The 50,407-nt window shown below is 66.9% G+C and carries 39 protein-coding genes (1 of these 39 only partly in view); 21 read left to right on the top strand and 18 right to left on the bottom strand.

What is annotated here, in order from left to right; genetic code table 11:
• Positions 1 to 204: 204 nt before the first annotated feature.
• The 5 genes from AAF604_08400 to AAF604_08380 form a co-directional block, all read right to left on the bottom strand.
• On the bottom strand, positions 205 to 552 hold the full coding sequence (locus AAF604_08400; protein ID MEM7049665.1) for a hypothetical protein: 348 nt from the start codon (positions 550 to 552) through the stop codon (positions 205 to 207).
• 171 nt (positions 553 to 723) lie between these two features.
• Positions 724 to 1,722, bottom strand: a complete 999-nt coding sequence (locus tag AAF604_08395) for a sigma-54 dependent transcriptional regulator (GenBank protein MEM7049664.1) — start codon at positions 1,720 to 1,722, stop codon at positions 724 to 726.
• A 282-nt stretch (positions 1,723 to 2,004) separates the two neighbouring features.
• Positions 2,005 to 4,134, bottom strand: coding sequence for a pitrilysin family protein (locus AAF604_08390; GenBank protein ID MEM7049663.1), 2,130 nt, complete (start codon positions 4,132 to 4,134; stop codon positions 2,005 to 2,007).
• A gap of 18 nt (positions 4,135 to 4,152) precedes the next feature.
• Positions 4,153 to 5,679: a pitrilysin family protein gene (locus AAF604_08385; GenBank protein MEM7049662.1), complete on the bottom strand. Its 1,527-nt coding sequence runs from the start codon at positions 5,677 to 5,679 to the stop codon at positions 4,153 to 4,155.
• A 347-nt stretch (positions 5,680 to 6,026) separates the two neighbouring features.
• The gene (locus AAF604_08380; protein MEM7049661.1) at positions 6,027 to 7,796 is read right to left on the bottom strand and encodes a cyclic nucleotide-binding domain-containing protein; all 1,770 of its coding nucleotides are present in this window, start codon (positions 7,794 to 7,796) and stop codon (positions 6,027 to 6,029) included.
• Positions 7,797 to 8,099: 303 nt separating this feature from the next.
• On the opposite strand from AAF604_08380, the gene AAF604_08375 reads away from it, so the two are divergent.
• From AAF604_08375 to pstA, 4 genes are all read left to right on the top strand, one after another.
• The gene (locus AAF604_08375; protein MEM7049660.1) at positions 8,100 to 8,549 is read left to right on the top strand and encodes a hypothetical protein; all 450 of its coding nucleotides are present in this window, start codon (positions 8,100 to 8,102) and stop codon (positions 8,547 to 8,549) included.
• A 573-nt stretch (positions 8,550 to 9,122) separates the two neighbouring features.
• Positions 9,123 to 10,157, top strand: a complete 1,035-nt coding sequence (locus AAF604_08370; GenBank protein ID MEM7049659.1) for a PstS family phosphate ABC transporter substrate-binding protein — start codon at positions 9,123 to 9,125, stop codon at positions 10,155 to 10,157.
• 60 nt (positions 10,158 to 10,217) lie between these two features.
• On the top strand, positions 10,218 to 11,597 hold the full coding sequence (pstC, locus tag AAF604_08365; GenBank protein ID MEM7049658.1) for a phosphate ABC transporter permease subunit PstC: 1,380 nt from the start codon (positions 10,218 to 10,220) through the stop codon (positions 11,595 to 11,597).
• Positions 11,590 to 12,897, top strand: coding sequence for a phosphate ABC transporter permease PstA (gene pstA, locus AAF604_08360; GenBank protein ID MEM7049657.1), 1,308 nt, complete (start codon positions 11,590 to 11,592; stop codon positions 12,895 to 12,897). Before pstC ends, pstA begins: the two co-directional genes overlap by 8 nt.
• A gap of 19 nt (positions 12,898 to 12,916) precedes the next feature.
• Here the strand turns inward: pstA and AAF604_08355 are convergent, their stop codons facing one another.
• From AAF604_08355 to AAF604_08325, 7 genes are all read right to left on the bottom strand, one after another.
• Complete coding sequence (locus tag AAF604_08355; protein ID MEM7049656.1) at positions 12,917 to 13,714, bottom strand: hypothetical protein; 798 nt, start codon at positions 13,712 to 13,714, stop codon at positions 12,917 to 12,919.
• 301 nt (positions 13,715 to 14,015) lie between these two features.
• The gene (pstB, locus tag AAF604_08350) at positions 14,016 to 14,864 is read right to left on the bottom strand and encodes a phosphate ABC transporter ATP-binding protein PstB (protein ID MEM7049655.1); all 849 of its coding nucleotides are present in this window, start codon (positions 14,862 to 14,864) and stop codon (positions 14,016 to 14,018) included.
• Positions 14,865 to 14,958: 94 nt separating this feature from the next.
• Complete coding sequence (phoU, locus tag AAF604_08345; protein MEM7049654.1) at positions 14,959 to 15,639, bottom strand: phosphate signaling complex protein PhoU; 681 nt, start codon at positions 15,637 to 15,639, stop codon at positions 14,959 to 14,961.
• A gap of 361 nt (positions 15,640 to 16,000) precedes the next feature.
• On the bottom strand, positions 16,001 to 16,969 hold the full coding sequence (locus tag AAF604_08340; protein MEM7049653.1) for a hypothetical protein: 969 nt from the start codon (positions 16,967 to 16,969) through the stop codon (positions 16,001 to 16,003).
• Positions 16,970 to 17,162: 193 nt separating this feature from the next.
• Positions 17,163 to 18,350 (bottom strand): porin, encoded by a 1,188-nt coding sequence (locus AAF604_08335; GenBank protein MEM7049652.1) that lies wholly within the window; start codon positions 18,348 to 18,350, stop codon positions 17,163 to 17,165.
• A 383-nt stretch (positions 18,351 to 18,733) separates the two neighbouring features.
• Positions 18,734 to 20,569 (bottom strand): ATP-binding protein, encoded by a 1,836-nt coding sequence (locus AAF604_08330; GenBank protein MEM7049651.1) that lies wholly within the window; start codon positions 20,567 to 20,569, stop codon positions 18,734 to 18,736.
• A 152-nt stretch (positions 20,570 to 20,721) separates the two neighbouring features.
• Entirely contained in the window at positions 20,722 to 21,405 is a 684-nt protein-coding gene (locus tag AAF604_08325) for a response regulator transcription factor (GenBank protein ID MEM7049650.1), read from the bottom strand.
• A 421-nt stretch (positions 21,406 to 21,826) separates the two neighbouring features.
• Here AAF604_08325 and AAF604_08320 point away from each other — a divergent pair, with 421 nt between their 5' ends.
• The 8 genes from AAF604_08320 (at position 21,827) to AAF604_08285 (ending at position 29,535) form a co-directional block, all read left to right on the top strand.
• Positions 21,827 to 22,330 carry a Spy/CpxP family protein refolding chaperone gene (locus AAF604_08320; protein ID MEM7049649.1) on the top strand — a complete coding sequence of 168 codons (504 nt, stop codon included), beginning with the start codon at positions 21,827 to 21,829 and terminating at the stop codon, positions 22,328 to 22,330.
• Between the two features lie 149 nt (positions 22,331 to 22,479).
• Positions 22,480 to 23,589, top strand: a complete 1,110-nt coding sequence (gene gcvT, locus AAF604_08315; GenBank protein MEM7049648.1) for a glycine cleavage system aminomethyltransferase GcvT — start codon at positions 22,480 to 22,482, stop codon at positions 23,587 to 23,589.
• A gap of 86 nt (positions 23,590 to 23,675) precedes the next feature.
• Positions 23,676 to 24,062, top strand: a complete 387-nt coding sequence (gcvH, locus tag AAF604_08310) for a glycine cleavage system protein GcvH (GenBank protein MEM7049647.1) — start codon at positions 23,676 to 23,678, stop codon at positions 24,060 to 24,062.
• A 59-nt stretch (positions 24,063 to 24,121) separates the two neighbouring features.
• Positions 24,122 to 27,034: an aminomethyl-transferring glycine dehydrogenase gene (gene gcvP / locus AAF604_08305; protein MEM7049646.1), complete on the top strand. Its 2,913-nt coding sequence runs from the start codon at positions 24,122 to 24,124 to the stop codon at positions 27,032 to 27,034.
• Positions 27,031 to 27,420, top strand: a complete 390-nt coding sequence (locus AAF604_08300) for a hypothetical protein (protein MEM7049645.1) — start codon at positions 27,031 to 27,033, stop codon at positions 27,418 to 27,420. The genes gcvP and AAF604_08300 overlap by 4 nt, the downstream gene beginning before the upstream one ends.
• Positions 27,417 to 28,235 (top strand): ATP-dependent sacrificial sulfur transferase LarE, encoded by an 819-nt coding sequence (larE, locus tag AAF604_08295; protein MEM7049644.1) that lies wholly within the window; start codon positions 27,417 to 27,419, stop codon positions 28,233 to 28,235. Before AAF604_08300 ends, larE begins: the two co-directional genes overlap by 4 nt.
• Before the next feature lie 8 nt (positions 28,236 to 28,243).
• Entirely contained in the window at positions 28,244 to 29,011 is a 768-nt protein-coding gene (larB, locus tag AAF604_08290) for a nickel pincer cofactor biosynthesis protein LarB (protein ID MEM7049643.1), read from the top strand.
• Positions 29,008 to 29,535 (top strand): YfiT family bacillithiol transferase, encoded by a 528-nt coding sequence (locus AAF604_08285; GenBank protein ID MEM7049642.1) that lies wholly within the window; start codon positions 29,008 to 29,010, stop codon positions 29,533 to 29,535. The genes larB and AAF604_08285 overlap by 4 nt, the downstream gene beginning before the upstream one ends.
• A 12-nt stretch (positions 29,536 to 29,547) precedes the next feature.
• Here AAF604_08285 and polX read toward each other — a convergent pair whose 3' ends face one another.
• Complete coding sequence (polX, locus tag AAF604_08280; protein ID MEM7049641.1) at positions 29,548 to 31,281, bottom strand: DNA polymerase/3'-5' exonuclease PolX; 1,734 nt, start codon at positions 31,279 to 31,281, stop codon at positions 29,548 to 29,550.
• A 184-nt stretch (positions 31,282 to 31,465) separates the two neighbouring features.
• On the opposite strand from polX, the gene AAF604_08275 reads away from it, so the two are divergent.
• Both AAF604_08275 and AAF604_08270 read left to right on the top strand, forming a co-directional pair.
• Complete coding sequence (locus tag AAF604_08275) at positions 31,466 to 32,134, top strand: DUF1287 domain-containing protein (protein ID MEM7049640.1); 669 nt, start codon at positions 31,466 to 31,468, stop codon at positions 32,132 to 32,134.
• Positions 32,135 to 32,304: 170 nt separating this feature from the next.
• Complete coding sequence (locus tag AAF604_08270) at positions 32,305 to 32,979, top strand: hypothetical protein (GenBank protein ID MEM7049639.1); 675 nt, start codon at positions 32,305 to 32,307, stop codon at positions 32,977 to 32,979.
• Here AAF604_08270 and ligA read toward each other — a convergent pair.
• Positions 32,976 to 35,027, bottom strand: coding sequence for an NAD-dependent DNA ligase LigA (gene ligA, locus AAF604_08265; protein ID MEM7049638.1), 2,052 nt, complete (start codon positions 35,025 to 35,027; stop codon positions 32,976 to 32,978). The two genes, AAF604_08270 and ligA, sit on opposite strands and share 4 nt — an antisense overlap.
• 237 nt (positions 35,028 to 35,264) lie before the next feature.
• Between ligA and AAF604_08260 the strand changes: the two genes are divergently transcribed.
• The 7 genes from AAF604_08260 (at position 35,265) to AAF604_08230 (ending at position 43,925) form a co-directional block, all read left to right on the top strand.
• Positions 35,265 to 36,134 carry a YihY/virulence factor BrkB family protein gene (locus AAF604_08260; protein ID MEM7049637.1) on the top strand — a complete coding sequence of 290 codons (870 nt, stop codon included), beginning with the start codon at positions 35,265 to 35,267 and terminating at the stop codon, positions 36,132 to 36,134.
• A gap of 59 nt (positions 36,135 to 36,193) precedes the next feature.
• Complete coding sequence (locus AAF604_08255; GenBank protein MEM7049636.1) at positions 36,194 to 37,309, top strand: metallophosphoesterase; 1,116 nt, start codon at positions 36,194 to 36,196, stop codon at positions 37,307 to 37,309.
• Positions 37,306 to 39,915, top strand: a complete 2,610-nt coding sequence (locus AAF604_08250) for an AAA family ATPase (GenBank protein MEM7049635.1) — start codon at positions 37,306 to 37,308, stop codon at positions 39,913 to 39,915. Before AAF604_08255 ends, AAF604_08250 begins: the two co-directional genes overlap by 4 nt.
• A gap of 179 nt (positions 39,916 to 40,094) precedes the next feature.
• Positions 40,095 to 40,571 carry a hypothetical protein gene (locus AAF604_08245; GenBank protein ID MEM7049634.1) on the top strand — a complete coding sequence of 159 codons (477 nt, stop codon included), beginning with the start codon at positions 40,095 to 40,097 and terminating at the stop codon, positions 40,569 to 40,571.
• A gap of 1 nt (position 40,572) precedes the next feature.
• Positions 40,573 to 41,604 (top strand): hypothetical protein, encoded by a 1,032-nt coding sequence (locus tag AAF604_08240; protein ID MEM7049633.1) that lies wholly within the window; start codon positions 40,573 to 40,575, stop codon positions 41,602 to 41,604.
• A gap of 317 nt (positions 41,605 to 41,921) precedes the next feature.
• The gene (locus tag AAF604_08235; protein MEM7049632.1) at positions 41,922 to 42,386 is read left to right on the top strand and encodes a hypothetical protein; all 465 of its coding nucleotides are present in this window, start codon (positions 41,922 to 41,924) and stop codon (positions 42,384 to 42,386) included.
• Positions 42,387 to 42,389: 3 nt separating this feature from the next.
• Positions 42,390 to 43,925, top strand: coding sequence for a PA domain-containing protein (locus tag AAF604_08230; GenBank protein MEM7049631.1), 1,536 nt, complete (start codon positions 42,390 to 42,392; stop codon positions 43,923 to 43,925).
• A gap of 77 nt (positions 43,926 to 44,002) precedes the next feature.
• Here AAF604_08230 and AAF604_08225 read toward each other — a convergent pair whose 3' ends face one another.
• From AAF604_08225 to AAF604_08210, 4 genes are all read right to left on the bottom strand, one after another.
• Entirely contained in the window at positions 44,003 to 47,029 is a 3,027-nt protein-coding gene (locus AAF604_08225) for a choice-of-anchor D domain-containing protein (GenBank protein ID MEM7049630.1), read from the bottom strand.
• 227 nt (positions 47,030 to 47,256) lie between these two features.
• Complete coding sequence (gene thrS / locus AAF604_08220) at positions 47,257 to 49,083, bottom strand: threonine--tRNA ligase (GenBank protein MEM7049629.1); 1,827 nt, start codon at positions 49,081 to 49,083, stop codon at positions 47,257 to 47,259.
• Positions 49,084 to 49,201: 118 nt separating this feature from the next.
• The gene (locus AAF604_08215) at positions 49,202 to 49,918 is read right to left on the bottom strand and encodes a hypothetical protein (GenBank protein MEM7049628.1); all 717 of its coding nucleotides are present in this window, start codon (positions 49,916 to 49,918) and stop codon (positions 49,202 to 49,204) included.
• Positions 49,915 to 50,407, bottom strand: the 3' portion of a protein-coding gene (locus tag AAF604_08210; protein ID MEM7049627.1) for a R2-like ligand-binding oxidase. The gene runs 398 nt beyond the window's last position; only the last 493 of its 891 coding nucleotides appear in the window; the start codon falls outside the window, past its right edge — the gene reads right to left on this strand; it ends in the stop codon at positions 49,915 to 49,917. The genes AAF604_08215 and AAF604_08210 overlap by 4 nt, the downstream gene beginning before the upstream one ends.

Below are 50,407 nucleotides of genomic sequence, written 5' to 3'. Positions count from 1 at the left end.
CGGGCCGAGTGGCCCGCCGTTCGAGGTCCTCCCGGATCTGCTAGCGACCGGGCCCGAGAGGGCCCGGCGGCGGCAAGAGCCGCCGAGGTCGGGGGTGTGGCCGCACGACATGTGCGTGCGGCCGAGGGGGGCGCCTCTAGCCCCCCTGAGACAAACAGCTAGCAGCGTTGGAAAAGTCGCGAAGCGGACTTTTTCAGCAGTCTGCTAGTGGTCTTCCTGGATCTTCTCGCCGACCTCTTCGATCGCCTCGCCGGCGTCCTCGATCACCTCGCCGGTGGTATCGATGGCGTTGTCCACGGCCTCTCCAGCGGCATCGGTGGCATTGTCGATCGCTTCGCCGGCGGCATCGATGGCGTCGTTGGCAGCCTCGCCCATCTCGTCGACGCCTTCCTCGACCGTTTCGATGGCGTTACCGACGTCTTCCTTCACCGCATCGGCGGCACTGTCGGCCGCATCGGAGGCGTGGTCACGGGCTTCCGGGCTGCAGCCGACGAGGGCCGTCGCGGCGAAAACCAGGGCGAAAATCGTGAGCGTGCTCAAGATCTTTTTCATTGTCTCAATCTCCCTTTGGCAGGCAAGTTTCTTAACCTAATCCCCAACAAAATCAAAGGAATCGGCGTTCGATTGGCGTGTGCGGGAACGCCGTGGTCGCATCTTCATACGTGTAGCGGACCAACGAAGGCGGGGAGTATACCACCCGGTTGTGAAGCCCCCCGGGGTGGCCTACTGGTTCTCCTCTTCCTCTTCCCGGCGGTAGGCGTTCAACCGGTTGTAGAGCGTCTTGAGGCTGACTCCCAGGACATCCGCGGTCTTGCGCTTGTTGCCGTCGAAGTAATCGAGGGTGGCCAGGATCAGCTCACGCTCGACGTCCGCGATCGAGGACCCGAGGCGGAAGTGGAGGGAGCGTCCGGAGTGAGCCCGGCCACCGATTTCTTCCGGCAGGCAGCGGGGGTCGATCTCGGCGTGGTCGGAGAGGATGTGGGCTCGATGCACGACGTTCTCGAGCTCGCGGACGTTCCCGGGCCACTCGTGACCCTCGAGGACGGCGATCGATTCGGCGCTGAAGTATTTCTCGCTGCCGGTTTGACGATTGAGACGGGCCAGGAAGAGCTCCGCCAGCAAGGAAATGTCCTCACCGCGCTCGCGCAGCGGCGGCATGTGGATCGGGAACACCGACAGGCGATAGCTCAGGTCCTGCCGCAGGTGTCCCGACTCGACGGCTCCTTTGGGCGTTTGCGAGGTGGTGGCGATGACTCGCGTGTCGACCTCGACCGGCTGGTCGCCTCCGATGCGGAGCAAAGTGCCGGTTTCGAGAACGCGCAGCAGCTTCGACTGCAGCTCGATCGGCATTTCGGTGATTTCGTCGAGCAGCAGGGTGCCCCCATCGGCGCGCTCGAAGTGGCCTTTGTGCAGTCGGCTGGCGCTGGGAAAGCCGCCCACCTCGTGGCCGAAGAGCTCGCTCTCGATGAGCGCCGGCGAGAGGGCGCCGCAGGACAGCGGCAGGAAGGTGCCGCCGGCCCGCTGGCTGAGCAGGTGGATGGTCTGAGCGGCGAGGTCCTTGCCGGTTCCGCTGTCGCCAGTGAGGAAGACGATGGCCCTGGTCGGTGCCACCCGCGCAATCTTCTCGAAGACGCTGCGCATCGGAGCGGAGCAGCCGTAGAGAAGGCCCAACCGGTTCTCCTCGACCGGTTCGGGGGGCGACGCGGCAAGGGCTTCGGCCATGATGATGTCCTCGATCAATGAAAACGCGGTGGCGACGGCTCGACCTGCTGAGGGCAGAGCGGACGGGACACTCGGCGGACCCTCCCGGAGGTGGGTCATGGGGCTCGTGAGACGCGGGTTCGATCGCGATGTTGTGGAAGGAGTGTACCGGCTTCGATGGGCGAAAGTCGAGCTGATGGATCGCCTCCGGCTTGCTCCCGGAGGACGGGATCGGGCCAGGTGCCATGAAACACAAGGGGCCCGCCGAAGCGGGCCCCCGAAGCCTGTCGCAGGAAGGCCGATCTAGCCGTCGCGACCGGCGGGGCGCTCGAAGAGCACGGGGTCGACCTCGCCATTGACCTCGACGCTCTCCATGGTGACGGTGGCGGAGACCTTGCCGTCGAAGGCGTCGACCGACTTCCAGGGCATGGTGAGTGCGCCGGCCGAGCGGAAGTCGCTGTAGGTCTTGACGACTTCACCGGGAGCACCGCCCGGGCCGTTGCCGCGGTAGGCAGCGCCGACGATGCGACCGTTCGCGGGATCGATGTGCAGCGTCGTCACCGTGCCATCGGATTCGATCTGCACCTTCTCGACTGCCGTGCCGGCGTGCTGGTCAGCGCCCAGGGCGACCGCCTGGAAGCCGTCCGCGGTGCGCTTCTGCAGCAGGGTCAGAGTGTTGCGGGCGAGGGAGGACTTCATCTGCGCGAGCTGCGGCCCGGCGAGGTCGAGCACTCCCTGGGGGGTTTCCGAGAAACCCTTGTCGCCATTCAGCACGACGGCCATCTTGCCGACCGGCAGGATGGCCTCCTGGCGGTAGCGGTTCGGGTAGTCGAAGATCGCCTTGAAGCCGACCTCGAACTCGCCGGCCGGCGTCACCTGCACCAGGGTACCGGCGGCCTCGAGGGTCTCGACACCGTCGACGGCACTGGCACCGCCCATCGCTTCGACGGCCTTCTCGAGCAGGGCGGCGGCCTTGGCGACACCCTCCTCCGTCGCCTCGGCCTTGTCCGCCGCCGGCTCCGGAATGGTGATGTCGAGGGCGGTGACCTCACCGTAGGTCTCGAGGGGCTTGTCGCGTCCCTCCGAGGGACCCACCACGATGATCGCCATCTCGTCCGGTCGGATGTGCTTCGCCGCCGCCTCGCGGACCTGCTCGATGGTCACCTTCTCGATCGCCTGGCGATAGCGCTCGGTACGGTCCAGGGGGTAGCCGTAGTACTCGTAGATGAGCTGCTGGTTGAGGATCTTGCGCGGCGAGTCGAACTGGAAGACGTAGGAGTTGAGAATCGCCGTCTTGGCGCGTTCGACCTCCGCCTCCGTCGGCGGCTTGGCGGTCATGTTGCGCGCCTCTTCGAGCAAGGCTTCGATGCCCTCGCCGGTGGTCTCCGTCTTGGTGGTCATGAACATGAAGAAGATGCTGGCGTGGTCGTAGGCGCTGGTCACCGAGCCGGTGACCGCATAGGCCAGTCCCTTGGTCGAGCGCACGTTGTTGAACAGGCGCGACGAGAAGGAGCCCGAGAGCACGCTGTTCATCACCTCGACGGCGTAGAAGTCGGGGTCGTCCTTGCGGATACCGAGATGGCCCATCGAGATGCTCGACTGGGTCATGTCGTTCTTCTCGATGTAGTAGACCCCCGGACCCGGTCCGCGGCCCTCCGGCACGGTCGCGTCGGTGCGCTGCGGGCCGCGCGGCCAGTCACCGAAGACGGCGCGGATCTGCTCCATCACGGCGGCCGTTTCGAAGTCTCCGACCAGGCCGAGGATGATGCGCTCCGGGTGGAAATCGCGCTGGTGCCAGGCCACCAGGTCGTCGCGGCTGACGTCGGCGATGGACTGGTATGTCTCGGTGCGGGCGTAGGGCGAGTCGGCGCCATAGACGACCTTGTTGGTCTCCCGGAAGAGGATTCCCTGCGGATTGTCGTTTTGCCGCGAGATGGCGGTGTTGACCTCGTTCTTGGCCAGGTCCAGCTTGTCGGCGGCGAAGGCCGGCCGGCGCCGCACGTCGGCGAGGGCGGCGAGGACCTGCGGGAAGTCATCCTTGAGGCAGCTCATGGACACCCTGCCGAGGTCGTCGCTGATCGACGATTCGATGCTGGCGGCGATGCCCTCGAGGTACTGGTCGAGCTCGTCGCCGGTGCGCTCGCCGCTCCCGCCGGTGCGCAGCACGTCGCCGACGAGCTGCGCCAGGCCGACCTTGTCCGCCGGCTCGTGACGGCCGCCGGTGCGCACCATCGCGATGCCCTCGATCAGCGGCAGCTCGTGGTCCTCGACCAGCATGATCACCATGCCGTTGGCGAGCTCGAAGCGCTCCGGCTGGGGAATGTTGAAGTCCGGCAGGGCTGGGTACTGGAGCTGGTCTACGGTCGGGACCTCGGCCACCAGGGTGGAGGTCAACAGCAGGCAGGGTAGGGCGAGAAGCTTGGCAAGTTTCATGATCTCGTTCTCCCGTACCTAGCGGCCTGCGCCGGCTTCTTCGGTCGTCGTCTCGATGTAGGCGACGGTCCGGTTGTTGGTCTTGAAGGTCTCGTTGGCGACGCGACGGATATCCGCCGGCGTCACCGCTTCGAGGCGGTCGATGCTGCGGAACAGCTCGCGCCAGTCGCCGAACAGGGCCTGATAGGTGGCGAGCTGGAAGGCCAGCCCTTGGTTGCTGCGCAGACCGCGAATTAGATCGCCCTTGGCGCGGGTCTTGAAACGCTCGAGCTCCTCGGCACTGACGTCTTCGGTCTTGAGGCGCTCGATCTCCTCGCGTAGCTGGCCCTGGAAGTCTTCCAGGTCGGCTTGGCGGGACGGCACCACCAGAGCGGTCCATAGATTGGGATAGCGCGATCCCGGGAAGCCGGTGAAGGTCTGCACCGTCACGGCGACCTGCTCGTCGCGGATCAGGCGACGGTGGAGACGCGAAGTGCGACCGTTCGACAGGATGTCGTCGATGGCGTCGAAGACCGGCTGGTCCGGGTGGGTGTTCTCGGGCTTGTGATAGCCCTCGAGGTAGATCGGCTGGGCCTTCTCGACCAACCGCACGGTGCGCTCACCGAGCTGCGGCGGCTCGACGGTGCGCAGCGGCGACGGCCCCTTGCGGGCCGGGATCCGTCCGAAGTAGCGCTCGAGCTGGGGAATCAGGCGTTCGGCGTCGACGTGGCCGACCACCGCCGTGATCATGTTCGAGGGCGCATAGTAGGTCTGGAAGAACTCGCCGGCGTCGGTCATGGTGAAGGCCTGCAGGTCGCTCGGATAGCCGACCACCGGCTGCTTGTAGGTGTGGGCCGAGAAGGCGGTCATCAGGAACTGCTCCACCAGCCGGCCGATGGGCTGACTCTCGGTGCGCAGGCGACGCTCCTCCTGCACCACGTCGCGCTCCTGGTAGAACTCGCGAAACACCGGATTCGAGAAGCGGTCCGACTCGAGGAGGGTGAAGAGCTCGGTGCGGTTGGCCGGCAGGGAGTAGAAGTAGCCGGTCCAGTCGGTGTTGGTGAAGGCGTTCATGCCGGTGCCGCCGGCGCGCTCGACGATCTCGTCGAAGGCGTTCTGGACGACGTACTGCTGGGCCTCCTCCTGACGCTCCTTGAAGGCTTTCTCGAGCTCTGCCAGGCGCGCCTCGTCGGCCTTGCCGGACAGGCGCTCGTCCTGCCAGGCGAGATAGGCGGCTTCGAGGGCCTCGAGGGCCTTGGCTTCGGCATCGTAGTCGGTGGTGCCGATCTCGCGGGTGCCCTTGAAGGCCATGTGCTCGAACATGTGAGCCAGCCCGGTGATGCCGGGAAGCTCTTGTGCCGAGCCCACCTTGACGATGGTCGCGAAGGAGAAGACCGGTGCCGTCGGCCGTTCGACGATCAGGAAGGTCCAGCCGTTGTCGAGGGTGTGGACGGTGGTCTTCTTTTCGAAGGAGGCGAGGTCCTGGGAGACCGCCGGCAGCGCCAGGAGCAGGGCGGCCGCCAGGACCAGGAGCCGTCGGTCGAAGAGCGACAGGGGTCGAATCATAGATACCTCGTTCAGACAGTCAATGGGCCGCGATGCGGCCGAGATGGGAAAGCTCGGCGTCGTTGCCGGCCTTCGAAGCGAGTACGACGCTTGGGTGCGAGACAAGCTGCGGTGCGGGTCGTGCCCAGGAGCCTTGCGGCCGGGGTCGCGAAAGCTCGAACGGTCATCGGAAATTTCCGGCTGGTGACCGGTCGCCGGTGCTCTCGCGGTTGTCGGACTTGCACCTCAGACTGAGACGGAAGGCTCGGAACGAGCTCTCCTCAGGACAGTACGAGCTTCAAGGAGGCTGAGTTTATCGCAGCGCCGGCGGCCGTGGACGCCTCGTCGGCGCTGCGCCGAAGGTCGCCTCAGGCCGAAACGCTCTCGCTGCGGTCGCCGGAGAGAATGCGCCAGCCAATCACCTTCTCGTCGATCTCGCGCAGGCGGTGGGCGATCAAGCGGCAGAGGAGCTGCAGGAATTCGAGGGCGGCGGGGCTGTCGTAGGACAGGATCTCCTGCACCGCCGACTGGTCGAGGGTGAGCACCGTGGCGGAGCCGCCGTGGGGGCGGGCATCGGCGGAACGGGGCTCGCCGTCGATCAGGGACATCTCGCCGAAGAACTCGCCGCGGCCGAGAATGGCCAGGCCTTCGTCGCCACCGCCGGCGATGAACTTCGAGATCATCACCTGGCCATCGAGGACGATGTGCATCTCCTGGCCTTCGTCGCCCTCGCGGAAGATGAAGGAGCCCTGGGGGTAGCTGCGTTCGCGCGAGAAGGTGGCCAGCGTCATCAGCTCGCGCCGCGACAGGCCCTGCTCGCGAAACAGCCGGATCTTGGCGTTGGGATCGACCTTGACCTGGCGCGCTCCGACCACGTCTTGGCGCCGCAGGCGCAGGAAGTTCTCGGGCAGAGCGCCGGGGTCGAAGAAGCTCTGCAACTGGCCGTTGGTGGCGCGCAGCTTGCGCGACAGACCGTGCCAGAAGGTCCAGTGGAGCTGGACGCCGAGCTCCGGATGACGCTCGATCACCAGGTCGAGGGTGTCGGCGTCAAGGCGCATCAGGGTCGCCGCGGTGACCGCGTAGGCGGTTCCGGAGCGCTCCAGGCCGGTGATGTAGCCGGCTTCGCCCAGCAGGTCGCCGGTCTGCAGCGTGCCGAGGCGGAAGGTGCCGTAAGAGGTCTCCCGCCGGATCTGGATCTCACCCTGCTCGAGCCAGAAAATGTCGCGGCCATAGCTGCCGTGGTGGAAGAGGCTGGTGCCGGCTTCGACCTCTTCGCTACGGCAGGCGGCGGAGAGCTCGAAGATTTGATCGTCGCCGAGGTGCTCGAGCATCGGAATGCGCCGCAGGCGACCGGCCAGCGCCAGGCGGCTGCCGGTGGTCGGGGGCGGAGTGGGGCGCTGCGGGGCGAGATCCTCGGCCTCGAGGCCGTGCTCTTCGAGAAAGCGCTCGCGGCGCCACTCGAGGCGGTCGAAGGCGATCTGCAGGTGGGCGCGCCGAGCCTGGAAGGCCTGCGAGAGCTGGCGGTTGTCCCACTCGAGGACCTTGCGCAGGGTTTGAATCCGTCGCCGCAGACGCTCGCTCTTCTTATCCGAGTTGCGAGGCGTCAAGAGAAAGGCCTGGATGGTGGCTTCGAGGGCCTTCTCGAGCTCGTGACAGCCATACTCGGCCCGTCCCAGCAGCTCGGCGGCGTCGCCGTCGAAAGGGTCGAGGCGCAGGCTGTGGCCCAGCTCTTCGGCGGCGACGGCGAAGTCGCGGCCCTCGAAGAGCAAGCGGCCGTGCAGTTTGTGCAGCCCCGGGCTGGCGAGATCCCGGGCGCGGGCCACCTCGAGGCATTGCTCGGCGCGCTGCCGTTGATTGTTCTCGAGATAGATCTCGGCCAGGCCGCGAAACTGGGCGGCGTCGATGGCGTGGCGCCGCAGTTGCTCGCGTAGCTGCTCCCGGAGGCTCGGCGGTCGCCCCTTGGGATCGGCCTGACGCTGGCTGCGTCGAACCTCGGCGAGGGCGACCTTGGCGCCGACATGGGTGGGGTCGAGGCGCAGGACGACGCGCAGCAGCTCGCCGGCCTCTTCCGGCAGATCGTCTCGGCGCAGCGAGGCCGCGAGGTTGAGGAGCTGGTCGATCTCGGGGCGATGATCCATGACGATTCGGGGTGGATCGGAAAGCGTCGCGGCCTGATCGCGGCGATGCCGATCGCAGCCATAGATCGTACCAGGACACGGGTCGGCGAGCTCCGCGAGGGTTACCGCGGCGGAGCTCGCGGAACTCCGCCGGGCGAGCGTTGGGCGCGACTTCCGGCGGCGAACCGGAGTCGCCGCCCGGCGCTGCCGGCATCCAGTCCATGGCCTGCTGGTGCGCGGCGCTGAGCGAGTCATGTTGCCTCGGCTATAAGCCGTGGCCTAAAATCACCGGCGGTGGAACCTCATCGAGAAGGCCGTGCCAATGTGCTAGAAGACTCCGTGCTGCAAGAGGAGCTCGAGGCCGGACTGCATCTCTGCCGCCTTGAAGAGTGGGAGCGCGGCCTCGAGGTGCTGGCCGCCCTGGCCGAAAAGCACGAAGGCCTGCCGGGTGTTTTCTACTCCTACCTCGGCTACGGCATGGCGCTGCAGGAAAACCGCATTCACGAGGGCCGGCGTCTCTGCCGACACGCCATCAAGGTCGAGTTCTACCGTGCCGAGAACTACTACAACCTCGCCCGCACGGAGATGCTGGTGCACAACCGTCGCGCCGCCTGGCGGGCTCTCGAAAAGGGCTTGGCGGTCGAGGCCGAAAACCCGCGCCTGCTCGCCCTGCAGCGCGAAATGGGCCAACGCCGGCCGCCGGTGCTCGGCTTCTTGCCGCGCTCGAATCCCTTCAATCGCGCCCTCGGCTTCGTCCGGCATCTCTTTTCCTAAGGGGGGCTAAAGGCGCCCCCCTCGAGCCTGCGCGGCCCGGCGACGCACATGTCGTTCGCTCTCACCCCCGACCTCGGCGGCTCTCGCCGCCGCCTCGCGCTTCCTGCGCTCGGTCACGAGGTGCTGAGTAGCACCTCGCGTCTTGCAACAAGGGGCTGACGTGTTGAGTCAGGGCGAGAGGCTCACTCTCGACAATCTCGTCTAAGGGCCACCATCCAGAGCAGCGGTGTGCTACCCAGCACACCGCTCCCGAGGGCGAAGCCCGGGGCGGCGGCGGAAGCCGCCGAGGATGGGGGTGAGCCCGCACGACATGTGCGTGCGGGTGAGGGGGCGCCTTTAGCCCCCCCGAAAAGAAACCGCAAGAGGAGCCGGAGCGGATCGCTCCGGCTCCTCTTGTCACAGGACGGTCACGGCCACGTCGCCAACCCGTTGTCCCCTCTGAGTACTTTTTCAGTGCCCGGGCCGCTCGTCGGTTCGGCTGCTCTCTGAGTCCGCCCTCGCCTGTTCCGGCGGGCCTTGTGCAGATCCGCAATGCTGAAACTTCTGGAACCCCAGATTCGGAGGAATGCCCTGATGAAGAAGATGTTCGTCCTGCTCACCTTGGTCGCCTTCTGGACGGCCCCGGCGGCGCTCGCTCAGCGCGACCAGATCAAGATCGTCGGCTCGTCGACGGTTTACCCCTTCGCGACCAAGGTGGCCGAGCAGTTCGGCCGCAAGTCGACCTTCAAGACGCCGGTGGTCGAGAGCACCGGCTCCGGCGGTGGTCTCAAGCTCTTCTGCTCGGGTGTCGGCGTCGAGCACCCGGACATCACCAATGCCTCGCGTGCGATCAAGGCCTCCGAGGTCGAGCTCTGCAAGGGCAACGGCGTGACCGACATCACCGAGATCAAGATCGGTTACGACGGCATCGTGGTGGCCAACTCGAAGAAGGGTGCCAAGCTCGACCTGACTCGCAAGCAGATCTTCCTCGCCCTGGCGAAGGAGGTCCCGGCCGGGGACGGCAAGCTGAAGGCCAATCCCTACAAGAAGTGGAGCGATGTCGACCCGTCGCTGCCGAACGTCAAGATCGAGGTCCTCGGCCCGCCGCCGACCTCCGGCACCCGCGACGCCTTCGCCGAGCTGGCGATGGAGGGCGGCTGCAAGAAGTTCGACTGGATCAAGGCCCTCAAGAAGCAGGACAAGAACCGCTACAAGGCCATCTGCCACGGCGTCCGTGAGGACGGCGCCTACGTCGAGGCCGGCGAGAACGACAACCTGATCGTGCAGAAGCTCGAGGCCAACCCCAACGCCCTCGGCGTCTTCGGCTTCAGCTTCCTCGACCAGAACCGCGACAAAATCCAGGGCAGCAAGGTCGATGGCGTGGTTCCCACCTTCGACAACATCTCCGACCAGTCCTACCCGGTGTCGCGTCCGCTCTTTTTCTATGTCAAGAACGCTCACGCCGATGTCATCCCCGGCATCCGTGACTTCGTCAAGGAGTTCACCAGCTCCGGCGCCATGGGCGACGAGGGCTACCTCTCCGAGCTCGGTCTGATTCCGCTGCCGAGCGGTGAGTATGCCGGTGTCAAGCAGGCGGGTCTCACCCTGTCGAGCAACGTCGGTCGCTAAGCGATTCCTTCGGGCGAAGGGCGGTCCCTGGTGGACCGCCCTTCCCTTCGATCTCCCACCATGAAGATTCTGCTGCTCCTCGTCGCCCTGCTGGCGTTCTCGGTGGTGGCCCATCGCCTGGGCCGCAGCCGCGCTCTGGCCGGTGCTTCGAGCGTCCGGGACCTGCACTCGCTGCCCGGCTACTACGGCCTCTACGCCGCCCTCTGGTGCGCCCTGCCAGCCCTGCTGTTGGTCCTCTGCTGGATCTCCCTGGAGCCGGCGGTGGTCGAGCGCATGACCATCGAGGCCCTGCCCGAGGAGAGTCGCGAGCTCGACGACGCGCGCCTCGGGCTGCTGGTCAACGACATCAAAAATCTCGCCTCCGGCAACATCGTCAGCCGCGAGGTCGATCCCGCCCTGCAGGCGGCGGCGGATCACTACAGCCGGCTGCGTCGCACCGCCTTCATGGCCCTGGTGTCGATCGTCGCCCTGCTGGCCTGCGGTGGCTTCTTCTGGGCGTTCCGGCGCATCTCGCCCCGCCTGGCGGCGATCCATCGCGTCGAAAGGGTGGTCCGTGGCCTGTTGATGCTGGGCTCGGCGATCGCCATCCTGACCACCGTCGGCATCGTCCTGTCGCTGCTCTTCGAGTCGATCCGTTTCTTCCAGCGGGTGCCGATGAGCGAGTTCCTGTTCGGCCTCGAATGGAGCCCGCAGACCGCATTGCGCGCCGACCAGGTTGGTGCCAGCGGCGCCTTCGGTGCCATTCCGCTGCTCACCGGCACCCTTCTGGTGAGCGCCCTGGCGATGAGCGTGGCGGCCCCCGTCGGGCTGCTGTCGGCGATCTACATGGCCGAGTACGCCAGCGATCGCGCCCGCAAGGTGCTCAAGCCGGTGCTCGAGATCCTCGCCGGCGTGCCCACCGTGGTCTACGGCTTCTTCGCCGCCCTGACGGTGGCGCCGGCGATTCGGCGCTTCGGCGAGTCGATGGGGCTCGATGTCGCCTCGGAGAGCGCTCTCGCCGCCGGCGCGGTGATGGGCGTGATGATCATTCCCTTCGTCTCATCCCTTTCGGACGACGTCATCACGGCCGTTCCTCGCGGCCTGCGCGAGGCCTCTTACGGCCTCGGCGCTACCCAGAACGAGACCATTCGCCGAGTGGTCTTCCCGGCCGCCCTGCCGGGCATCGTCGGCGGCCTGCTGCTGGCCGTGTCGCGCGCCATCGGCGAGACCATGATCGTGGTGATGGCCGCCGGTCTGGCCGCCAACCTGACGATCAATCCTCTCGAGGCGGTGACCACCGTGACGGTTCAGATCGTCACCCTGTTGGTCGGCGATCAGGAGTTCGAGAGCGCCAAGACTCTCTCCGCCTTCGCCCTCGGCCTGCTGCTCTTCATCGTCACGCTGGTGCTCAACGTCATCGCCCTGCGGGTGGTGCGCAAATATCGGGAGCAATATGACTGAGCCGAGCGCCACCCTGCGCCATCCCCTGCTGCAGACGGACGCCATCGCGGCGCGGATGAAGAAGCGCTATGCGGCCGAGAAGCGCTTTCGGCTGCTCTGCATGCTCGCCATCGCCGCGGCGGTGCTCTTCCTGATCCTGCTCTTCGGCGACATCCTGCGCAAGGGCTACACCGCCTTCCTGCAAACGGAGGTGCGTTTCGACGATCTCTACTTCGATCCGACGCTCCTCGATCCTCTCGGCACCGGCAGCGAGGAGAGCCTGCGGGCGGGAGAGTACGTCGCTCTCTGGCGCCAGCCGATCAAGGCCCAGTTCCAGCCCGAAGGGCGCCAGGCCCGCCGCCAGCTCTATGGCCTGGTGAGCGGCGGTGCCGAGTTCGAGCTGCGCGATCGGGTGCTGGCCGACCCCTCCCTGGTCGGCCAGCAAATGTCCGTCTGGCTGCCGGCTTCGGACGACGTCGACATGCTGCTCAAGGGGCACATCTCGCGTGACCTGCCGGAGGACGAGCGCACGGTCACGGACCAGCAGATCGCCTGGATCGATCAGCTCGCGAGCGAGGGGCGCATCGTGCGCCGCTTCAACACTCGCTTCTTCACCAGTGGCGACTCGCGGGATCCCGAGATGGCGGGCATTCTCGGCGCTGTCATCGGCTCCGGCCTGACCCTGATGGTGACCCTCGTGCTGTCCTTCCCGATCGGCGTGGCGGCGGCCATCTATCTCGAGGAGCTGGCGCCCAAGAACCGCTGGACGGATCTCATCGAGGTCAACATCAACAACCTGGCGGCGGTGCCCTCGATCGTCTTCGGTCTGCTCGGATTGGCGGTCTTCCTCAACTTCTTCGGCCTGCCGCGCTCGGCGCCGCTGGTCGGCGGCATGGTGCTGTCGCTGATGACCCTGCCGACGATCATCATCGCGGCGCGCACGGCGATCAAGGCGGTGCCGCCGTCGATCCGCGAGGCCGCCTACGGCCTCGGCGCGAGTCGCCTGCAGGTCATCCAGCACCATGTGCTGCCGCTCGCCCTGCCGGGGATTCTCACCGGCACCATCATCGGCATGGCGCAGGCCCTCGGCGAGACCGCGCCGCTGCTGATGATCGGCATGGTGGCCTTCATCGCCGACCTGCCGTCCGGCCCCTTCGACCCGGCGACGGTGCTGCCGGTGCAGATCTTCCTGTGGTCGGACATCCCCGAGCGCGCCTTCGTCGAGCGCACCTCGGCGGCGATCCTGGTGCTCCTCGGCTTCCTGATCTCGATGAATGCCTTCGCCGTCTGGCTGCGCCGCCGCACCGAGCGCCGCTGGTAGGGCTCTCCCTTGGCGAGGCCTAGGGCGAAACGATGTCGATGGCCTTTGCGCATTCGGTGTCCGCGCCCGACCGGTTGCGAGAGACAAAGGTTCGTAGGATGAGGTTGTTCGACGTCTTGCACGGGGCGCACTTGATGTTGGTGCTCGGCAGGATGCAGACCGACGCGCGATCCGGCTCGAAGTTCTCGTCCTCGAGGATGTGACGACTCGTCAGCCGTCGGGCGACGTCGGCGATGAGTCGACGTTCACCGCTGATGAAGTGGTTCGAGCAGCGGAAGTCCAAGTCGAGGTAGCGGCCCCGGAGCACCGGACCCGATCGCTTTTGAACGACACAGCTCTCGGCGATGTGAGAGGCGGCGTCCGAGGGCTGACCCAGGACGCGGACCTTGACGTGCGTCGCCACTCCGGCGAGGCCGGACCGGGTGACACAGTCGTAGTGGTGCCGGTGGGAGATTCCATTGAAGACGGGCTCTAGACCGGCGTCTTCGAAGTCGTTCCGGACGACGCCGGTGAGGGCTCCCGTGCCGGGTGACAGGTGTCTCACCCTGGCGCTCGGCTGATCGACGATCCAGCGTCCGAAGACCATCGTGTCGACCGAGCGCATCCTGCCGGGACAATAGAAATTGAAGTGGACTTGGGAGGTTCGGGAGGGACTGGCGCCGTGGTCCTTCTCGACAAAGACGCATTCTGCCCGGGACGACGTATCCGTCCAGGTCCAGTCGCCTGCCGAACCACTCGGACAGAATTCAGGCGGTGCCGCGAGCAAGGGACTCGTCAGGGCAACCGCAAGAAAAATCGCCGGCCAAGAAGTCTTCATCGATCGGTCTCCCGTGAACATCGCTAGATGACTTCACAGGCGCCCGTCGTTCTCTAGTCGTTACTCCTCTTGCCCTGCCGACGCCGAGGCGCGGGAGCGACGGCGCTGGGAGGGCCGGCTCCAGGAACCGGGGGACCGAAGCGACCGAGGCCCGACGAACGGAGGGCTGGCGAGCCGAAGGCTCGTCCCGGGGGTGCCCGGCTGAGGGGCGCCCGGCCAGGGGTGAGGCCGCGCGACATGTGCGTGCGGCGGGGCCGCCCGGGCGGGGCTGCCCAGGCCGAGGGGAGCTCGAAAAGCCCCCCTAACCGAACCTTCCGGTGATGTAGTCCTCGGTCTGCTGCTTCATAGGCTTGACGAACAGCTTGTCCGTGGGGCCGTACTCGATCAGGTCGCCGAGGTAGAGAAAGGCGGTGTAGTCGGAGACTCGCGAGGCCTGCTGCATGTTGTGGGTCACGATCACCTGGGTGTAGTCGTTCTTGAGCTCCTGCATGAGCTCCTCGACCTTGGCCGTGGCGATCGGGTCGAGGGCCGAGCAGGGCTCGTCGAGGAGGATGACCTCGGGCTCGACGGCGATCGCGCGGGCGATGCACAGGCGCTGCTGCTGGCCGCCGGAAAGACCCAGGGCGCTGTCCTCGAGGCGGTCCTTGACCTCGTCCCAGAGGGCGGCGCCGCGCAGGCTCTTTTCGACGATGTCGTCGAGCTCGGACTTCTTCGAGATGCCCTGCAGCTTGCAGCCGTAAGCGACGTTTTCCCAAATCGACTTGGGGAACGGGTTCGACTTCTGGAACACCATGCCGATGCGCTTGCGCAGCAGGTAGACATCGATATCCGGTGAATAGAGGTCGACGCCCTCGAACAGCACCTGGCCCTCAATGCGGGCGATGTCCACCAGGTCGTTGAGGCGGTTGAGGCAGCGCAGCAGGGTCGACTTGCCACAGCCGGAGGGGCCGATGAAAGCAGTGATCTGCTTTTCCGGGATCTGCAGGGAAATCTCGTGGAGGGCCTGTTTGTCGCCGTAGTGGAGGGAGAGGTCCCGGACGTCGAAGATCGGGCTCTCGATGTCGGGGCGAGTAGCCGACTGCTGCTCGTCCTCGACCAGTGGGGGAACGCTGGGGGTCTCGGCGTTGCCGTCGGAGATGATTTGCTGCATGGCCATGGGACCTCTCTTATCCGACCGTCTCGGTCGTGTCTCTTATCCGACCGTCTCGGTCGTGTCTCTTATCCGACCGTCCCGGTCGTGTCTCTTATCCGACCGTCCCGGTCGAGGACTTGGCGAGGGAATGGCGCACGTCGCGACCCTCGACGTAGTAGATGACGTTTTCGGCGATGTTGGTGGCGTGATCGGCGATGCGCTCGAGATTGCGCGCGATCAGCAGCAGATGGAGGCAGCGGCTGACCGTCTTCGGATCCTCGATCATGAAGGTCAGCAACTCGCGGAAGAGCTGCCGGTAAACGGCGTCGATGGCGTCGTCGTCCTGGCACACCTTGACCGCCAGCTCGGTGTTGCGGGTGCTGAAGGCGTCGAGGCTCTCGCGGATCATGCGCTGGGTCATCTCGGACATGCGCGGCAGATCGATGTAGGGCTTCAAGGGAGGCTCTTCGTTGAGGCGGCGCGCCGACTGGACGATGTTCACCGCCGAGTCGCCGACCCGCTCGAGATCGTTGGTGATCTTGATCACCGCCACCAGAAAGCGCAGGTCGACGGCGGTCGGCTGATTGCGCGCCATGGTCGCAAGGCAGGCCTCGTCGAGGTCCATTTCGATCTGATCGACTTCCTGGTCGGTCGTGATGACGTCGGCGATGAGCGCCTCGTCGCGTTCGACCAAAGCCCGGTTGGCCTTGTCGATCATCTGCTCGATGAGACCACCCATGCGGAGGAGGTTCTGGCGGATTTCTTCGAGTTGTTGGTCTAGGTGGCGCTCCATGGTCGCCGTTCCTCCGCCGCTCTCGCGGCCGAAATCATTGACTCAAGAAAATCGAGAGTCCGCCTGGCCTGGTCAGCCCGTCGCGACATCGAGCATTGGTGGACTTCCGCTGGCTGGCGTCTCGGAGGGTTGAGAAGGCCAGGCAGGACTCTCCTTGGGAATCACGATCCGCTGCTTAGGGAGACGGGAAAAGCAGCCCGTCTCGGGCTAGCCCGACTTCTTCACCGGCAGACTTGGTGAGAAGGCCGGGCTAGAGGACCGACTGACTCTAGGTTTCTGAGTCGGTTCCTTTGGCGACGCGGGTGTGACGAAGCTGCGACAGCCTGGGAGGCGTCGCCACGCGCCGCTGCGGGAATCAGATTCAGCTGTCTCGCGGTACCGGGCGAAAGTCGAAGATCTCGAGGGCGCGGAGGACATCCTGGCGGGTGGTTTTCTCGAACTGCGGGTCGAGGTCGCGCCAGAGCTGCTCCCAGGAGCGGCAGGAATCTTGGTCGCGGCGGCTCTCGGTCTCGCCGCAGAGGTAGGGCCAGCGCTCCGGATCACCGCCGACGCCGCGGCGCTCGTCCACCTGGCTGCCTTGCTGGAAGCTCCAGGAGAGGGGTTTGCCGGAGGTCAAGGCGTTCTCCCGGAAGGTCACCTCGATGCTGGCTGGAATGCCCGGCTGCAGATTGAAGAGCAGCGGTTGGGGAGCGAACCGGGCGCGGTGGCGGCGCTCTCCATCGTCGCCGTCGTGACGTTCGAGGGCGACCCTCAAGAGGTGGCGGCCGGGAGCCAAACGCTGGCGAAACCGGAGGGGCTCGCGACCCGACAGCAGGGTCGATAGGGGGACGTAGGACAGGGGCTTGCCGTCGAGATAGATGTAGAGATTCCAAGTGTCCGTGTCGTCGCCCGTATCGAGGCGGTAGGACAGTTGAAATTCGACTTCCGGGTGCTCCCCGTCGCGATCGTCGGAAGGCTCGGTCGGGCTCGCCGGTGCCGGGGTCGCCGTTGGGGTCGGTGTCTCGACGGCGGAGGGTCGTGGGGCCGGCTTCGATTCAGTGCCGCCGGCCTCGTCGTCGGACGCCGTGGTGGTCGCCGCCAGGAGGGCGCCGAGAAGATCGTCCGATGCGCCGGCTGCTTTGAGGGCGAGGAGCTGGTCCGCCGTCGGCCGCGGCAGCGGCTCCTCGCGGCCGTCGAGCCAGGCGAGGATGACCGACTCCGAGAGATCGCCTTCGAGGAGCCGCAGAACCTCGTCGTAGGGGGACGGCGACTGGGCGTGAAGCTGGACGGCTGCGAGGAAGGACAGAGTCAGCAGCCAAAGGGCTGAACGCAAGGGTTTTCTCGGGCGCATGGGGAATCCTCCAGGAAGGGCGAACCAGTCGAGGGCCGACTCTATCGACGAAAAAGGCCGGCGGCCAGGTCGTCCGGGGACGCCCCCACCGCCGGCCTTCGATTCCTGCTGCTACTGAATGAGTCGCCGAGAATGCCGGTCGGCGGCCCACCGAAACCAGGTGCCGAGCCGGGGCCCGGCGTGAACCGTCCGACTAGAAGTCCAACGACCAGCGCAGGAGGATGAAATCCGCCTCGCCGACGGTGTCGACGTCGGCATGGACGTAGTTGATCATCATGCGAGTCGCCGGGTTGAGGTACCAGTTGAGGGCCAGGCTGTAGTTGTCGATCTCACCGCCCGTGACGGCGCCATCGTTGAGGTCGAGGGAGGAGATGCGAGCCGCGATCTCCCAGGCCCCCACGCCGCTGTCCTTGCCGAAGATGTTCTTCGGCTTCTGCCGGTCGAAGGCGCCGCCGGAAGGCTTGAAGCGGCGGTGCTCGCCGGTCAGGTAATAGCCCGCCTGGACGTAGTAGCCGTCGAAGGTCGGATCTCCGACCGCCGGGGCGTCGGCGTCGGCCTGCATGTACTCGCCGGAGAACCAGAAAGGACCGAAGACGCCGGCCAGCTCGCCACCGAGAAGGGTGGCGCCGTCGGCGGCGAAGTTGCCGGTGTTGACGAAACGATCCGAGAGGTGAGCCTCCGGCCGGGAGCGAAAACGCAGCGTCGATTCGGTGTCTTTGACCGTCGCCGCGACGCCCAGGTGCAGCATCCGGGCGCCTTTGTCCTGGTAGAAGGGACGGAAGCCGATTCGGCCGGTGACGTTGACGCGATCCTCGTCGGTGCTGTCACCGAATGAGTCGGCATCGTAGAAGGCGCCGACTCCCCAGTTCAGCGTGTCCCCTTGGCTGCCATGGAGGCGAACGCCGGAGTTTCGGCCCGGCGAGAAGGCCTCGACCGGCAGCGCGCGCTCGAGGAACGCGATGTACTTCGAGCTGGTGAGCGCCTGGAGGCTGAAGGGCTCGAACTGATGTCCGAAGCGGATGCTTCCCCACTCGTTCTTGATTCCGATATAGAGGTCTCTGATGTTCGCGTCGCCGCCGGCGAAGTCGTACTGGGCCTTGAACTCGACGCGCTCGTAGATGGTGCCCGAGAAGAATAGCCGGGCGCGGCGGAACTCGAAGCCATCCTCGACGCTCGACGACACCTCGTCGGCATCTGCAAAGCTGTAGTCGGCCATGATCCGGCCACCGAACTTCAGCTTGTGCCCCTTCTCACTGTTCTCGATCTTGTGGCCGTTGCTCCACTTCGAGACCCAGTCATCGGCCTGAGCCGGAGCGACCATCAGCAGGGTGCACAAGGCGGCTCCTGCCAAACGCGCGGAACGCATGAACATCGCCTTCATCGCTTCTCCTCCTTTGGGACCCCCGAGACCGGGGCTCCGGGAAACTGCTGAGACCCTCCCTCGAGGGCTCGTCGAAAGTTTTCGATCGGAAGTTCTCATCGCTCGATCCAATGGGCGAGAGGGTCTTCCATCGGTCCGCCGAATGAGCTCCAAAGTATTGAACCGAATGCATTTAACCGGTGCATTCCGAGCGACGTTTTTCTATCACGGGGAATGCTACGGTCAACATTACGAAGCGCGCCGGAGAGGGTTTTTTTGGGGATGTCGGCGGACATCTCCCCGCGCCGATCCGTGCTCGCCGGGACGGACCCTATGGGGGGGCCTCCGCAGGCATGCGGCACCGAGGTGACGACGCGGTGAAGACCTGCCGAGAGGGCGGGATCTCAGGCGGTGTCGCCGTCGAGAGCAGCTCCCGAGTCGGCTTTCGGATCCTCGGTGTCCAGGTTGCGGGGAATGGTGACCCGGAAGCGCGTTCCCTCGCCGACGCTGCTGTCAACCTCGATCTGGCCGTCGTGCCCCTGAACCACGTGCTTGACGATGGCGAGGCCGAGGCCGGTGCCGCCGGCATCGCGGGAACGACCTTTGTCGACGCGGTAGAAGCGCTCGAAGATGCGCGGCTGCGACTCTTCCGGAATGCCGAGGCCGGTATCCTGGACGGTGAACACGATCGCGCCGTCGTCGATGCCATAGGAGAGGTGAACGCTGCCGCCCTGGTGGTTGTACTTGATGGCGTTGTCGAGCAGATTGACCAGCATGCGCTCCAGGCTGACCTCGTCGCCGCGGAGGAGGGCGCGGGCGGCCCCGGCATCGCAGGGCTCGATGTGGAGGGTGACGCGGCGGGCGTCGGCGGCGCCGCGCAGGACCTCGGTGGCTCGGTCGACCAAGTGGCCGACTTCGAAGGTTCGCTTTTCGAAAGGCGCTTCGACACTCTCGAGGCGGGAGAGCACCAGTAGATCGTCGAGCAAGGCCTGCAAGCGGTGGCACTGCTCGAGAATTCGGACCACGAAGCGCTCGGCGGTGGCGGCCTCTTCGAGGGCGCCGTCGCGCAGCGTCTCGGCGTAGCCGCGGATCGCCGCCAGCGGCGTCTTGAGCTCATGGGAGACGTTGGCGACGAACTCGCGCCGCATGATGGTGAGGCGGGTGTACTCGGTGGTGTCGCGAGCGGTCAGCACGGCGCCGCCGGACTCGGTGTCGAGGGCGTCGGCGGCGAGGGTGACGGTGCGCGGTCGCGGCGGCGGAATTTCGATCTGCCGAATACCGGCCTTGCCCCTTTCCAGGGCTTCGTTGAGGGTGCCCTCGATCTCGGGATTGCGCACCACCTCGAGGGGATAGCGTCCGGTGGCTTCCTGCTCGATGCCGAAGATGTCCCGAAACGCCGGGTTGACCAAGGCGGTCTTGCCGCGACCGTCGATCACCATCACCCCTTCGGAAGTGCTCGACAGGATGGCTTGCAGGTGATCCCGCTCATCGGCGACGGCGTCGATCTGCTCTTCGACGCTCTGGGCGAGGCGGTTGAGGGAGCGGGATAGCTGCGCCAGCTCCTGAGCGCGGGGCGCCGCCAGGCGATGATCGTACCGCCCATCGGCGAGCTCGCGGGCGCCGGCGATGAGCTCGGCGAGGGGGCGAAACAGGCGGCGATCGACCCACCAGGAGTGGCCGGCGGTGACGCCGAGGGCCGCGAAGGCCGCAAAGGCGAGAATGCCGAAGAGGCGGTTGCGTGCTCCGCTGAGCTCGGCCAGGGGTTCGGCCACACGCAGGATGAAGGCTTGCTGGTCGCCTTTGGCGGGCACGGCGAGGGCGACGTAGACGTAGCGACGCAGAGTTGTCGAGCTGTCGCGCAGGGACCAACCCCAACCTTCTTCTGCGGCCTGCTGAATCTCCGGCCGTTGGGCGTGGTTGTCCATGGCTTCGAGCTGCGAGCCGCTGCGAGCACTGTCGGCGATCACTTGGCCGTCCGGCCGGACCACGGTGATGCGCAGCTCGCTCTCGGCGCTGATTTCGTGGACCCAGCGGTGGAGCGGCCGCTGGCCGGTCTCGTTCAGTCGGGAGGCGACCTCCTTCTGGAGGGTGCGAGCGGCGGTCAACAAGCGCTCGGCGGTGTACTCGGCGAGCAGGCGGGGCAGCAGCACAGCGATCAACAGCGCAGCGACCAGGCCGGCGGACAGCACCGGCCAAAGGGGGGCGAGACGTAGCTTGAGCGAAAAGCGCGGGCGAGCCATGGTGGATTCCCGGGGCCTGACGAGGCCGTCTGTCGGTCCTTCGAGGGGAAGGGACTGCGAGCCGAAGTGGGTCCTCTTTCTCCCCGACCCTATTCTAAGGAGGACTGGATTCTAAGGAGGACTGGGAACGGCGCGGTGCCGGTGGGGAAGCCTCAGGGGCGCAGTCGGTAGCCAACGCCGATGATGGTCTCGATGCGATCCGCTTCGTCGGCGAGCTTGCGGCGCAGTCGCCGAATATGGGTGTCGACGGTGCGGCTGTCGATGCCGTCGGCGTAGCCCCAGACGTCGCTCAGCAGTCGGCTGCGCGACTGTACCCGGCCGCGGCGCTCCATCAGCAGCTTGAGAAGGCGGAACTCGGTGGCGGTGAGGGTCACCTCGTCGCCTCGCACCGTCAGGCGATGTCCCGGAATATCGAGCGCGATGGCGCCGAGGTTGAGAGTCTCCGTCGCCTCTGGTTCCGGAACGAAGCGGCGCAGGACGGCCTTGATACGCAGCACCACTTCGCGCGGGCTGAATGGCTTTGGGATGTAGTCGTCGGCGCCCAGCTCGAGGCCCACGATGCGATCGATCTCTTCCGCCTTGGCGGTCAGCATGACGATCGGGATGCGCTCGGTCTCGGGGTTGCGCTTGAGGATTCGGGTGAGGTCGAGACCGTCCATGCCGGGGAGCATCAGGTCGACCACCATCAGATCCGGGGCGCGCGAGCGGGCAGCCTCCAGGGCGTCGTCGCCGCGGGGCACGATCTCGACCCGATAGTCCTCTTTCTCGAGGTTGTAACGCAGAACCTCGGCGATATCGGAGTCGTCTTCGACGATGAGAATTCGTTCTTTCGCCACCGCGCCGAATGTAGCACGGGGATTCCCACAGGGGATGTGGAGAAGTCTGTGGAAAAGCCAGTGGAAAAGGCGTGGAAAGGGCCCCCTGAAGGGCCCTTTTACAGCTTGAACAGAAAGCTGTGCAGGATCGTTAAGTCCATTCCCTGCAGTTACTTGAACTTATTTCAATGAGCGAGGCGGAAGTCCGGCGAAAAGACCGCAGGATTTTCCACAAGCGGATCGGAGAATTCTCTGTGGCGGGGCTGTTAAATCTCTGTGACGCCAGTGTTTAGAGGCGCTTCCGTGAGGGGGCGCCGGGGAGCGATTTTCACCTCCTCCGCAAGATTTCAGAGGGTCGTGGGTTGCAAGGTCAACGCGAGGACGCTGCCGAACGGCAATCCCCGCGGACTTCTGGAAAATCACTCACGGAGACTTCTCAGCGATGACTCGAAAGCTCTTGTTCTCGACCTTGATCTTGACCCTCCTGGTGCCGGCCGTCGTCGGCGCCTCACCCTTCGGCGGTGGCGAAGAAGCCTTCGCCCGCGGTCAGCGCGGCGGCAGCCTCTTCGGCCCCATCCCGCTGGCGCGCCTGGCGCGCTTCCTCGAGCTCACCGAGGATCAGGTGACGGCGATTCGTCAGATTGCCGAAGACACTCGCGATGCCGGGGCGCCGACGCGCGACGAGCTGCGCACGGCCCGTACCGACCTACGAACCCTGCTCGAGGGCGATAGCCCGGACGCCACCACCGTCGGTGAGACGGTGCTGGCGATGCACGACCTGCGGCAGGATCTCCAGGACCTCCGTCAGGGGGCCCGGGATGCGGCCCTCGAAGAGCTCACGGACGAGCAGCGCGATCGCCTCCAGGACCTGCTCGATCGTCGCGGTGAGCGGCCCCGTCGGGGCGCCCGGGGAGCCTTCGGGGCGGCCCCGGAAGCGGCCTTCTGACGCCCTCCCGGCAAGTTCCTCTGCCATCTCCCCGCCGCTTCGAACCGCCGTTCGGGGCGGCCTTTTTCGTCCCCCTCCGGCGCTCCGCCCTGTGATAGTTTGGGCGGGCTTTCCAGTGCCTGGAAAGCATTCCCTGGAGGGCGCGGCCGATGTCCGATGGAACCCTGAGACGGACCCCCCTGTACGAAGCCCACCGTGCGGCAGGCGGCAAGTTGGTGCCCTTCGCCGGCTGGGAGATGCCGGTGCAGTTCAGCGGCTTGATGGAAGAGCATCGCGCGGTGCGAACCGCCGCCGGCCTGTTCGACGTTTCGCACATGGGCGAGATCCGAGTCTGGGGCCGCGGTGCCGAGAGCTTCTTGCAGGCGTTGACTCCCAACGATGTCGCTCGCCTGCAGGATGGCCGAGCCCACTACAGCGGACTGCTGACGGAGCGCGGCACCTACCTCGACGATTTGCTGGTCTACCGGCGTGGTGAGGGCGAGTACCTGCTGGTGGTCAACGCCGCCAATCGGCAGTCCGACTTCGCCCACATCGCTGCTCGAGCGGCGCAGCACGAAGGGGTCGAGGTCGCCGATCACTCGGACGATTACGCTCTCCTCGCCCTGCAGGGGCCGAAGGCGGTGGAGATCTTGGCACCGCTGGCCTCCTTCGACGTCGCCGGCCTGCGCTACTACGGCTTCGGCGAAGGCGAGGTGGACGGCGTTCAGGCCCTGATCTCTCGCACCGGCTACACCGGTGAAGACGGTTACGAGCTCTACGTCGCGCCGCAAGACGCGATCGCCGTCTGGAACCGCTTGATGGCACAGGGCGAGTCTTCCGGCTTGCTGCCGGCCGGCCTCGGCGCCCGCGACACCCTGCGCCTGGAGGCCGCGATGGCGCTCTACGGTCACGAGCTCGATGACACCACCACCCCCTTCGAGGCGGGCCTCGGCTGGGTGGTCAAGATCGACAAGGGAGAGTTTCTCGGCCGCCAGGCGCTGGTCGATCAGAAGGCGGCCGGAGTGCCGCGCAAGCTGATCGGTTTCGAGGTCACCGGCAAGGGCATCGCGCGCGAGGGGCACGGCGTGCTGGTCGACGGCCGTGCCGTCGGCACGGTGACCAGCGGTACCTGGAGTCCGACCTTCGAGAAGGCGCTCGGCCTGGCCTATGTCGAAGCCGACGCCGCCGCCATCGGTGGCGAGATCAGCCTCGAAGTGCGCGGCCGGAGCATTCCGGCGCGCCAGGTGGAAACGCCGTTCTATCGCCGGCCCAAGGGCTAGCCTGGTCGTCGGCCGAGGAGTCATCAGCAAACATCCCGGCGGACCTCGAGTCCTGCCTGAACCGCGGAATGCAGAGGGAGAGGGCGATGTATCCGAGCGACTATCTGTACACCCAGGAGCACGAGTGGGTGCGCGTCGAAGGGGACGAGTGTGTGGTGGGGATCACGGCATTCGCCCAGGAAGAGCTGGGCGAGGTGGTGTTCGTGGAGCTTCCCGAAGTCGGCTCGAAGGTCGCGGCCGGAGCCGAGATCGGCAGCATCGAGTCGGTCAAGGCGGTGGCCGAGCTCTACTCGCCGGTGGCCGGCGAGATCGTCGCCGTCAACGATGAGGTGGTCGACGACGCCGAGATTCTCAACGACGACCCCCACAAGGCCGGTTGGCTGGTGCGCTTGCGGCTCGATTCGAAGGACGGGATCGATCAGCTGATGAACGCCGAGGCCTACAAGGCCTTTCTCGATTCCGGGGAGAGCTGACCTTGACCGACCAGCCGTCCAACGCCGCTGCCAGCGCGCTGCTCGATCGGCCCGCCGGAGTGGCGGGTTCCCGCCTCGATCCTGCCGACACCTTCGTCCGCCGTCACATCGGCCCGACGGAGGCCGAGATCGCTGCCATGCTCGAGGCCCTCGGCGTGTCGAGCCTCGACGAGCTGGTCGATCAGACGTTGCCGAGCGCCATTCGCTTCGCTCGCTCCCTCGAGCTCGAGCCGCTGCCCGGAGTTCCCGCCGATCGCCTGCTCGGCGAGCGTGAGCTGCTCGATCGCATGGCCGCCATGGCGGAGCGCAATCAGCGCTTCCGCTCCTACCTCGGCCAGGGGTACCACGACTGCATCGTGCCGCCGGTGATCCAGCGCAACATCCTCGAGAATCCCGGCTGGTACACCCAGTACACGCCCTATCAGTCGGAGATCTCGCAGGGCCGGCTGGAGGCGTTGATCAACTTTCAGACCACCATCGCCGATCTCACCGGATTGCCGATCGCCAACGCCTCGCTGCTCGATGAGGGCACGGCGGCGGCCGAGGCGATGCAGGTCTGTCGCAACGTCGTGCGCACCGGCAGCAGCTTCTTCGTCGCCGACGACTGCCATCCGCAGACCCTGGCGGTGATCGAGACCCGCGCCGAGCACCTCGGCATCGAGGTGGTCGTGGGGGATCCGGAGAGCTTCGACTTCGCCGCCGGCGAGATCTTCGGAGCGCTGCTCCAGTACCCCGCCACGGACGGCCGGATTCGCCATCTGGCACCGATCATCGAGCGCATCCATGGTGCCGGAGCGCGGGCGGTGGTCGCCGCCGATCTCCTCGCCCTGACCCTGCTGCAAGCGCCCGGCGAGTTGGGCGCGGACATCGCCGTCGGATCGGCCCAGCGGTTCGGTGTACCGCTGGGTTACGGCGGGCCTCATGCCGCCTATCTGTCCGTCGGTGAGAAGCTCAAGCGGCGCATCCCGGGGCGCATCATCGGGGTCTCCCACGACGTCGCCGGGAAGACCGCCTACCGCATGGCGCTGCAGACCCGTGAGCAGCACATTCGTCGCGAGAAGGCGACCAGCAACATCTGCACCGCACAGGTGCTGCTGGCGGTGATGGCCGGCATGTACGCGGTCTACCACGGCCCCGAGGGACTCAAGACCATCGCGCGCCGGGTCCATACTCTGACGGCGACCCTCGCCGAGGGGCTCCGGCGACTGGGCTACGAGGTGCCGCGGGAGTTCTTCGACACGCTGGCGGTGCGCGCGCCGGGCAAGGCGGCGTCGCTGGTGGCGGCGGCGGAGCGCCGGCGCATGAACCTGCGCCGGCTCGACGACGACCGGGTGGCGATCGCCCTCGACGAGACCTGCGGAGAAGAGGATCTGGTCGACCTGCTGGCGGTCTTCGCTGGCGAGAGCGAGCACCCGGAAGCGGTGGCCGACCCGCGGGCTCTGGCCGCGGAAGCGCCCACCGGTCTGCCGGCCGCTCTGCTGCGGCAGTCGGCGTTTCTCGAGCACCCGGTCTTCCACCGCTACCAGACGGAGCACGAGATGCTGCGCTACCTGCGGCGGCTGGAGTCGCGCGATCTCTCGTTGACGCGCTCGATGATTCCCCTCGGCTCCTGCACCATGAAGCTCAACGCCACCGCCGAGATGATGCCCCTGTCCCATCCCGGTTGGGGTGGCATTCATCCCTTCGCGCCGCCGGCCCAGGCGGAGGGCTACACCGAGCTCTTCCGCAGTCTCGAGCGCTGGCTCGAGGAGATCACCGGCTTCGCCGCCATCTCGCTGCAGCCGAATGCCGGCGCTCAGGGCGAGTATGCCGGCCTCAAGGTGATCCGCGCCTACCACGAGGCCCGCGGCGATGGGCATCGCGACATCTGCCTGATTCCGGTCTCGGCTCACGGCACCAATCCGGCTTCGGCGGTGATGGCGGGCATGCGAGTGGTGCCGGTGGCCTGCGATGACGAAGGCAACATCGATCTCGCCGATCTCGCCGCCAAGGCCGAGGAGCATCGCGACCGCTTGGCGGCGGCGATGGTGACCTACCCCTCGACCCACGGCGTGTTCGAGGAAGGCATTCGCGAGCTCTGCGACCAGGTGCATCGGCACGGCGGTCAGGTCTACCTCGATGGCGCCAACCTCAACGCCCAGGTCGGTCTTTGCCGGCCCGGGGACTATGGCGCCGATGTCTGCCACCTCAACCTGCACAAGACCTTCTGCATCCCCCACGGCGGTGGCGGCCCGGGGATGGGTCCGATCGGAGTGATGGCCCACCTGGCGCCCTTCCTGCCCGGTCATCCGGTGATTCCGACGGGCGGCGAGCAGGCGATCGGACCGATCTCGGCGGCGCCCTGGGGGAGTGCCAGCATTCTGACCATCTCGTGGGCCTACATCGCGCTGATGAACGGTGCCGGGTTGACCCGCGCGACGCAGGTCGCGATCCTCAACGCCAACTACATGAAGGCGCGTCTCGAGGAGCACTATCCGGTGCTCTATCGCGGCCGCAATGGCCGGGTCGCCCACGAGTTCATTCTCGATCTGCGGCCCTTCAAGGCGGACTCCGGGGTGGAGGCGGAAGACGTCGCCAAGCGCTTGATGGACTTCGGGTTCCATGCTCCGACGATGTCCTTCCCGGTCGCTGGCACCCTGATGATCGAGCCCACCGAGAGCGAGTCGCGGCAAGAGCTCGATCGCCTGTGCGATGCCCTGATCGCCATTCGCGGCGAGATTCGGGAGATCGAGGAAGGGCGGGCGGATCGCCAGGACAATCCGCTGAAGAACGCCCCCCATACGGCCAACGCCGTGGTGACGAGCGATTGGAGTCATCCCTACAGCCGCGAGCAGGCGGTGTTCCCGGCGCCCTGGGTGCGGGACCACAAGTTCTGGCCGGCGGTGGCCCGTATCGACAACGCCTGGGGTGACAAGAACCTGATGTGCTCGTGCCCACCGATGGAGGCCTACGAAGGCCCTGACCCGGCGTGACCCGAATCGAGCAGAGCCTGTTTCTGCTGCTGCTGGCGGTCTGGATGGTGGCCCTGCTGCAGCTCTTCGGGCTGCTGCCGGCGATGGCGACCTTGAATCTGTCCTTCTACTCCCTGTACTCGGTGGCCGCCGTCAGCGGTTGGCTGGCCGGCAACGTCTTCGTTCGCCGGGTGCGCGGCCAGCATCCCGAGCTGCGTCGCTGGTTTCTGGCCGCCTACATGTCCTGTCCGCCGGGAGTGCTGATCCTGTTGCGCTCGCTGGCGCCGCCGGAGGCCCAGGCGGCCGCTCCCCTGGTGCCGCTGCTGGCGGTGGCGATCTACTGCATCTTCTTCCTCGTGCCGGTCACCCTGCGGCGGGTGGCGACGGCGCCGGAGGACCGGCGATGAGCCCTCTGGCGCCTCTGCTGGCGGATCTCGCGGGCCGCGGCTCGGTGCTGGTGGCCTTTTCCGGCGGGGTCGACTCGGCGGTGGTGGCGGCGCTGGCACAGCGTGCCCTGGGGGATCGTGCCCTGGCGGTGACCGCGGCGGCCGAGACCCTCGCCGGTCGCGAGCTCGACAACGCTCGCCAGGTGGCGGCGGAGATCGGCATCGCCCATCGCATCGTCACCTACAGCGAGCTCGACGAGCCCCAGTTCGTCGCCAACCCCAAGTACCGCTGCTACGTCTGCCAGGGCCTGCGCATGGACACCATGCTGCGGGTGGCGGCGGAGGAGGGCTTTGAGGTGGTCTGCGACGGCACCAACGCTTCCGATCCGGGACCCGACCGACCGGGCTTGAAGGCGGTCGAGGAGCGCGGCGTCTACAGCCCGCTGTTGGCCCACGGCGTCACCAAGGAGGGGGTGCGAGGGCTCGCCCACGAGCTCGGCCTGTCGGTGTGGGACCGGCCATCGAACGCCTGCCTGTCGTCGCGCATTCCGCACGGTCAGCTCGTCACCCTCGGCAAGCTGCGGCTGGTCGAGGCGGCGGAGGACATCCTCGCCGATGCCGGCTTCCGGATCGTCCGCGTGCGTCACGACCGAGGACGAGCGCGGGTCGAGGTGGGGGAGGACGAGGTGGCGCGCCTGCGCCGCGCCTGGCCGCTCCTCGAGCCGCGGCTGCTGGCCCTCGGCTTCGAGTCCGTCGAAATCGATCCCCGCGGCTACGCCAGTGGCGGTGCCGACCGCCCGCAACCGCTGGTCGAAGGCGCCGCCTCGCGGGGCTGAGGGACGCCGTGGACCGCCGTCGGCTCGATGCTCTCCTCGCCGCCGTGGCGGCCGGCGAAGTGGCCCCTGCGGAGGCTGCCGAGCGCCTCGCCGAGCTGCCCTATGCCGATCTCGGCATGGCGCGCCTCGACCTGCATCGCGAGTTGCGGGGTGGCCAGCCGGAGACGGTTTTCGCCGAGGGCAAGACGGCGGATGACCTGGTGGCCATCGGCCGGCGCCTCTGGCAGGCCCACGGTCGCCTGCTGGTGACTCGCCTCGACGCCGCCAAGGCCGAAGTCCTCGTCGGCGAGATTCCCCAGGCGCGTTACCACCGGCGGGCTCGGCTACTCACCGCCGGTGAGCAGCCGGAGGCCCACCTCGGCCCGGTGGCGGTGCTGGCGGCGGGGACCTCGGATTTGCCGGTGGCGGAGGAGGCGGCGCTCTGCGCGAGCTGGTTCGGGGTGCGCGTCGAGCGGCTTTTCGACGTCGGCGTCGCCGGCCTCCATCGTCTCCTCGGCGAGCTCGCGACGGTGCGCCGGGCGCGCGCCGTGATCGTGGTGGCGGGGATGGACGGGGCCCTGCCGTCGGTGGTCGCCGGTCTGGTGGCGACGCCGGTGGTGGCGGTGCCGACGAGCGTCGGCTACGGCGCCTCCTTCGGTGGCGTGGCGGCATTGCTGACCATGCTCAACGCCTGTGCCGGGGGAGTTTCGGTCGTCAATATCGACAATGGTTTCGGGGCCGCCGTGGTGACGTCTCGCATGCTCGTCGCGGCGACTCCTCGGGAGGAAAACTCATGAGTTCCGTAGAACGCTATCCCATCGGTCCCCTGCGCCCGCCCAAGAATTGGGACGCCGCCCGGCGGGAGAAATCGATCAAACGCTTCGAGCACCACCCGAGGGCCCTGCGCGCCGCCGCATCGGGCCTCGAGGACGATCAGCTCGACACCCCCTATCGGCCCGCCGGATGGACCCTGCGGCAGGTGGTGCATCACCTGGCCGACAGCCACCTCAACGGTTATATCCGCTTCAAGCTCGCCTTGACCGAGACCCGGCCCACCATCCGGCCCTACGATCAGGAAGCCTGGGCGGCGCTTCCCGACTCGGCGACCGACATCGGGGTTTCTCTCGACCTGCTCGATGCCGTGCACCGGCGCTGGAGCCGGGTGATGCGGGCGATGGAAGAGGCGGACTGGCAGCGCGAGCTGATTCATCCCGAAGAGGACGAGGTCAAGGACTTGACCTGGGCCCTCGCCCTCTACACCTGGCACGGGGAGCACCATCGATTGCACATCACCGGCTTCCGCCAGCGCCGCGGCTGGTAAGGGTCGCGTCCCTCAGGCGGTGCGTTGGCTGGCGAGGCGGGCCAACAGCTCGTCGACCGGCAGGGTGTTGAGCACCATCTCCGGCTCGATCCAGGCGCGGCGCGCTTGCTCGATGCCGTAGGAGAGCAGGTCGAGGTGCTCCGGGCGGTGGGCGTCGGTGTTGATCACGATCGGCACGCCGAGCTCGCGAGCCCGCATCAGATGAATGTCCGGCAGGTCGAGACGGCGCGGGCGGCAGTTGATCTCGACCGCGACGCGCTGATCGCGGGCGGTTTCGAGGAGGGCGTCGACGTCGATATCGATCGGCCCCCGTTTGGGAATCGAACGTCCTAGAGGGTGTCCCAGAATGCTGACCGCCGGGTGCTCGAGGGCGGTCACCAGGCGCTTCGTCTGCTGATCCCGGGGGAGGTCGAAGTGGCTGTGAACGGAGGCCACCACCAGGTCGAGCTGGGCGAGACTCTCGTCGTCCATGTCGAGGCTCCCATCGGCCAGGATGTCGACCTCGAGGGCGCGCAGAATGCGGATCTCCGGGTGGCGCTCGGCGATCTCCTCGATCTCCCGCCATTGCTGCCGCAGGCGCTCGGCATTGAGCCCGCCGACCATGGCGAGGGCCGGACTGTGGTCGGCGATCGCCATGTACTGGTGGCCGCGGGCCTTGCAGGCGATCACCATCTCCTCGAGGGTGACCTTGCCATCGGACCAGGTGGAGTGCATGTGCAGGTCGCCGCGGAGCTGCTCGCGGCGCAGCGGCGTCGGTAGGCCGCCGGCGCCGGCGGCGCGCAGCTCGCCGCGGTCCTCGCGCAGCTCCGGAGGGATCCAGTCGAGGCCGACGGCGCGGTAGATCTCGTCTTCCCGAGCCCCGCCGAGGGCGCTTTCGTCACCTTCCCGAAAGACGCCGTACTCGGAGATCTTGAGGCCGCGCTCGACGGCCCGGCGGCGCAGGTGGACGTTGTGCTCTTTGGAGCCCGTGAAGTAGACCAGGGCGGCGCCGTAGCTGGCCTCGGGAACCACCCGCAAATCAACCTGCAGGCCGGAGGCGAGGAGCACGCTGGCACGCGTCTCGCCGGCCATGGTCACCGCCTCGACCTGCGGAAAGCTGGTGAAGTGCCGAATCAAGGCTCCGCCATCGCCTTCGCAGGTGGCGAGGAGGTCGAGGTCGCCGACGGTCTCGCGGCGCCGCCGCAGGCTGCCGGCGGCTTCGAGGCGACCGACCCCCGGGAAGCGGCGCAGATGGGCGAGCAGCGGTTCGACGATCAGATCGGCGTCGGCGAGACGAAAGCGCCCGCGGTGCTGGCGACTGCGAATCAGGGCGCGCAGGATCTTGTCCTGGCTGGTGAGGCCGAAGCCGCTGAGGGGGGCGATCTTGCCGGCCTTGGCCGCCGACTCCAGATCGCCGAGGCCGGCGACGCCGAGCTCGCGCCACAACCGCTCGGCCTTGCGGGGGCCGACGCCCGGGACTTCCTTGACCCTCAGCAGTCCCCGTGGGTAGGTGGCGAGGAGCTCGCGATGCCGCTCCAGCTCGCCCGTCTCCACCAGCTCGACGATGTGCTTTGCGAGCTCCTTGCCGATGCCGTCGAGCTGGGTCAGATCCTCGCCGGCCGCCACCCGTCGGGCCAGCGGCACGGTCTGCCCCTCGAGGGTGTGGATGGCGTTGCGGTAGGCCCGAATGCGAAAGCGATTGGCCTGCTTGATCTCGAGCAGGCCGGCGGTTTCTCGCAGGATGCGGATGATGGCGGCGTTGTCCATGCGGGGCGATCTTATCCGCAGAAGGGCCGTCCCTCGGGACCAGTCCGTGACGAACCCGAAACGGCTCGCGAGGCGCCGGCTCGCCGGCTCCCGAAGAGCTTCGGATCAGCCCCTCTGGCTGCCGCGGCGGGAACTTCTCGCCGTGCACCGCAGTCCAATCGTCCGGAGCCCGACGCTGCGATCGATGATGAAGACCACCTTGCGCCTGCTCGTTCTCGCCGCCGTCCTGGCCTGGGCCTGGTTCGACACCGCCTCACCGGGGCCACCGCCAGCGCTGCCGCCGGCGGAGGAGGTCGTCGAGGAGTGGGCGCAACGGCTGATCACGGCGGCCGAGGCGCGGGTGGGAAGAACCCGCCTCTACGATCCGTCCTACGTGGCCCTCGAGTATCCCGGCGGCGATGTCGCGAGCGATCGGGGAGTCTGTACCGATGTGGTGATTCGCGCCTATCGCGATGGCCTCGGGATCGACCTCCAGGAGCGGATCCACGAAGACATGGCGGCGAGCTTTGCGGCCTATCCCAAAACCTGGGGCCTGCGCCGACCGGATCGCAACATCGACCACCGCCGGGTGCCGAACCTGGAGACGTTCTTCGAGCGCCGGGGCGCCGCCCTGCCGGTCACGCAGCAGGCCGAGGACTATCGTCCCGGAGATCTCGTGACGCAGCGCCTACCGGGCAATCTGCCGCACATCGCGATTGTCACCCGACATCGCAGCAGCGATGGCCAACGCCCTCTGGTGGTGCACAACATCGGCGCCGGCACCCGTCTCGAAGACGCCCTCTTCGCCTTTCCGATCCACCGCCATTTTCGCTTCTCCGGCGAGCGCGCCGCCGCTTCGACGACCGAAAAATAGATCGTCGCAGTTGCGAGCGACTGCCCTCGAAGGTTCCTTGCGAAACCTTGCTTCGGACCCTGCGAAGCTGCTTCGCCGGGTCACTTCTGTTGGACTCCGGATGACGTTTCCGCCGAGAGGCCAGAAAGGCTGGCTCCGGGGAGAGGCGACGTCGTGGAGGGAGGATTGCAATGACCGAGCAAGAATTGCTGGATCTGTGGAAGGAAGTGGCTGGCCTACCCGACAATGTGTCGTGGAATGAGGACTCGCTGTATGGATATTTTCAGCGCTTCCGCCCCCATGGCGGTGACATCCCGAAGGCCTTCGAGTCCCTCGACCGAGGGTCCGAGGTGTTGGCCCGGGTAATGGGTGTGTTCGCGGCGACGGCCGAGGGATTCGCTCCGGGAGATGCCTACTTCATCGTGCGAGCTCCCTTGCCGGCGAGCGACGACGATCTGGTGGCTCTGGCTCGCCGCCAGCTCACCGCCTGGGCCGTCATCGGGGAGGAGATGGAGGACGAGGAGATCATCGGCTGGGCGAGTAGCGCGGCGAAAGTTCGGGTCGTGCGCAAGGCGCCCGAGGATGCCACCTTCGAAACCGAACGGGCCGCCGCGCTCTACGATCTGCTGACCGACTGGGCCTTTGGGAGCGACCCGAGCGAGTCGAACGCCAGCTTGATGGGCGAGGCCTTCTATTCCATCGCGTGCGACCCTTATCTCACCCAGCATCTGACCTGGCCCTGGCACCGCGACAACAGCGATGCCGAGGAGCCTTTCGAGCCCCACTTCGAGCTGTGGCGCCGGGGCGCCCGTCTCGCCTACCTCGACAACGGGGAGATCGAGGTCTACCGCGAGCCCCAGGGCTAGGGCGTGACGCCGTGCTCGGCGAGGAGGGCGAGGAAACCGTCGGCGTCGAGGATCTCGATGTCGAGGGCGACCGCCTTGTCGTACTTCGATCCCGGGTCTTCGCCCGCGACCACGTAGTCGGTGGCCTTGCTGACGGATCCGGTGACCTTCGCTCCCAGGCCTTCGGCAAGCTCCTTGGCCTGGCGTCGGGAGAGCTCTCCGAGGCCTCCGGTGAAGACCATTTTCTTGCCCGCGAGAGGAGGTTCTCCGGCCTCATCCTGCGGCTCCGGAGGCCCGGGCTCGACCAGGGTGACGCGGCCGTCGAGGAGGGCGTCGAGCACCGCCCGGTAGCGCTCTTCGGCGAAGAAGGCGACGATCTCCTCGGACACTCGCGGGCCGACGCCGGCCACCTCCTGGAGGGCGGCATCGTCGGCCTGGCGTAGGGCCTCGAAGGTTCCGAAGTGACGGGCCAGGTCGCGTGCCGTGGTCACGCCGACCTCGGGAATGCCGAGGCCGTAGAGGAAGCGGTGCAGCTCGGCGTTGGAAGCGGTCGCGATCGCCGCCACCAGGTCGGTGGCGGACTTCTTACCGAAGCCTTCGAGGGACATCAGCGGGCGTGCTTCGAGGTCGAAGATGTCCGGCAGGTTGGTGACCAGCTTTTCGGCCACGAACAGCCGCACGCTCTTTTCACCGAGGCCTTCGATGTCGAGGGCATCGCGGGAAGCGAAGTGAATCAAGCGCCCTTCGAGCTGGGCCGGGCACTCGAAGCTGTTGGGGCAGAGGACGAAGGGGCCCTTGTCGATCAGGGGGGTGTCGCAGGACGGGCAGCGTTCCGGCATCGCCCAGGGAGCGGCACGCTCGCGATCCGGCTCGGGAATCACTTCGAGAACCTGCGGAATGACGTCGCCGGCACGCTGAATCCGCACCCGGTCGCCTTCGCGCACGTCTTTGCGCGCCAGCTCTTCGCGGTTGTGGAGGGTGGCGCGACTGACGGTGACACCGCTCAGCTCGACGGGTCGCAGCATCGCCACCGGGGTGACCACGCCGGTGCGACCGACGCTTGGGAGGATCTGCATCAGCCGGGTGATTTCTCGGCGCGGTGGAAACTTGAAGGCGAAGGCCCAGCGCGGATGCCGCGAGGTCGTGCCGAGGGTTTCGCGCGCCGCCAGGTCATCGAGCTTGATGACGATGCCGTCGATCTCGAACCCGAGATCGTCGCGCCGGGTATCGAGATCCGCGTGGTAGGCGAGGATGTCTTCGACGGTCTCGCCGCGGCTCGACAGGGAGGACACCGGCAGGCCCCAGTCGCGCAGCCTCTCGAACACCTCCCACTGCCGCGTCGGCGCCTGCTCCGCGTGATCGCCCCAATCGACCGCCAGGATGTCGTAGACGTAGATGTCGAGGGGCTTGGCGGCGGTGTCCCGCGGATCGAGCTGCCGCAGGGCACCGGCGGCGACATTGCGGGGATTGGCGAAGGGGTCGCGGCCGGCCGCCACCAAGCGTTCGTTGAGCTTGTCGAACTCTTCGATCCGCATGATGACCTCGCCGCGCAGGGAGAGGAACGGCGGAATCGGGCGGCGGTCGCTCTGCAGGCGCAGCGGCAGCGATCGGATGGTGCGGGCGTTTTCGGTGATGCCCTCGCCGCGTCGGCCGTCGCCGCGGGTGGCGGCACCGCTCAACAGGCCGTCGCGATAGACCACCTCGAGGGACGCACCATCGAGCTTGGGCTCGATGGTGTAGGCGACGGCAGCACCTTCGAGGCCCTTGCGCAGGCGCTCGTCGAAGCGCTGCAGGGCGGCCTCGTCCTGGTCCGAATCGAGGCTCAACATGGGCGCCGCATGGTCCACCGCCGGAAAGCCGTCGAGGGGAGCGCCGCCGACCCGCTGGGTGGGGGAGTCGGGCGTGACCAGCTCCGGGAAGGTCTCTTCGAGATCCTTCAGGCGATGGTAGAGACGGTCGTAGGCGGCGTCCGAGATGCGCGGTTCGTCGCGCACGTAGTAGAGGTGGTCATGGTGGCGGATTTCCTGCCGTAGGCGGGCCACCTCGCGGTTCGCTTCCTGTCGGTCCATGTCTTTTGAATTCATGCAGTTGAGAGGAAAATGAACGCCTCGTCGAGGGCTTTCCGGGACTCTAGCATAGGGTCGCCGCGGCGGATTCGAAGGGGTCACCGATCCTCGCTCCGGCGGGAAGCCAGGGCTCGGATCCGACGCTGGCGAGGGCCTTCTCAGTCGGCGGTCCGGCGCTGCGGGAACCGGGCCTTGCGGTCGCCACCCCAGGGCCCCCGGAGGGCCGTAGAATGGCGAGCGATGAAGGCCTATGGAGCACCGGACATGTGGCGACGCTTGCTGCGGCGCCGGCATCGCTTGCTGGCACCCCTCTGGCGTCGCCTCGAACGCGACGACCTGATGCTGTCGTCGGCGGCCCTCGCTTTCTTCTTCCTGCTGACGGTGTTTCCGTTGCTGCTGGTGCTGACCAACATCTTCGGACTGGTGGCCGACGACGCCTGGCATCTGCGAGGGCGCCTGTTCGACATGCTGGGAAGGATCTCGCCCAGTGCCGGCGTCACCAACCTCCTGCGCCAGACCCTCGACGAGATCGCCCGCGAGGCCTCGACCCGCAAGATCTACCTCGGCACCCTGGTGGCGCTGTGGGCTTCGTCCTTCGGAGTCGCCGCCATCGGCCGGGTGCTCAACGCCGCCCACGGCACTCGTGAGGGGCGTCGCTGGGTCTTGCGCAAGGCCCAGGGCATGCTGCTGGTGATTTCCTTCGCTTTCCTCAGCCTGGCGGCGCTGGCGACGATCTTCTTCGGCGGCGAGGTCGCCCTCAAGCTGGCCGAGCTCGGCGATGTCGCCGAAGTCTTCGTTCCGATGTGGCAGACCGCTCAGTGGCTGGTGGTCTTCGGCGGCCTGCTGCTGGCCTTCGACCTGATCCTCAATCTGACCCCCAACATCACCCGGCGTCAGCGCGGCTGGTTCACGCCGGGAGCAGTTCTCGGGGTCGGCCTGTGGGTGCTGGCATCGCTGGGTCTGCGCGCCTACCTCGAGCTGGCGCCCCTCTCGACCCGCGCCTACGGCTCCTTGGCGGTGGTCATCGCCTTGCTCTTCTGGTTCTTCGTCACCGGTGCCGCGATTCTGATCGCCGGCGAGCTCAACTCCGAGCTCACAGACCCGCAGTAGAGCCCGCCGAGCCCGCCTCCGCGGCGGGGAGATATGATCGGCCCGGCCCACGGCTTACCATGCGTTTCCTCCATACCAGCGACTGGCAGCTCGGCATGCGGCGCCTCTTCCTCGACGAGGAGGCACAGCCCCGCTTCGCCGCCGAGCGCTTCGACGTGGTGCGTCGCCTGGGCGCTCTGGCGCGCGACGAGGGCTGCGAGTTCGCGGTGGTGGCAGGAGATGTCTTCGAGTCGAATCGCGTCGCCGCCGACGTCGTCGAGCGCGCCCTCGACGCAATGGCCGCCCACGAGGTGACGTGGTTCTTGTTGCCCGGCAATCACGACGCTCTCGATGCCGCCTCGGTCTATCGCTCGGCGGAGCTCGCCGACGGGCGGCGGCCGGCCAACGTCCGGCTGCTGCTCGACCGCACCCCGGTGCCGGTGGCCAGCGGCGGCGAGCTGGTCGGGGCCCCCTGGCTCAGCAAGCGACCGGGTCGGGACCTGGTGGCGGAGCTGGCGGCGGAGCTCGGAGCGGTTCGCGACGGTCCCCGTCTGGTGGTGGCCCACGGGCGCCTCGACACGCTGCAGACGCAGGATCGCGATCCGGCGATGATTCGTCAGCAGGCGATCGACGACGCCCTGGCGCGCGGCGTCTTTCAGTATCTCGCCCTCGGTGACCGCCACTCGGCCCTGGCCGTCGGCGAGCGGGTCCGCTACAGCGGAACGCCGGAGGTGACGGATTTTCGGGAAGAACGCCCGGGCGAGGCCCTGGTGGTCGATCTCGAGGCCGAGAGCTGCCGGGTGCAGAGTCACGTCGTCGGCCAGTGGAGCTTTCGCGAGCTCGAGCAGCGCCTCGCCGGCGGGGCCGACGTCGATCGCCTCTGCCAGCGCCTCGAAGAGGTCGAGGACAAGACCCGCACGGTGGTGCGATTGGTGCTGACGGGCGAGCTGACTCTACGCCACCGCGCCCGCCTCGACTTCGAGCTCGAGCGCGCTCGGGGTCGCTTCGCCCATCTCGCGGAGCATGCCGAGCGCAGTCGTCTGACGGTGGTTCCGGACGACATCGACGAGGATCAGCTCGAGCTCTCCGGCTTTGCCCTCGAGGCCTTCCGGGAACTGATCGCGGCCGCCCCGGAGGACCCGGTGGCGGGCGATGCGCTGCGCCTGCTGTTCCGGCTGGCGGAGGGCGAGGGGTGAGGCTGCTGCGGCTCAAGCTGCGTCACTTTCGCGGCGTCGAGGAACGGGAAGTTTCCTTCCTGCCGCGCGGCGTGACGATCGTCGAAGGCCCCAATGAAAGCGGCAAGACGAGCCTCGCCGAAGGCCTCGATCTGCTGCTCGAAAAGCGTGCTTCGAGCACTGATCGTCTGGTGCGGGCGGTCCAGCCGGTGGGCCGAGATGTCGGTTCTGAAGTCGAGCTCGAAGCCGAGGCGGGGCCCTATCGCTTCGTCTTCGCCAAGCGCTATCACCGGCAGCACGAGACTCGCCTCCAGGTGACCGCACCGCGTGCCGAGAGCCTCGCCGGCCGCGCCGCCCACGACCGGCTGCGCGAGCTGCTGGCGGAAACCGTCGACCTCGACCTGTGGCGGGCGCTGCGGGTCGACCAAGGGCAGTCTCTGCTGGCACCGGAGGTGGGCCGCTCGCGCTCGCTCCTGTCGGCCCTCGAAGGCGAGGGAGCGAGCCACGCCGAGGGGGCGCGCGACGAGGCCCTGTTCAGCCTCATCGGGAAAGAGCTCGAGCACTACTTCTCGCCCAAGGCGCGCCGCCCCAGCGGCGAGCTTCGGCAAGCTCGCCTGGCGGCCGAGGAGGCCCTGCGGGAGCGCGCGACGGTCGATGCCGAATGTGCCCGCCTGGAAGAGGATGTCGAGCGCAGCGAGCTTCTCGAGCGCCGGCGACAGGCGCTGCGGGACGAGGTCGAAGTCGCCGGTGAGCGGCAACGCGAGGCGGCGGCGCGCCATGCGGAAGTGGCCCGACTCGCCGAGGAGGTGGCGTCGCGCAAGGCCTTGCTCGACGACGAGCGCGCCAAGGGCCAGCTCCTGCGTGAGCTCGCCGAGGCCGAGATCGGTGAGCGCGACCTGCAGCGGCGGCGAGACGACGCGCGGCGGGCCCTCGGCCGGGCCGAGATCGATGTCGAGCCGGCGCGCCGGGCCCAGGCAGCGGCCGAGAGCGAGGCGCAAGCGGCGGTCGAGGCGTTGGCAGCGGCTCGCCAGGTGGTGGCGACGGGGCGCCGGCGTCGCGAGCTCGAAGAGCGTTGGTCGGTGGCCGCCGGGCGGGAAGAGCAGTTGGAGCAGCTCGCGGCGCAGCTCGCGGCGATCGGAGAGGACTTCGACCTCGCGGCCCTCGAGGAGCTCGAGCGCCAGGCCGATCGCACCGAAGCGGCCCTCGACGCGGCGAGCGCTCGCCTGACGCTGCGCGCCGAGCGCACCATCACCTTGGCCGAGGGCGAGAGTGAGCACACGGTGGCGGCCGGCGAGAGCTACGAGGGGCGGGTCGACCGGACGGTGCGGTTGCGGCTCACGGACGGTGAGCTGGAGATTCGTCCCGGGCGCGATCCGCGCGCCTTGGGCGAGCGCCTCGACGCTTTGCGGCGCGACCTCGCGGAGCGCTTGCGGCAGCTCGGCTGCGACAGCCTCGACGAGGCGCGACGCCAGCGGCGGCGCCGGCAGGAGCTGGGCACCCAGATCGAGTCCTTGCGCTCGGCGCGGGTGCCGGGCGAGTCGCCGGCGGAGCTGCAGGCGGCGCTCCAGGCGCTGCCGGCGGAGGTCGGCGGGGACGTCGACATCGATCGGCTGGCGGCGGTCGAGGCAGCGACTCGCGCCGCCCTCGCCGAGTCCCGCCGGACGCTGGCGGCGGCGCAAGGCGAGCTCGACCGCGCCCAGCGCCTGGACCGCGATCTCGAGATCGAGGGGCGCGCCGCCGAGAATCGCCGCTCGCGGGCGCGGGAGCGCATCGGTTCCCTGGTCGAGGCGCTGTCGGGGCCTGCCGAGGAGGAGGAGGGCCAGTTGGGATTGTTCCACCAGGCCATCGATCGATCCGATATCGAGCGCGCCGTGGCTGCGGCGCGGCGTCGCGAGGAGCGCGCCGAGGAGCGCTGGCAGTCCTCGACCTCGGATCTGGCGGCGGCGCGCCCGGAAGAGGTCGCGCGGCGTCTCGAAACGGCCGAGCGAGAGCTGGCGCGGCGCCGTCGCGATCTCGACGAGGTCGTCGGTGAGCTGCGTGAGCTGCAGGGGCGACTGGCGGCGCGGCGTCAGCAGGATCTGTTCGAGCGGCAAGCCGATGCGGCTTCCCTCGAACGCGCCACGCAGGCAGCCCTGGCCGCCGTCGAGGCCCGGGCGGCGGCCGTGACGCGCCTCTACGATGGCTTCGTGGCGGCTCGCGACCGGGCCCGTGAGACCTACAGCGAGCCGCTGCGGCAGCGCATCGAGGAGCTCGGCCGCGAGCTCTTCGGGGCGGACTTCGCCGTCGAGCTCGACGACGAGCTGCAGATCGAGCGCCGGGTGCTCGCCGGTCAGATCCTGGCCGTCGACCAGCTCAGTGCCGGCACCCGTGAGCAGCTCGGGCTGATCGCGCGCTTGGCGGCCGCCTTGGTGGCGGCGCCGACGGCGGGCGTCCCGGTGATCATCGATGACGCTCTGGGATTCTCCGACCCCCAGCGGCTGCGCGCCATGGGCCGGGTACTCGAGCTCGCCGGAGAGCGCTGTCAGGTGATCCTGCTGACCTGTTTTCCAGAGCGCTACCGCAGCGTTCGAGGGGCCCGCTTCGTGCACCTCGAAGGAGCCCGTGGTCCGGATTCCGCGACCTCCTGAGGCGATCTCTCCCTTCCTTCCGTGATCTCTCCCTTCATGCCTTCATGGCGTGCTGACGGACAGATGTCCGCAATCTCGGAGTAGCCCACCCCACGGGCCCTCAGGCGTGATGGACGGGCACCCGCGGGCCCTTTCGGGGTCCGAGTCTGGTTTCAACTGTTTTGGGGGACCTCAGCACCATGAAAAGCACATTCAACAGGAAGATGGTGGTCTTCTGCGCCTTGCTCTCGGCCTTCGCCGGCCTGGTCGGGGGCGAGGAATCGAAAGCGGCAAAAGCGGCGCCCGGCAATGAGGACGTTGCCGAAGAGACGGTGATGGCACCCACCGCCAACGCCATGTGGGTGGTGCGCGATGCGGTCACCGGCAAGCTGCGGGCCGCCACCGCCGACGAGCTTCGCCGCGCCGGTCACGTCGGGCCGGTGGCCAACGAGTCCTCCGAGGGCTTGGTGGCCATCCGCGGCATCGATGGCAGCCTCAAGGTGGATCTCAAGGAGCGCTTCTATCACTCCTCCTTCGCCCGGATCGACGCCGACGGCAAGCTGCACTCGCACTGCGATGACGACGGCAACGCCGCGATCCGTCTCTACCGCGAGCGCGCCGCGGCACGCCAACAGGCCGCGGAAGAGAACAGCACCGAGGCCGGAGGGGAGAACTAGGATGGCGCGCCTGCTCTCCTGCTTGCTGCTCGCCGCGGCCTTCGCCAGCGCGGCCTGGGCCGATGTCACCGTGACCATTCTCAACAACGACGATCCGGGAGAGGGCTTCAACGATCCGACGGTGGTGGCCGCGGTCGGGATCAATCCCGAAACCACCCTTGGCGCGCAGCGCCTGTTCGTGTTCAACCAGGCCGGAGTGATTCTGAGCAACTTCCTCGACAGCAATGTCGAGATCATCGTTCGCTCGAACTTCGATCCCCTGTTCTGCGACGCCCAGTTCGCCCAGCTCGGTTTGGCGGGGGCGGCGTTGCTGAACAGCAACTTCCCCGGGGCCGACCGCCTCGACACCTGGTACCACGTCGCCCTCGCCAACCGCCTCACCGGTCGCGATCTCGATCCCAATCCGCCGGAAGGCTCGGTGGGCCATGATGTCTTCGCGCGTTTCAACACCCTGCTCGACAGCGATGACAACTGCCTCGGCGGCACCGATTGGTACTACGGTGCCGACGCCAACGCCCCCTTCGGCACCCTCGATCTGCTGCAGGTCGTGCTGCACGAGATCGCCCACGGCATCGGCTTTTCGAACTTCGTCGACGAACGCGATGGCACCTCGCCTCTCGACCTGCCGGACATTTACACCGTGTACACCTTCGACACCACGACCAACGAGCACTGGGACACCATGACCGAGGCTGAGCGAGTGGCCTCGGCGATCAACACCGGCAATGTGGTCTGGGATGGACCGCACGTCACCGCGGCCACCGGCTTTCTCACCTCCGGCGCCGATGGTCAGGGCAGGTTGCGTTTCTTCACCCCGAATCCGGTGGCTTTCGGTTCGTCGATCTCGCACTGGATCGACACCGCGTCGCCGGATCTGCTGATGGAGCCGTCCATCGGCAATGTCTCCGGTTACGGCCTCGATCTCACCGACGAGCAGCTCTTCGACGTCGGCTGGGAGGAGGGCCGCACGGGCATTTTTCTCGATGGCTTCGAGAGCGGTGACCTGACCCTCTGGAGCTCGACCGTGCAGTAGACCTCGGACCCGCCGGGGCCGGCGCCTGCAAGGGCTTGCCGATCGCGGTGGGGTCGACCCCGCCGGGGGCGGCTCCCCGCCGCCCCCCGGATCGTCGCCGTCGGGTACTCCCCGTGGTGATTAGGAGTTTCTGCGTCCGCCGGTGGCCATTCTTGTCAGACTTCGATTCGGACTGGTATGTTCGTACGTCATAGCCCTGTATTCGTGACTCCTTGGCCGATGTCTGGAAATCTGTTGCGGGAGGGTCCGCGTACCGGGATGTTGGACAACCTGGTCTCTTCGTATGAATGTAAAACCGCTTTGAAGGAGGACGGAAGATGCAAGCACCGCACGCACCTCTCATGAGGCGTGCCTCGGTCGTCGTCGCCGTCGTCGGCGTTCTCGCTTGCGGAGTCTGGGCCTATGCCAGCTTCGCGACCGCGAACCCCTCGGTGGCTCCGGTGATCGCGGAGATAGAAATCGCACCAGAGCCGACGGCGGAGGGACAGGGTATGCGCGCCTTCATCGATCCCGAGACCGGGGAGCTGCGCGCTCCGACGGCCGAAGAGGTCGCCGAGTCGGGCCTCGCCAGCGCCATCGCCGAGCGTACCGATGTCGGCCTGACCCGCGTCGAGCGGGCCGATGGCTCGACCTCCGTCGACCTGCAGGGGCGTTACATGAGCTACGCCGTGGCCCGCATCGCCGACGATGGCGAGGTGGTTCACGACTGCCTCGACAGCTCCGAGAAGGCAGCCCATTTCGCCGCCGGTCACCATCACCCTCACCCCTCGGTGGAGGAGTAGGCGATGCGTAAGACGACCCTGCTCTCGCTGCTCGCTCTTCTGCTCGCCGTGCCGGCCTTCGGCGCCGCCACCATCACCATCGTCAACATGGACGGTCCTGGCGAGGGTTTCAACGATCCCGGTCCGCCGCTCCTGCCGGCCGCTGGCAACGACACCGCCGCCTCCGTCGGTGAGCAGCGCCTGAACGTCTTCCTGGCCGCCGCCGATCAGTGGGGCGCCATTCTCGACAGCGATGTCGAGATCTTCGTGCGTGCCAACTTCGACCCGCTGTTCTGCGACGCGACTTCGGCAGTGCTCGGCTCCGCCGGCGCCCTGGTGGTGCAGGCCAACTTCGACAACGCCGATTTCGCCGACACCTGGTACCACGCCGCCCTCGCCAACCGCATCGCCGGGGTCGATCTCGATCCGCCGCCGCCGGAGGGTCTGCAGGGCGACGACCTGCAGGCGCGTTTCAACTCGGACATCGACAACAACCCCAACTGCTTGGGTACCAACAACTGGTACTACGGCCTCGACAACAACGCGCCGGCCAACACCACCGATCTTTTCCAGGTGGTCAAGCACGAGCTCGGTCATGGTCTCGGCTTCGCCAACTTCGCCAACGAGGCGACCGGTGCCCTGTTCCAGAACCAGGCGGACATCTTCACCCAGTTCAGCCGCGACAACACCACCGGCCTGCTGTGGTCGGAGATGAACGACGCCGAGCGGATGGCTTCGGCGATCAATGACCAGAACCTGGTGTGGACCGGCGCCGCGGTGCGCGCCGAGGCGCCCAACGTGCTGGTCAACCCGGCGGCCCTCGTGATCACCGCTCCGGGCGGGATCGCCGGCACCTATGCTGCCCAGGGCGCGACCTACGGCCCGGCGGTGGCGGTTCCCGGTACCAGTGGCTCGCTGGCGATCGCCAACGATGGTGCCGGTGCCGATCCCCTCGACGGCTGTGAGCCGTTGGCGGGATTCCCGGCGGGCAACATCGCGATCATCGCGCGCGGCAACTGCGCCTTCGTGACCAAGACCCAGAATGCCCAGGCCGCTGGCGCCATCGGTGTGGTGGTGACCAACAACGCGGCCACCGGTCTGCCGCCGATGGGCGGTACCGATCCGGGTGGCATCACCATCCCGAGCATCGGCATTTCGATGGCCGACGGCGACACCATTCGCGGTGTCTTCCCGGTGGCCAACCTGGGCGGCGCGCCGCAGGGTTCGATCACCCTCGACGTCAACAGCCTGGCCGGAGCCGACGCCAATGGCTTCGTCAAGCTGTTCGCGCCCAATCCGGTGCAGCCGGGCTCGAGCGTTTCCCATTGGGACACCTCGGCGACGCCGAACCTGTTGATGGAGCCCTTCATCAATCCGGACATCGGCACCGACGTCGATCTGACCGACGAGCTGTTCGCCGACATCGGTTGGTTTGGCGCCAACTTGCCGGACATCATCGAGGTTCCGACGGTCGACACCATCGGGCTCTTCGGTTTGGCGTTGTTGCTGCTGGCTGCGGCCCTTTGGATGATGAGCCGCCGCCGTCGCGAAGACGTCTAGTCCTTTCCGCTGCCGGATCTCACGATCCGGTCGCTGGTGGTTCACGGCCCGCCCCCGAGGGGCGGGCCGTTTCTCGTTCACGGGGTTAGAGAGTTGCTCTCGACCCGTCCGTGGAGTCCGAAAACCAAGGTCCCGCTGTCGGGGTCGTTCGACGAGATCTCGACGAAGCCCGAGTAAACGCCCACGGTGGGACTTCGGAGCTGGACCCGGAAGGTCGTGCTCGCGCCAGCGGCCACGGTGGAGTCGGGAGCCTCGATGAGGGTGAAGTGATCTCCCGAGACGATGTCGGTCGGTTGGTGAATCACCAGCGCCGAGTTGCCTCGGTTCTCGATCGTGAACTGACGCGACGAAGTGCCCATGGGCACCGCCGGAGGCAGCAAATAGAGGCCGCCGTCTTGAATCTCGGTGCCGTTGCTGGTGACCACGAGATGGGGACCCGAAGGGTCACTGACGGTACCGAGGAATCCGATCGAAAAGACCGACTGATCCGGATCGTTGGTGGCGATTTCTGCACTGCCAGCGAAGGTCCCGGCGGTGTTCGACATCAGGCGAACCCGGAAGCTGGTCGAGCCTCCCGCTGGAACGGTGGCGGCCGGTGCTTGGATCAGCGAGTAGCCAATCCCCTGGACGAAGTTGCCGGGGTTCGAGATGGTGAGGGTCTCGGACCCCCGGTTCTCGATCTCGAAGAGCTTCCACACCGGTGCTCCGGTCTGGGTGCTGGGGAAGACGACCGGATTACTCACCGGATAGATGACGCCTCCACCCACCTCGGAAATCCAAAGATCGGGGCCCGCTGCGGGAAGCACTCGACCGGAAATCGAGAACTCGAAGCTGGCCGGCGTTGGGTCGGACGACGAGATTCGAATCTGGGCGGTGTAAGCCCCGGGTAGCGCGCAGACCTTTCCCAGGGTTGCCCAGAAGTGGCTCGATTCCCCGGGCGCCAGGCTGGACGATGGTCGTGAAGTCTGAGACCAACAGGGACCGCTCACCAAGGCGCCGGCGTTGAAGATGCTCAACGTTTGTTGGCCGGTGTTGGAGACGCGGATCTTGTAGCTTCGCCGACTCCCGAGCTGCGGCTGGGCACCGGGAAGATCGAACGACGAATCGGGCCGAATGATCTCGCCGGTGACGAAGTGCTCGACCCGGAGATTGGGGCCCGGCTCGGGGACGACTTGGCCGGTGATCGACAGCTCATAGATGCCGAGATCCGGGTCATTGCTGTGCAGCTCGAGCTGTCCCGTGTAGGTGCCCGGCTGACCGCATTCGAGGGTGATCTCGAGGTCGCTGCTCTGACCGGCGGCAATCACCGCCTGCGGCGGCGACGACAGAGACCAGCAGTCTCCGGTGATGCGGGCCGTCTCGATCTCGAGGTCTTGCTGACCGCGGTTTTCGAGGCGATAACGTCCGGTCCAGGATGAGCCCGTGGTGGGTGGCGATTGAACCGTTTCATCAGAACCGGACGGAACCTCGCTGCCATTGTGAGGCCGTGTCACCATCAGATCCGGCTCGGCCGATGGCGGACTGTGGTCGACCCAGATCGATACTCTGGTGTGGGTCGGGGTGTAGAAAGTGGACTCGTCTTCAATGACGACGAGCTCGACCTCGTGCAGCCCCTCGCTCAAATCCGAGGTATCGATAACGAGGGCATGGGCCGTGCCGGACGCCATGTCGGATCGAAATTCCGCGCTGACCGGTGAGCCATCGACAAAAACCGCGAATCCGGCGAGGCCATCGGGGTCGAACCCACGGGCCAGGACGAAGTAGGTGTCGTCGACGATTTGGACTCCCTCAGGACCGGTGGATCCGAAGCGAGAAGCGGTGGTGGTCTTCAGCGTGGCGCCGGTGCCGAGGGTCGGACTCGAGCCGCTGGAGCCCCAGAAGGGGCTATCCGCGGCTCGCTCCGTGTCGTGACAAACGGGACTGCAGTCGATGGTTTCAGTACAGACCTCCATTTGGTTCGGATAGTCGGGATCCTGACCACAAGGATCATTGGCTCCTGCCGTCGGGTTCGGGATGCAGAGCACCCAGCTACAGGTTTGATGCTCGGTGGTGAAGCAGTCCGTGCGGCACTCGAGATTTCTCAGGTTGCGCCAGACGTTTTCGATGTTCTGCAGTGATATGGGAAGAGATTGCAGGCGGTCGAGCCAGTAGCGAAAGTGAAAGGTATCTTCGATCGGAGGATGTGGAATATTGGGCTCGCCACAGCCAAGGCCGGATTCCGCACCGGCCAAGTTGGTGCAATCGTCTGGAATGATGCAACTGCCATCCTCATTCTCTCCTGCGACGCAGTAGCAGAACCCATCGATTCGGTGGTTTCCGAACTCGATCTGGCCCGAGTCCGGCGAAAACTCACAGAAGAGTGCATCCCTGCCGGTGCTGGGGTTGATCGCCGTCGAGCCGCGGTAGCGAACCTCGAACTGGGAGCCATCGAGCAAGGGACCGACCTCTTCGATGTTGGGTAGCGGGCCGGCGTTCAAAGTGGCTTGGATCGGAGGAGCGTTCCCGCCGTTGGGAAGACTCTGCAGCACCAAGACCGAAATGGTGTAGTTGGCCGGCGCAATCGCCTCGATTTCGAGGTTGTAGGACGGAGTGCATGGCAGATATGCCGTGGTGGTGTAGGCCGAGGTCTCTTGAGGGTTGAGGCCGTCGTAGGCGGCGCCTTCGAGGCGAGCGAAAACGCCATTGTTGTGGAAGTTACCGAAGGCATCGACGTAGCAGTTGTCAACCGTGTTGACAATCGAGCAGGTCAAGAACTGACCGTCCGTTTGGACTGGGGCGACGGGCGGCGAGATGTACTCGAAATCGTAGGGGTGAGATTCGAGCTGATCCCAGGTGTCCGGACTGAGGCTTTGAACATTGAAGCGGGGATCGCAGGAGATGTAATCGAGACCGCCGGCCTCGGCCAGATAGACGGTCCCTTGCACGATGACCTGGCTCGTTGTTGGCGAAACCGGGACGATGGAAAGGGAGCGGGAGGCCACGTCGAGAACCGGACTATGGCGGTGCTGAATCCAGATGACAGGGCCCTGGCCGAGCACCTGGGAGCCGGCGGAGAGAAGGAAGGCAGCCATCAGGACTGCTGCGAGAGTGGATCTTCGGGTCATGGATCAGGTCTCCTTGGCAAGAAGTGACCAGCCGCGAGGCTGGTCTCATGGATGTGACGCCTGAAGGTGCACTCCGTGTGTGTATGGGTTTACTTCAGCTCAGCAGCTCGAGGTTGGGCTCCAGGGCCGAGGCTTGAACCGTTCCTGGAGATAGAGGCGCTGAAGACAGCAAAAGCCCGCTCTCCGGGGGGAGAGCGGGCTTCTCCGCGACCGGATCGGGCGGCCGCTCAGAGACCGGCGCTGCGCTCGGCGATGCGGCTCAGCAGGTCGGCCTGGAGCTCGGCCACCGGGACGCCGTTCTGGCGCGAGCCGTCGCGCTTGCGGACCGCCACCGTGCCTTCCTCCATCTCGCGGTCTCCGACCACCAGCATGTAGGGAATCTTGGCGAGCTGGGCCTTGCGGATCTTGGCGTTCATGCGCTCCGAGGCGAGATCCGAGTCGGCCCGGATGCCGGCCCCGCGGAGCTCCGCGACGACCTTCTCGGCATACTCGTTGTGGCTGTCCGAGATCGGCACCAGGCGAACCTGCTGCGGCGCCAGCCAGAGCGGGAAGGCGCCGGCATAGTGCTCGATCAGGAAGCCGACCAGGCGCTCGTGGGTGGAGAGCGGTGCCCGGTGGATGCAGAGCGGGGTGGCGGCACCGCCCTCGCCGGTGATGTACTCGAGCTCGAAGCGCTCCGGCTGGGCGAAGTCGACCTGGTTGGTGGCGAGGGTGAACTCCTTGCCGATGGCGCTCTTGATCTGAACGTCGATCTTGGGGCCGTAGAAGGCCGCCTCGTCGGCGACCTCGACGAAGGGCACGCCACCCGCTTCCATGGCGCGGCGCACCATGTCCTCGGTCTTCTCCCACAGGCGCTGGTTGTCGACGTACTTCTTGCCCAGGCCCTTCCTGTGGTGGGTCGACAGGCGCATGAAGTGGCTCTCGATCTCGAACAGGCGGAAGTACTCCTGGTACATGTCGATCACCGCCATGAACTCGCTCTCGAACTGCTCCTCGGTGCAGTAGATGTGGGCGTCGTTCATCTGCAGGGAGCGCACTCGCATCAGGCCGAAGAGCTCGCCGCTCTTCTCATAGCGGTAGCAGGTGCCGTACTCCGCCAGGCGCAACGGCAGGTCGCGGTAGCTGCGCGGCCGACTGCCGAAGATCTTGTGATGGAAGGGGCAGTTCATCGGCTTGATGTAGTAGTTGAAGCCGTCCATTTCCATCGGCGGATACATGCTCTCGGCGTAGTACGGCAGGTGGCCGCTCTTGTGGAACAGGCTCTCCTTGGTGAGGTGCGGCGTGCGCACCCGCTCGTAGCCGGCCTTGAACTCGAGCTCCTTGGCGAGCTTCTCGAGCTCGTCGATCAGGATGCCGCCGTTGGGCAGCCAGAGGGGCAGGCCGGGGCCGACCTCGTCGTCGAAGGTGAAGATGTCGAGGTCCTTGCCGATCTTGCGGTGGTCGCGCTTCTTGGCTTCCTCGAGGAGGTCGAGGTGGCGACGGAGCTCCTTCTTGTTGGTCCAGGCGGTGCCGTAGATGCGCTGCATCATCGGGTTGGCCTCGTCGCCGCGCCAGTAGGCCCCGGCGATCGACATCAGCTTGAAGGCATCGACCGGGATCTTGCCGGTGTGCTCGACATGAGGGCCGCGGCAGAGGTCTTCGAAGGAGTCCTGCCGGAAGGTGGTGATCTCCGGAGCGGCCTCGATCTCATTGCCGTCTTCGTCGACCTCGCCGCTCGCCAGGCCCGCGATCAGCTCGACCTTGTAGGGCTGATCGGCGAACAGCTCGGAGGCTTCGTCGGCGCTCACCACCCGGCGCTCGAAGTCGTGGCGGCCGCCGATGATGCGCTTCATCCCCTTCTCGATCGCCGCGAGATCCTCGGGCGAGAAGGAGATCGGCTTGCCGTCTTCGTCCTGGCCGAGGTCGAAGTCGTAGTAGAAGCCGTTGTCGGTCGGGGGACCGATGCCGAGACGGGCTTGTGGGTAGAGCTCGAGAACCGCCTGGGCCAGCACGTGGGCGGCGCTGTGGCGGATTTCGTAGAGGCGGTCCTGGGCGAGTTGGCTCGACTTGGCCATCGGAGGGCTCCTGGGTCGACGTCCGCGGCAAGCGGACGGAAAAGAAAGTTTCGAGCCGGGAATGTTCGCATGCTCCCGGTTGCTTGCCAACCCCGCCCGGGCCGGTCGTTGCGGCGCTCTAGAGCGGCTGCTCGACGATGTCCGAGGACTCGTTGCAGTAGAGGTCCCGTCGCCGGGTCAGATCGGCGATGACGGCGGCGCGAAAGTCGCCGTTGGGGGCGATCGCCTCGAGCTCGGCGCGGTAGTCGGCGATCTCGAGCACTTCGAGCCGCATACGGATCTTCTGGAACAGCCGCGGCAGCCGTTGTCCCGGAACCTGGACATGGTGCAGGCCGAGGCTGTAGGCGAGCAGCAGGCGGCCTTTCGGAACCGCCTGGAGAATGTCGGCGATGCCGCCGCGGACTGTCATCGGACGACCCTTCGAGTCGAGGCCGTTGGCGCGCTTCATGCGGCCTTCCGGCAGCAGCGCCACCATCGCCTTGGGATCGTCGATCTTGCCGAGCACCGCGCTCCAGGTTTCGTCCCGCTGACGGCTGATCGACACCACGTGGGCGGCGAGGGCGCGGAAGAAGCGGCCGGTGATCGGCCGATCTATGGTCTTGGCGGCGATCGGGATGACGCCGTGATCGGCGAGGCGGCGGAGGAACCGTAGCGGCACGCCGCCGGCGAAGATCGGCTCGTAGAGGCTGGTGTGGTTGAGGATCGCCACCACCCGCAGGCCCTGCCAGGGGTCGCCCGGCGGAATCTCGCCGACGCGCTTCAGGTCGACCCGGAAGAGCAGCCCCGAGACGAGGCGCAGCATCACCAGAAAGCTGAAGGTGAAGAGCGCCCTCACTCGGAGAGTTCGCTGTTGCAGACCTGGGCAAGGGTCTGCTCCCGGGCCTTCTCGATGCGGGCCATGCGGCGCTGGAACTGGCCGAGGGCGAAGTCCGTGAAGTCGTCGAGCTGGAGACCGAAGGGCATCACCTCGTAGCTGGCGAAGGCCTCCGGAATGATGCCGAGGGCCGGCGGCAGCAGCTCGCCCATGCGCTGCTCGATGGCGCGCCACACGGAGTCGCCGTGCTCGGCGACGAGACGCGACAGCAGGTACACGCCATAGGCCAGGTGGCGTGACTCGTCGCGCTTGAGGTGCCCCACCGCCTGGCGCATGCCGGGCATCAAGTCGTGGCGCTCGAGAATGTCGTGGTATCCCCGGTAGCCGGTTTCGGCGAGCACCCCTTCGACGATGATGTTGTAGGTCACCGAGGCGCAGGCCTGGGACTCCGGCGACGGGTCCTGCTCGAGGCGCTGCAGAGCCTGCGGCAGCTCGTTGTAGAAGATGGTG

This window comes from Acidobacteriota bacterium (assembly GCA_039028635.1).
In the GTDB taxonomy this organism is placed as follows: Bacteria; Acidobacteriota; Thermoanaerobaculia; order Multivoradales; family JBCCEF01; genus JBCCEF01.
The sequence above is the reverse complement of the archived record's forward strand: the minus strand, read 5'-3'. Positions and strand labels throughout refer to the sequence as shown.

Coding starts and splice junctions, on each gene's coding strand:
- AAF604_08400 (MEM7049665.1), bottom strand. CDS start 552: ATGAAAAAGATCTTGAGCACGCTCACGATTTTCGCCCTGGTTTTCGCC.
- AAF604_08395 (MEM7049664.1), bottom strand. CDS start 1,722: ATGGCCGAAGCCCTTGCCGCGTCGCCCCCCGAACCGGTCGAGGAGAAC.
- AAF604_08390 (MEM7049663.1), bottom strand. CDS start 4,134: ATGAAACTTGCCAAGCTTCTCGCCCTACCCTGCCTGCTGTTGACCTCC.
- AAF604_08385 (MEM7049662.1), bottom strand. CDS start 5,679: ATGATTCGACCCCTGTCGCTCTTCGACCGACGGCTCCTGGTCCTGGCG.
- AAF604_08380 (MEM7049661.1), bottom strand. CDS start 7,796: ATGGATCATCGCCCCGAGATCGACCAGCTCCTCAACCTCGCGGCCTCG.
- AAF604_08370 (MEM7049659.1), top strand. CDS start 9,123: ATGAAGAAGATGTTCGTCCTGCTCACCTTGGTCGCCTTCTGGACGGCC.
- pstC (MEM7049658.1), top strand. CDS start 10,218: ATGAAGATTCTGCTGCTCCTCGTCGCCCTGCTGGCGTTCTCGGTGGTG.
- pstA (MEM7049657.1), top strand. CDS start 11,590: ATGACTGAGCCGAGCGCCACCCTGCGCCATCCCCTGCTGCAGACGGAC.
- AAF604_08355 (MEM7049656.1), bottom strand. CDS start 13,714: ATGAAGACTTCTTGGCCGGCGATTTTTCTTGCGGTTGCCCTGACGAGT.
- pstB (MEM7049655.1), bottom strand. CDS start 14,864: ATGCAGCAAATCATCTCCGACGGCAACGCCGAGACCCCCAGCGTTCCC.
- phoU (MEM7049654.1), bottom strand. CDS start 15,639: ATGGAGCGCCACCTAGACCAACAACTCGAAGAAATCCGCCAGAACCTC.
- AAF604_08340 (MEM7049653.1), bottom strand. CDS start 16,969: ATGCGCCCGAGAAAACCCTTGCGTTCAGCCCTTTGGCTGCTGACTCTG.
- AAF604_08335 (MEM7049652.1), bottom strand. CDS start 18,350: ATGAAGGCGATGTTCATGCGTTCCGCGCGTTTGGCAGGAGCCGCCTTG.
- AAF604_08330 (MEM7049651.1), bottom strand. CDS start 20,569: ATGGCTCGCCCGCGCTTTTCGCTCAAGCTACGTCTCGCCCCCCTTTGG.
- AAF604_08320 (MEM7049649.1), top strand. CDS start 21,827: ATGACTCGAAAGCTCTTGTTCTCGACCTTGATCTTGACCCTCCTGGTG.
- gcvT (MEM7049648.1), top strand. CDS start 22,480: ATGTCCGATGGAACCCTGAGACGGACCCCCCTGTACGAAGCCCACCGT.
- gcvH (MEM7049647.1), top strand. CDS start 23,676: ATGTATCCGAGCGACTATCTGTACACCCAGGAGCACGAGTGGGTGCGC.
- larE (MEM7049644.1), top strand. CDS start 27,417: ATGAGCCCTCTGGCGCCTCTGCTGGCGGATCTCGCGGGCCGCGGCTCG.
- AAF604_08285 (MEM7049642.1), top strand. CDS start 29,008: ATGAGTTCCGTAGAACGCTATCCCATCGGTCCCCTGCGCCCGCCCAAG.
- polX (MEM7049641.1), bottom strand. CDS start 31,281: ATGGACAACGCCGCCATCATCCGCATCCTGCGAGAAACCGCCGGCCTG.
- AAF604_08275 (MEM7049640.1), top strand. CDS start 31,466: ATGATGAAGACCACCTTGCGCCTGCTCGTTCTCGCCGCCGTCCTGGCC.
- AAF604_08270 (MEM7049639.1), top strand. CDS start 32,305: ATGACCGAGCAAGAATTGCTGGATCTGTGGAAGGAAGTGGCTGGCCTA.
- ligA (MEM7049638.1), bottom strand. CDS start 35,027: ATGGACCGACAGGAAGCGAACCGCGAGGTGGCCCGCCTACGGCAGGAA.
- AAF604_08260 (MEM7049637.1), top strand. CDS start 35,265: ATGAAGGCCTATGGAGCACCGGACATGTGGCGACGCTTGCTGCGGCGC.
- AAF604_08255 (MEM7049636.1), top strand. CDS start 36,194: ATGCGTTTCCTCCATACCAGCGACTGGCAGCTCGGCATGCGGCGCCTC.
- AAF604_08245 (MEM7049634.1), top strand. CDS start 40,095: ATGAAAAGCACATTCAACAGGAAGATGGTGGTCTTCTGCGCCTTGCTC.
- AAF604_08240 (MEM7049633.1), top strand. CDS start 40,573: ATGGCGCGCCTGCTCTCCTGCTTGCTGCTCGCCGCGGCCTTCGCCAGC.
- AAF604_08235 (MEM7049632.1), top strand. CDS start 41,922: ATGCAAGCACCGCACGCACCTCTCATGAGGCGTGCCTCGGTCGTCGTC.
- AAF604_08230 (MEM7049631.1), top strand. CDS start 42,390: ATGCGTAAGACGACCCTGCTCTCGCTGCTCGCTCTTCTGCTCGCCGTG.
- AAF604_08225 (MEM7049630.1), bottom strand. CDS start 47,029: ATGACCCGAAGATCCACTCTCGCAGCAGTCCTGATGGCTGCCTTCCTT.
- thrS (MEM7049629.1), bottom strand. CDS start 49,083: ATGGCCAAGTCGAGCCAACTCGCCCAGGACCGCCTCTACGAAATCCGC.